The organism is Fulvivirga sedimenti (assembly GCF_020328055.1).
Map to the genome: position 1 here is coordinate 1,153,428 of NZ_JAIXNE010000004.1, position 57,671 is coordinate 1,211,098.

Sequence of the window (57,671 nt, forward strand, 5' to 3'; positions counted from 1 at the left end):
GGCCATGTTTGCCGCTACTGCGGCGACCATCGTATCGGGTGCGGTAGCAGAGCGCATTAAGATATCAGCATACCTCATCTTCACCATCATATTTGTTGGGTTGGTTTATCCGGTTATCGGAAGCTGGAAATGGGGTGCGGGCGCACTGGATGCAGCCGGATTCTATGATTTTGCCGGATCAACACTTGTGCATTCGGTAGGTGGCTGGGGTGCCCTGGCAGGCATCATGATCATCGGTCCGCGACTGGGCAAATATGTCGACGGAAAAGTCATCGACAAACCCGGCTCCAGTGTTCCTTTGGCCGTGATCGGGGTATTCCTCCTGTGGTTTGGATGGTTTGGATTTAACGGTGGATCCGTGCTCAGCGCTGATCCGGCTATTGTATCCTATGTACTCGTAACAACCTGTCTGGCGGCCTGTACCGGGGCTTTGGGCGGTTTCATTACCGGATACGTTGTATTTAAACGCCTTGACCTGGGCATGGTACTGAATGGGATTCTGGCCGGACTTGTGGGGATTACCGCTGGTGCCGATGTGATCAGTCCTGGATGGGCCTGTTTTGTGGGCCTGGTAGCAGGCATCCTTGTCGTACTCTCCGCGATTACCCTTGACAAATTCAAACTGGATGATTGCGTCGGAGCAGTTTCGGTACACCTGACATGCGGAATATGGGGAACGCTGGCAGTAGGAATTTTCGGCATCGACGGTGACGGAAATGACATGGCGTTCTGGCCTCAGCTGAAAGGTGTACTCGTCTGTGGAGCCGCTGCATTCATATCGGCTTACATCATTTTTACCATTCTGAAATATACCATCGGAATCCGGGTGTCTGAACAGCATGAACGCGAAGGACTCGATTCACACGAACATGGAATCCGTGGTTATACAATCACCTACGATCAATAAGAAAAAATAAGGCTCACCGGAACTGCTGCAACATCTTCCGGCGAGCCTGCAGTTAACTCTTCATTAACCTTAACCCAAAATTACATGAAAAATGTACATTTACTACTCACCCTGTGCCTGACTTTTACCTTTCTCTCTTCCTTCGGTCAGGATAAAAAAGACTCGCTCACCATTTCCGGCTCCGTAGATACCTACTATACCTACGATTTTTCCGGACAGGATAATATCGGAACTTCCTTTGCCGATGATCGCAACTCAATTTCGATTGGAATGGTTGACGTGGCCCTCAGTCAGACACTAGGAAAGGCCAGCTTTGTCGGAGAACTGTCGTTTGGACCCAGAAGTTTTAAATCGATCCCGCTTTTTGATCTGGGCGACGAAGAAAGAGCCATTGTGGGCATCCAAAACCTGTATGTAAGCTACGCATTCAATGATGTGCTTTCTCTTACGGCCGGCTACATGGGAACATTTGTTGGCTATGAAGTGATTTCACCTGTGGGCAACTTTAACTACTCAACTTCCTACCTTTTTACAAACGGTCCGTTCCAGAATTCCGGTCTGAAGGCCGATATCACCATCAGCGATAATTTCGCGATCATGGTGGGTATATTCAATGACTGGAATGTATACAACGACGAAAACGGTGTTAGTGATTTTGGAGCGCAGATCTTTATCCAGCCGGTCGAGGGCTGGTCGGTCTACCTGAATATGGTTACGGGCTCTCCTTCAGGAACAATCTTTGATCTCACCACCGGCTTCCAGATCAGCGAGAAGTTTTACCTCGGACTGAATGCGGCGGACTATTCAATTGCCGGTGATGAAAAAGGCGGATACACCGGCGTCGCCCTGTATCCCCAGTTCTCAATAAGTGAAGCGTTTTCGATTGGATTACGTGAAGAGTTCTTCTCCTATAAGGAAGCAACCACCGAATCCGGTACGGTTATCTCGGAATCCGAAAGTGTATTTGCGAGTACCGTTACCGCGAATTATTCCTACAAAAATTTCCGCTTTATCGGGGAAGTCCGACTTGATAACGTATCCTTCGATGCTTTTATGGATTCCAATGAAGCGGCCGTTGCACAGGCTTCACAAATTACATTAGCCGCTGTTTACGCATTCTAAGATCGAAAATGACCTTAATTGACAGTTTACATATCGTAATTTTATATAACAGGTTATTTTTTTACCCTATAATTAAAATTTATATATCTAAATATTATTTTTGGGGTAAAATTTGAACCACTAACATCTTAAATCATGATAAAATCAAAACTTGAGTACATCTGGCTTGATGGCACCGCGCCAACCCAGGGACTTCGCAGCAAAACAAAAATCGTTTCAAATTTCAGTGGCAACGTAGAAGATTGCCCGATGTGGTGTTTCGATGGAAGCTCCACCCAACAGGCAGAAGGCCATTCATCAGATTGTCTGCTGAAGCCTGTTGCTTGTTTTCCGGACCCGGCACGCACCAATGGCTACCTGGTGATGACCGAGGTTCTGAATCCGGATGGCACGCCCCACATCACCAATGGTCGTGCCCTCATTGATGATGATGATAATGATTTCTGGTTTGGATTTGAACAGGAATATTTCCTCTGGAACCCATCCGCAAATCTGCCCTTTGGATTTCCTGAAGCAGGATATCCCCGTCCGCAGGGTCCTTACTACTGTTCAGTTGGAGCAACCAACGCATACGGCAGGGAAATCATTGAAGAACACCTGGACCTTTGCCTTGAAGCCGGTATCAACGTTGAGGGAATCAATGCGGAAGTGGCAACTGGACAATGGGAATTCCAGGTTTTTTCAAAAGGTGCAAAGAGTGCCGGTGACCAGGTATGGATTGCACGTTACCTGCTGGAAAGGACTGCAGAAAAATACGGTCTGTCGGTGAACTGGCACCCGAAACCTGTAAAAGGTGACTGGAATGGATCGGGCATGCACGCCAATTTCTCGAATTCCACATTACGTGAAGCCGGCTCAAAGGATGTATATGACGTAATCTGCCAGGCATTTGAGCCCGTTAAGCACGAGCATATTGAGGTATATGGTGCAGACAACCACCAGCGTCTTACCGGAGCGCATGAAACGCAATCCATAGACAAGTTCAGCTATGGGGTTTCAGACCGTGGCGCCTCCATCCGGATTCCAATCGGAACGGTTGAAAACGGCTGGAGGGGATGGCTGGAAGATCGGCGTCCTGCGTCCAATGCAGACCCGTACAAAGTTGCGGGTCGCATTATCAAGACCGTAAAAACTGCCGAAGTCGCAGTAATGCAATAACAGTTTCTCAGGGCGGGGGCGAACACAAACCTCCGCCCTATTCATTCCCCGACACTTTACAATGCGGCCGGATTTTTGTATTTATGTCACATGGCCGTTATCTCCAAAAAGAAAATACCCTATCCGATCAGCCGGGGTCTCCGCGGTTATCTCATCCATAATGGACGGGAAGCCGATTTGCCCATTACCTATACCGATCTTCTCCGGTACGATAATTCGCTACCATTAATAGACAAGAATGACCATGATACCCTGTGGGAAACGGTTATCTACTCACAGGATGACATGAAGGCAATCCATAACAGCGTAAAAAAGATTTACGCCCTTTTGAAGGCCGACGGAGATATGTCGGTTATGGAGCACCTTTTTATTGACCGCATCGACCTGTGTATTTATGGAAACACACAGCCCTTCCGGGTTCGGGTGGTAAACCGCATCAATGACAACTTTGATTACTTCTATATCAAAAATGCCGATGCTTCCCGTATTTATGGCCTGGAACTCGAACACCTGCTATCCCCGAACAGGATCAGCTATCTCGTGCATGAGAATACGCTGATAGAGGAACATATCATTGGAATTCCCGGAGACCAGTTCATTAAGACCTATCTGAACGACCAGCATCTGAATGCCACCCGACTGAGCAAGGAATTTGTAAAATTTAACGAGCGTTGTTTTATCCGACTGCTGGGCGATATGCATTCGAGTAATTTCGTCGTGGACATCACACCGGATTTTGAAGATGTGGTATATCGGATCCGGGCGATTGACTTTGACCAGCAGTCCTATGAAGGAAGAAAATCCATCTACCTGCCCCAATATTTTAAGCAGAATAATGCGTTGATCGAGGTAGGTCTTCATTGCCTGACCCCCGAAACAGTGAAGCAATACCAGAAAGAAGAACGTTCACTCATTGCTAACAGGCTGAAAGCAGGTCGCGAAGTGATCGACGAGCTGCTCGATGTGATGACCGCGGATACGCTGGCCCCGCCTGAAAATGTAAAGTCATTGCGCAAGGACCTTGCACAACATTACCGGAACAAGGAATTTCTTAAATGCGAAAGCATGGGCGCCTTAGTTCGCCAAAGCTTACTCACTGTACTTTAAAAAAGAATTCAGGGGAAAAATGTACCTTTAACTATGATTTTGGTAAAACCCAAATCAAGCACGCTGATATCAATCGGATTGTTTGTCCTGATATCGATGGCCGGTGGCATCTATGGTTTATTCGGACTCATCAACGATGTACATGCCGCGTGGTACAAGTATGTCCTGGCCATTCTGTTTTTACCACTTGGAACTGCCATATTAATCAGAACGCTCTGGTCCTATAAAAGGATCAGCATAGGAAAAGGTAAAATACACGTGCATTACCCGGTTAGAATGAGGCACACCGAATTTTCAGTGAAAGAGATCATTTCCTGGAAGGAGGAATCAATTAAAACGGCTTCCGGCACTTACCGTGAACTTCAGATCAAACATTCAACACACAAGACACTTGATATCTCGATGCAGGAACATTCCAGGTACAAAGAGACCCTCAAATACCTGAAATCCAAATGCGCCGGTAAACAAATCCGAATTTAACTATGATTAAAAATTTACTCGTTGTTGGCCTGGGTGGTTTTGCTGGCAGTATCTGCCGGTATTTATTTTATATATGGCTGGAAAAAGAACGGAATATGCCATTGGCAACCTTCACGGTAAACATGTTGGGAAGCTTTGTCCTGGGGATTTTCATTGGATATTTCCTGATAAGAGGTGCGGAAACGAATATTGCGCGGTTGTTTTTCGCAGTCGGATTTTGTGGAAGCTTTACCACTTTTTCAACGTTTGCGCTGGAGAACTGGAATATGTTCAACAACCAGGAATATCTGCAGCTGGCCGGCTATACTGTCGCCAGTTTTGCCATCGGCATACTGATGATTTTTGGCGGCATTGTGATTGGAAAGGCAATCTGATTACTCTTTCTTACCCACATCCCTGATGAAATTAGACCAGCGCATGGGGTTAAGAAAATTATTGGGCGGAAATATCAGATTCAGCTCATACAATCGCTGATACCGTTGCTGATCCGCTTCATATTCAGTGAGCTGATTCGCTTTTACCTCCTGCCGCACATCCGCTTGAAATTCACGAACAATATCATCCTGCGTTACAGGCAATTCCGCATCCAGAAAAGCATCCTTGAAATGATCCAGCGTTGGCCATGGAAAAACCACCACTTCCGGAAGCAGAATCGATTCCTGCCACATTAACTGGATCAACGAATACCGCTTATTCGAAACCTCATAAGGCATGACAAAATAGGCCGGGCGATATCCGATTGAAGTGAATCGCAGTGTATCACCCGGATTAATAAAAATTGAAAAATAGCCGTTGGAATCACTGGCAGTTCCGTAAACCGTACCTCCAAGCTGGATATTCACGTACGGCAATGCTTTTTGCTGATCGGCATCCATCACAACCCCGGTTAGCAATATCGGATTTCCTACACGCTGGGCATTGAGCTCTACGCTGCCCAGAACGAAAATTACTACCAGTGCAAATCGCCAATTCATTATCTTCTATTTATGCTCCCAATCATAGGTATCCAGTGATTCCAGACACTTACCCAATAGCTTGATACTGCTTTCAATATCCTTTTTATGAGCCATTTCAATTACCTGGTGCAGGTGCCGGGTTGGAATTGAAATTGCTCCGGAAATTGAACCGTTCTTACCCATTCGCTGAACACCTGCCGTATCCGTTCCCCCTGCTGTAAGCACTTCAGGCTGCCACTTAATCTTATTCTTGTCGGCCGTTTTCTTCATGTAGTCCACCATCCTGTAATCACATATGGCACTGGCATCCATCAGCTTGATGGCCGTACCATGCCCTAGTGATGTTACTTTTTCATGGGGCTGTGCACCGGGCAGATCAAAGGCTATCGTGGTATCTAAACCAAACCCAAAATCCGGATTGATCGTATGGGCGGCAACATTGGCACCTCTGATTCCTACTTCTTCCTGCACGGTAAAAACACCATAAACATCGAACGGCGTAGTTTTTATTTTTCTGAGCGTTTCGATCAGCACAAAAACAGAAACACGGTTATCGATCGACTTACAATTAACACAATCTCCCATCTCAATAAGTTCCCGTTCGCGCGTAATTGGATCACCAATGGAAACCACCTTTTCCACATCCTTCTTTTCCATTCCCAGATCAATGTAAAAATCGGTGGTTTTTGGCATCTTGGTACGCTCCTCGGCCGACATAACATGGATCGGTTTAGTGCCCATCACTCCAATCACATCCTTCTTCCCATGTATGATCACGCGCTGTGCGGTCAGGGTTTTGGGATCAAAGCCCCCCAGCGTAGTAAACCTTACAAACCCTTTATCATCGATATGAGTCACCATGAAGCCTATCTCATCCATATGGGCCGCAACCATTGCGCGCTTGTCTGAGGACTTACCCTTTTTAATAGTGATAATGTTACCCATATTGTCCACATGACACTCATCGACCAGCGGTGTTACTTCATCGATAATCATCCTTCGGATTCGCTGCTCATATCCCGGCACTCCCGGTGCCTCGCAAATTTTTTTGAGCAATTTTACGTTTATTGCCATATCAGAGATTTCATTTTAATACATTACATCTGTCCTGAAAATTACTTGTTTTTCGCCGATCGCGGACAATGAAATGCAATGAAATCGTTAATATCATGAAGATATTTGTGAACGAATTGTGAATCGGAATTTATGAAACGAAAAGTCCTCCTTTTATTTGTCCTGGCACTCGTTACGCTGGTAGTCGTTGGAATACTGGGGCGGACTTCCATCAATAATTCCATCAGATCAATAGAAGAGGCTTCCGAACCGAACCGTAAGCTGAATGTACTCAAAGAAGTTTTTCAGGATCTGCTTGATGCTGAAAGCAGTGTTCGCACCTATACCATCACAGAAAACCGAAATTCCCTGTCTTCATTCGGTGATGCTGCATACAATATTGACAGCAAGCTGATTGAATTAAGAACCCTGACCGCCGATAGCAGTCAGATCCTTTTACTGGAAGAGCTTGATTCCCTGATCGAAAATAAATTTGACATTCTTCGCCAACTCATAGAAATCAAGGAGACAGGAAAGGACAGCAGTGTACTTCAACGTGTGCGTGCCGATATCGAGATTTTGAAGAAAAAAGAAGTCCCGGAAGAGCTAAGCACCATTCGCGATCTGGACCCTGAGAGCGAAAACAATTCCAGTATCTGGAAGAAACTGTTTGGCAACAACCGTAATAATACAACTCCGAGCGATTCCCTGTTCGGAGATACCGTGCGGCAGGATCTTAGTTCCGAACAGGTCGATGAGGCATTGACAAGAATCAGCCAGGAAGCCTATCAGACAGCGCAGCTTCGCAAACAACGGGAACAATCTTTAACCCGCAGGGACAACCGTGTGATGGATGAAATCCGTTCGGTAGTTGATGAATTTGAGAAAATTGATCTCGGACTGACCGCAGACCGCACACAGCTTCTGACAACGGCTTCAGAAAATGCAAAGACAACGATCAGTACCATCATGGTCCTGGCATTGATCGTATTTGCCGGACTTTTACTAATCATTTTCAACGATATTAGCCGAAATCAGCGAAATCGCGAAGAGCTTGCCCGGGCAAAGGACAAGGCAGAAAAGCTGGCACGCGTGAAAGAAGACTTTTTGTCTAATATGAGCCATGAGATCAGGACTCCGCTTAATGCCGTGATTGGGTTTACCGAGCAACTGGAAGCTTCCCCGCTCAACCCGACTCAAAAAAACCATGTGAATAAAATCCAGCGATCCGGTCAGCATTTACTGCAGCTCTTAAACGACATCCTGGATTACGCTAAACTTGAATCCGGTGAAGTGAGACTTGAACAGGTGGGCTTTAATCCGGCCAGAGAGACCCAGGAAATTGCGGATCTTTTCATGCAGCAGGCAAAGGATAAAAAGTTATATCTGAAAGCAACCATTGCTCCTGATTTTCCGCCGGTGCTCATCGGGGATCCTGTCCGGTTTAATCAGATCATTATTAACCTGGTAAGCAACGCATTGAAATTCACGCGTGAAGGCGGCATTGAAATTCGGTTACTTGCTGAGAAGGAGAAGGAGAATGAGAATGAGAATGAGAATGAGAATGAGAATGAGAATGGGAATGGGAATGGGAATGGGAATGAGAGTGTAAAAGTAATCCTGGAGGTAACAGATACAGGGGTGGGAATTCCGCAGGACAAGATCAACCAGATCTTTAAGGAATTTGCACAGGCCGACACCTCCACAGCCCGGGAATATGGAGGAACCGGTCTGGGATTATCTATTGTAAGAAAAATCACGGCAGCACACGATGGAAATATCCATGTGGCATCAAAACCCGGGGAAGGCACAACTTTTACGATCACCCTGCACTACCGAAAAGGAGATCAAAAAGACATACCGGAACAAAAACAACAGGATATCATTCCTTCCTTCGGCGGTCAGCATATTCTCGCGGTTGATGACCAGGAGTTCAACCGGGAACTGGTCGAAACCATCCTACAAAAATGGAACCTTTCTGTGACGCTTGCTTCAGATGGTACGGAAGCCGTGCACCTTGCTTCGAAGGAATATTTTGACCTGATATTGATGGATATACAAATGCCCGGGATGACCGGACTTGAAGCCGCCGCTAACATAAGAAATTCTAACAGCCTCAACAGGGATACGCCCATCATCGCACTCACAGCCGGCGCATCACCGAAGGAACAACAGGCCAGTGAAGGTGCTGGCATGAACGGTATGTTGCTCAAACCGTTTACACAAAAAGATATGTACAACACGCTCTCCCGGTATCTGAACAATACTCCGGAAGGGCCCATTCCAGACGCATCCCCTCATCTGGACATGACAGATCTCATCAACCTCGCCAACGGGGATGATTCATTCGTGATCAATATGCTCGGTATTTTTCTCAAGAATAGCCGTTCGGATTTTGCGCAGCTGCAAGAAGCAGTCGAGAATACGGATCTGAAACACATCAGATCGCTCACCCATAAAATGATCCCTCCCTGCAGGCACCTGGGCTTTGTTGAAATTGTTGAATTGCTTCGTCATATGGAACACGCGGCAGAAGACGAACAGATGGAGGATGTTTTAACAGATCATAAAAAACTATGCAGGGAAATGGATCAGATGTATCCGCTTGTTGAAGAGGAATTACGTAAATTCACGGAGCGACAGGCAAGTTCGGCATTATGATTCCAACCAAAAACAATCTGATCTTTGTCGTTGATGACGACGCATATTTCAATGGATTATTAACTGCTTTCGTAAAGAGAATTTCAACAAAAGCTCAGATACCTGTTACGATTCAATCGTTCGAAAGCGGGGAAGCGTGTATGGCGCATCTTCATCTGAATCCATCCGTTATTTTACTGGATTTCTACCTTGATTCATGCAATGATATCACATCCACAGCTTATGACCTCCTCTCGGATATTCATAAAACGGTTCCGGATGCGTACATCCTGATCGTTTCCCAGCAGGAAGACTGGTCCATGTTTAAGCAGGACCTTATTTCATCGGGCGCCAGCGAATTCCTGCAAAAGGACCGGGACCTGGAAGACAATCTGACTGTACTTCTGACAGACCGGCTAAAATAGGGTTGCTCAACCCTTAGGGGGTAATTCAGATTATTCACTATTTTAGCATCGCATGGCTGCCTTTACTATTTATGTGGTTGAAGATGATGAATGGTATCGCGAACTTCTCGCGCATACACTTTCGCTGAATCCTGATTTTACCGTCCGTAAATTCAGTAATGCCACAGATTTTCTGAAATCCCTGGCAAATTGTCCGGATGTGGTTACCCTGGATTACCGTTTGCCGGATATGGAGGGAAATGAATTGTTAAAAAGGACACGTCAGCTTTGTCCGGAAGCCGAAGTGATCATTATTTCAGAACAGGATAAAATAGAAACGGCCGTGGAGCTCCTGACAATGGGAGCCTATGATTATATTGTAAAAACCCGGGATATCCGTGACCGTCTTCTCAATACAATTCAGCATATCCGTAATCATTCCTCGCTGAAACGACGGGTAGCCACACTCGAACAGGAAGTTCAGAAGAAATACGATTTTGGCACAGCAATAATTGGCGACAGTGAGCCCATCAAGCATATATTCAAACTGCTCACCAAGGCTGTAGACAGTAATATTACGGTAACCATTACCGGTGAAACGGGTACTGGAAAGGAATTAGCAGCGAAGGCCATTCATTATAATTCCAACAGGGCCGGCCATCCGTTTGTCGCAGTGAACATGGGCGCCATTCCTGCAGAGCTCATCGAAAGTGAATTGTTCGGCCATGAAAAAGGAGCATTTACCGGGGCCAGCTTCAGAAGGGTTGGAAAGTTTGAGGAAGCCGATAAAGGAACCCTTTTCCTGGATGAAATTGGAGAAATGGATCCAAATCTGCAGGTCAAGTTGCTGAGAGTTTTGCAGGAAAAGGAGATCGTGCGAATCGGCAGTAACAAACCCGTAGCTATCGACTGTCGAATTATAGTTGCTACACACAGGGACTTGTTCAAAGAGGTAAAAGAAGGACGGTTCAGGGAAGATCTTTATTACAGGCTGTTCGGACTTACCATAGAAATGCCCCCGCTGAGGAACCGCGATAAGGATATCATTCTTCTGGCAGAATATTTTGTGAATCAATTCAGTAAAAACAACGGAAAACCCGTCCCCGCAATTCACCCGGAGGCTAAGAAAAAGCTAATGAGTCATAATTACCCTGGAAACGTTCGTGAACTCAGATCTGTGATGGAGCTGGCCACGGTTATGTCTGACGGGCAACAGATTCTGGCCGATGACATCAACTTTCGGAAAAATGATGAACTGTACGAACCGCCGATGGAAGGACTCACATTGCGTGAACACACATTTAACATTATCAAGCTCTACCTGAAAAAGCACGACGACAATATCAAGGAAGCTGCACGCGAACTTGACATCAGCTATTCCACCATTTACAGGATCCTGAAAAAGGAGGAATAACCTTTCATTTTGCAAAAAATTTTCATTTTGCAAAAATTTACTGCCCTCTAAAATTTCGTTATACCCTCACTATCAATCAATTAACTTATTGGTATATCAGTTGCATATCAGTTGGCATAGTGAATAACACCGATATGGAGCTTACAAAGAGTTTAAAGGTACTGATCATAGAAGACGACATTTATTATGCCGCTATTCTGGAAAAGAACCTGAAGAATCATATGACACGTGAGGAGATTGGCCTGAATTACGATGTCAAGATATTTCAGCTGGCAGAGTCTGCCCTGCAGCATCTTGAAAAAGACACCGACATTGTAATCATGGATTATTACCTGGAAAATGATCTGGGAGAAATTCCCCTGGCAGGTATGGATCTTTTAAAGGCCATAAAGAATTACTGTCCGAATTGTAAGACCATCGTTGTTTCGGCCTCATCGGATCCTGCACTCACCATGTCATTATTTGATAACGGCATTTATGAGTTCATCCATAAAGACCGGAATGCCACTGAAAAAATTACAACAGTACTTCGAAAGATTATCGGAGACATTCTGTTGGAGCGCATCATGATCCTGGATGCCAAGTCAGGATCAGAACAAATGAATTAATTAAAAGCAAAATCCATAAACCATGAAAAGAATACATAAATTCATCGCCGTTGCCGTACTGGCAGCCCCCGCATTTGTAGCCTGTAACCAGGACAAGATTGATCAGCTGAGCAGTGAAAATCAGGAACTTGCAACACAGACCCAGAACCTGAACAAGGAACTGGAAGAATACATGAAGACCTTCAATGAGATTGAAGCGAACCTTCAGGAGATCAAAGCCCGTGAGGAAAACATCAACACGGCAACTTCTGATAACGTAGAGTATCAGAACAAGGATAGCAAGCAGGCTATTGTATCTGATGTACAGGCGATCAACACATTGATGGCAGAGAATAAGGAAAAGATCGCAAGTCTTCAGGACAAACTTGAAAGCTCGAATTCAGAATTCAAGAAGATGGTTTCAAACCTTAACTACCGCATAAAGCAGAAAGATGAGGAAATTGTTGCCCTTAAAACTGATCTTGAAACGCTGAACATTGAGAAAGAGCAACTTGCTAAAAATGTGGTGACGTTAACTTCACGAATTGACACCCTTTCACAGGAAAAAGAACAGCAGCTGGCTACTATCCAGGAGCAAAAGTCGAAGATTGAGAATCAGACTGAAGCCATGAATACTGCCTATGTTGCGATCGGATCTTACAAAGATCTGCGTGATGAGCAGGTTGTAGTTAAAGAAGGTGGTGTACTCGGCCTTGGAAGCACCGAGAAACTAAATGATAAGATCAACACTGAGGCATTCAGCAAGATTGATATCACAGAAGTAAGAAGCATTCCTGTTCTTGCAAAAAAGGTTGAGTTGGTTTCCATTCACCCTGCAGGATCATATGAATTCGAAATGAACGCGGAAGAGAAAATAGAGAAGTTGGTAATCCTTGATCCCGAGAAATTCTGGGCATCTTCGAAATACCTGGTAGTGATGGTTGAGTAGATCTGTTGATTGAAGTGATTCATATACGCGGGAAGGGCACGAAAGTGCCCTTCTTTGCATAAATTACCGTTAAAATAAATACGCTGAAGTCCTTTTTAAAGCACTGTAAGATATCTTACTTTTGTTTGGCTGCAGAAATTTTTTAACTATCCTCTGTATCCGTACATTATCCATACAAAACCACAACAGAAAATGCAAAAACACTCATCCATCATCCAACGATCTTTACGATATCTGATGCTTGGCATAATCGCAATTGCCCTGGTGGGAGGTTCCGGTTGTAAAAGCAAGAAGAAGGCAGCAGAAGCAGCTGCAGCCGCTGAAGAGAAAGCGCGAATTGAGCGCGAAATGGAAGAAAAACGTCGTGCAGAAGCAGAAGAAGCCGCCCGCAGAAAAGCAGAGGAAGAACGACTCGCTGCAGAGCGCGAGCGCGCCGCTGCCGCTGAAAACTCGCCGGAACGCCGACTTGAAAAATACTTCGACGCCATCGCATCCGGAACCGGATCATCCAGCAAAAGCATGCAGGAAGCCATGTCTCTCTTTGCATCTCCTGAAACTCCGGTACTCATTGTGATCAGCGAAGACGGAGGTCAGAAAGATTATGACCGTCCGACTACCATCAAGGAATACCTGAATTACCTTAAGGATACAAAGAACAACGTTAACCGGATCTTCGAGGTAAAATACGATGCCGCCGGTAAAATTACCGAACTGGAATTAATCAAAGAACTTTAATGAACCCGACTATCATGAATAAACTATTCGTCTTCTCATTCATTTGTCTGCTCACTGTTTCTGCTGGTCTTCAGGCCCAGACCGCCGATATCAGCCCACAGCGAAAGCAGGCAATCGACTCCCTTGCACTTGAAAAAGTTCGTGACCTCAGTAAGTATATCAGCATCATCGGCAATAAGGAAACTCCTTTCTCAGAAGCCCAGCGCGTGATGGACCGGGCTGAAGAGTTATTTGCCGATGACAGTGAAATTGGCGTTTCCTCGCTCACCACGCAGGAGATCAATTACTACAAGATCCGCCGCTATTTTGAGCGTCTAATGGCTCTGAACTACGACCGGGTGAATATCAAGTGGTATGATATCCATTATATCAGCGACCTGGAACGACAGCCTGACGGCCGTTATGTTGGTGTAGTTACCGTTTATCAGCGATTTGAAGGTGAGTCTGATGACGGACTATCCTACAAGGACACCACGAAAAAAGATATTACCATTTATGTGGAACGTAAAAAAACCCAGATTCAGGGACGCGTTATTGAGTTCTGGGACGTTCTTTTAGGAGATATTCGTGTGACTGAAACCACTGCATGAAATACATCATTTTTTTAGTGTCTTTGCTTTATTTTTTTCCTGCGGGTGCACAAATCGGTGACCCAATGGCAGACGAAAGCAAATTATATGCTGAAACCAAACAGGTAAACCAGTTTTTTCGGCGTTTCAATGGTGAAGAAGATGAAAAAGGAGAACGGTACTACCCCAAAGACAGGCAATACCGTTCTCCTGAACTTCGTCAGAAATACCTGGGCATCCTCTTTGATGCGAGCAACGCGGGAATTCCCCGGGATCGGAAAATAGAGTTTGCAAGGGACGTGATCAGTGACAATGACCCTGTATTCCTGGATTTTCATAATAAAGAGTGGTTTGCTGAAGTCACAACACTTTTCACTCTTAATAATCAGCTCAAGGAATTCAAACTTTTCATGGCATTGGAAAAAGACGGCCTGGGATATAAATGGGTGATCACCCGCGTCTGGTCGGAAATGTTTGAGAATTACATGGAAAGGGATACCACAGGTATTGGTAAGTTTCTTCACCCGATGAGTCATGAACTTGACTTCATGAATTTACGAAAGGCAATGATCGACCGGGACAGTGTAAGCCAGTTCGTGAAAAAGGAATACCAGCCTGATTATCTCACATTATTCCTGTATGAAATCAAAAAGGGCAATCTCACCTTTAAAACAGTAAAGGAAGTAAAATTTCACTTCTTCCAGGTGAAGGACTGGTATTTTCAGATTTCTGAATTTAACCGTACCGGCTACAATACAGGCTGGCTCATTTCAGACCTGGTAAAAGTTGAAGACCGTGACAAGGACATTATGCGCAAGTATATCTATCATGAAAAATAAATTTCTATTGCTGGCATTCATGCTGCTGATAGGTCCTCTCACCCCCATCATGGCACAGGAAGAGGAAGAGCAGAAAATCAGGGATATCGTTAGTTTCCTTGAATATATGCTCAATACGCTGGGTGACCCCCAGACCAGTGCGCGTGACAAGGACGTGATCGTAACGGAAAGTTATTCCAAAATATTCCGTGACGGTACTGTTCAGGTAGAGGATGACCTTGATGAGAACAGGGACGTAGTCACAAATAAGGATGTTCAGGCATACCTGAAGGATGTAAACTTTTTTTTCAAGACCGCACGCTTCGATTTCGAATGGCAGGATATGGAAGTGAGTGAAAATGAGCAGGGCGAAACTTACTATAAAGTTTCGCTTCTCAGGAACCTTCAGGCAATAAGCGTCACGGGTGATACCATTAATCAGACCCTCCCCCGTTTTGTCGAAATCAACCTGAATACAGATGCGCAGGACCTTCGTATTGCCAGTATATACACAAATGAACTGAACCAGGATGACGTATGGATGAACTGGTGGGATAATCTCTCGCTGGAATGGCAGTCCATCTTTAAGCGTGAAACCGGCAGCATTGATGATCTCGAACTCAGCCAGATCAAAAAACTCGCAAACATCGAGGAATTAGACCTGGAAGGGAACCGTTTTATCGTGGATGTGGAGCCACTGAGCCGTATCAGTCAGCTGAAAAACATTAACCTTTCCCATACCCAGGTAACAGACATATCGCCCATCAGGAATCTGAATAAGCTTCAAAGCCTGGATATATCCCATACTGGTGTTTCATCCATTGATGCACTGAAATATGCCCGCTCGCTGATAACGTTTCATCTTGATCATACACCAGTTCAGGATATCGAAGTCATTGGACGAATGCCAGCACTTGAAACGCTTACGATGAACGGAACATTCGTTACAGACTTTTCCCCGATTGCAAGTGCGGTAAAACTAAAACATCTGACATGCGCTTACACAGAATTGAGTGACTTCAGCTCACTGAATTCCCTAACGTCACTTGAGACACTCAATATAAACGGCACCGACCTGGTCTCAGCCGCGGATCTTTCTGGCCTTCAGAATTTGAATGAATTATATGCCGACAGCACGCTGATAACTTCATTGTCGCCGCTTTCTGCATTGAAAAAACTGGCTGTCTTATCGGTTAATCACACAGGGGTGAATGATCTGGGATCCCTGTCGGATCTAAAAAGTCTTAAACGCGTTTACTGCGATTATTCGGGAGTGACCCTTACAGAGGCCCGGTCATTCATGGATAAAAATCCAAAGGTCCTGGTGGTTTTCGAATCGGAAGACCTCATTACCTGGTGGGATCAACTCCCCCCGGAATGGAAGGATGTCTTTATTTCCTATGTATCCATCGGCGAAAATGCCGAGAAGGAAGAGCTTGCCAACATGGTTCGCCTCGATAGTCTGGATATTTCCGACAATATGTATATCCAATCCTTTGAGCCTTTGAGCCGACTTATCAAACTGGAATATCTCAATGCAGCCAACACCGCTGTAAACAGTCTTTCTCCGCTTTCAGGAAAGAAGGATTTACATTACATCGACATATCAGGAACACAGATCACAGATCTTTCCCCGCTCGAGGATCTTATTAACCTGTCCATTATCAGGGCTTCTAAAACGAATGTTTCGGAGCTAGGTCTGGTACGAACACTTCCACAACTTGAACTGATCAATGTGGATGAGACCGGGATTTCTGATACTGCAATGATCACGATGGCACGGATGCGTCCGGAAACCCTGATCATTTACAAAACCCGCAGGCTGGAGACCTGGTGGTCCCAGCTGAACGACGAATGGAAACAAATCTTTTCCAGTCAGATGACTATGTCAGCAACACCTGACACGGAGGAATTACACCGGCTGATCAGCCTGCATTCAATTAAAATTTCAGATGCCTCAATTGCAGATATTCATCCATTGAAGGAGTTTATCCGGCTGAAAGAACTCAAAGTTTCAGGCACACGGATTCGTAGTTTATCCCCTTTATCGTTCCTGTCGTCCTTGGAATCACTGGATGTTTCCAGAAACCCGCTGGAAGACATCACTGGCATAAAAAGTCTGAGTAATCTTCATAAGCTCGATATTTCCAATACGCCGGTAGATGATTTAAGGATACTATCCTCCCTGTACAGAATTGAAGTGCTCAACTGTTCCGGCACACAGATCAAAGGGCTGGACGGATTGGAACGGCTCAGCGCGCTGAACAACCTGGATTGTTCCAATACCTCGGTTAAGAAACTGGATCCTGTCTACAATCTTGGACTGGAGATACTGAATTGCTACAATACCCGTATTTCCAGTAAAAGGATTGATGAATTCAAACAATTGAATCCCGAATGTGACGTTAGTTTTTATTGATGGCAAAACGTAAGCTTACACCGGCACAAAAACGAAAAAGGAGAAAAAGACCAGCAGGTAGCACAAGGAGGAAAAACTGGAAAGTAACCCTGCTAAAATTCACGCTTGCTGTATTTTTTCTTGGCATACTGGCTGTTGGCGGACTGGTATTTCTGGTCTGGTCGGGCGCGTTTGGGAAGTTGCCCACACGGGATGCGCTTAGCAAAGTCGATAACTATCAGGCCACCGAAGTATACAGTGCAGATAAGGTACTTCTGGGCAGATACTACATACAGGAACGAACGCTGAATGATTACGATGAGATCTCCGAAAATGTCATTAACGCGCTCATTGCAACGGAGGATGTGCGGTTCTTTGAACACGATGGGGTTGATTACCGAAGCCTGTTCCGCGTGGGAATACGTACGATCCTCCTGCAGGACCAGAGCAGCGGCGGTGGAAGTACGATAAGTCAGCAATTAGCCAAAAACCTGTTTCCCCGCAGCAACCGCGGACGGTGGTATATGCCGGTCATTAAAATCAAGGAGGCGATTATCGCACACCGGCTGGAAGATATTTATTCCAAGGAGGAGATCCTCACCCTGTACCTGAATACAGTCCCCTTCGGAGACAATGTTTACGGAATTGAAATGGCATCACGCCGGTTCTTTAATAAGCCGGCAAGGAGCCTTGCCTTGCAGGAAGCCGCTGTACTGGTTGGCATGCTTAAGGCGAATCACTCCTACAATCCGCGGCTTTATCCTGAACGTGCATTGGAACGACGTAATGTGGTGCTGGCGCAAATGGTGAAATACGGATATATCGATCAGCTTACCTATGACAAACTGGCTCCACTGCCCATCGAGCTGAACTACTACAGGATCACCCATAATACCGGACTGGCGACTTACTTCCGTGAATTTCTCCGGCCCCAGCTGGAAGAATGGTGTGCCAACAATGAAAAACCCGACGGGTCTCCTTATAATCTGTATACCGATGGTCTGAAAATCTATACGACCATCGACTCAAAAATGCAGCGTTACGCCGAAAATGCGGTTTCAACACAAATGAAATCATTGCAATCAGTATTTGATGAGCACTGGAATGGAAAGCCGTGGAAAAATAACGTGAGCGTTCTGGATGCCGCTTTGATGCGCTCCTATCCCTACAAGAATTTCCGGAAGCAGGGAATGTCATCCCAGGAAGCAATTCAGGCAATGACTGAAAAACGGCCCATGAAAATATTTACCTGGGATGGTGAAAAGGAAGTAGAATTCTCATCGATCGATTCGGTAAAGCACTACCTGAATTTTCTTCAAACAGGATTGCTCGCCATGGACCCGAATAAAGGGGACTTGCGAGCATGGGTTGGTGGAATAAATTTTGAATATTTCAAATACGATCACGTAAATGTTAATACGCGACGTCAGGTAGGCTCTACATTCAAGCCGTTCGTTTATGCAACGGCTCTTGAAGAAGGGATTGACCCTTGCACCTACATTTCAGGAGAGCAAATCCAATATACCAACCTTGCCAACTGGACTCCCGGAAATGCGGATCCCAGTGAAGACGAAAATAAATACAGTTTCGCTGGTGCCTTATCCAAATCGGTGAATACCGTGAGTGTGAAAGTACTGGAGGCTGCAGGAATCGACAATACGATCGAGCTGGCTAAAAGTATGGGCATTGAATCCCCGCTGCCGAACGTACCTTCCATCGCTCTTGGTACAGCAGATATTTCATTGCTCGAAATGGTGACGGCATACTGTTCATTTGCTAATGGCGGCAGAAAAGTTGAACCCCGATATCTTCTCGAGATCAGGGATCAGGATGATAACCTGCTGGCTGAATTTCCTTATAAACGCAACAATAAAGATCGTGTGATGTCGCAGGAAACATCTGCCATCATGATCGAATTGATGAAGACGGTTACCAATGAAGGCGGCACCGCCTCCAGGCTCCGATGGAAATATGGTCTTCAAAATGATTTTGCAGGTAAAACGGGAACCACGCAGTCCAATGCCGATGGCTGGTTTATCGGATTCACCAGGCGCCTCGTGGTCGGGGCATGGGTAGGTGCGGATGATCCGGCGATTCGATTCAGATCAACAGCACTCGGCCAGGGGGCTAATACAGCGCTGCCAATATTTGCATCACTTTTCCAGCAATTGAATAAGGATGAAGCATTCCGTCAGGAAACGCGCATGAAATTTCCCCCTCCTTCAAACCGCGTAATGCGCATGATCAGTTGTCCACCTATCAAAGAGGATCTTTCGCTTGCCGAACGCCTTTTTGGCCAGGAACAAACCTCATCTGAACAGCGGGAACGATCCTTTGGTGAAAAACCTCAGGTTCAGCGCGAGCGTACATTCTTTGATAAGATCGGAGATATCTTCAAGGAAAATAAAAAGAAGAAGCGCAAGAACTGATCAGATCGTCGACTCGTCAAATAAAATATGACGATTCAGCATCTCATGTAACGTTAAGAATGTTTCCGTACGCTTAATGTGGCTTATGGTCTCCACCTGATCATGCAGGATGGTTTTCAGGTGCATATTATCACGGGCATGCACCTTGATGAACATATTAAATTTGCCGGTGGTATAATGTATTTTTACTACTTCCGGGATCAGTTCCAGTTTTTCAAATACAGCATCAAACTTGCTGGTCTCGTCGAGATGAATTCCAACAAAAGCGGATACAGTCCATCCCATTTTAGCGTAATCCATACTTAGGGTGGTGCCCGTTACCATTCCTGCATCCATCATTTTCTTCATACGCAAGTGAACGGTACCGCTTGAAACACCTGCTTTTTTGGCCACTTCAGTATAGGGCATTTGGGCATCCTTCGAGAGTTCTGAAAGGATTTTAAGATCTACTTTATCGAGTTTCTTAGCCATTTAAGCTGTATTCGTTGTTGAGCATGACAAGATAGTAAAGAATTTTGGTATATATAAAGACTCTAATACGAATAAAAAAACCCTGTAGTGAATACTACAGGGTTTGTGCGCACGAAAGGAGTCGAACCTTCACACCCGAAGGCACTGCCGCCTGAAGACAGCGCGTCTACCAATTCCGCCACGTGCGCGTTTTTGTAAGACGTTGCAAAAATAGTGTAATTAATACCAAAAAGTAAAACCCGCCGCTTTATTTCTTTCTGGGATATGCAGGAAACAATCAGACCCGAATCTTTATGCCGACTGTTTTTTATAGAACCAGATCGCAAGGAAGATCACACCGGCAAAAAGTCCGCCGAGGATCAATACCCGTATAAACATATAGTCGATCAATTCCCTGACCATCTCACCGGACTGATTCATCATGCCTGTTGAACCTGAGGATACATCCGTAGTGATCGCCACACGCTGGTCTTCCACAAAATTTTGAATACCCAGCCGTTCCTGTCGAACTGCATTTAAAATTTCGATGCGTTCCTGGGTCAGAGCCTTTAATGTCTCTATGCGTTCCTGCCGGATCATGTATAAAGTTACGCGACGCTGATAGTCCAGGTTTGCAAGAAGTGTATCCCGGTTTTCTTGTATAATGTCTTCAGTATTTTCAAGCAGACTGGCACTGGCATCCAGCATTCGCTGCATATCAGTCAGCAGGGTCATCATGCTGTCGGCCTGCAGTGCACTAAGTCTTTTATCCATTTGCCAGACCACCTGTTTAGGCATATTTGCTGAAAAATATTCGAGCTGATTTCCCATATACCGCATCAGGTCCGGCATTGATAAGATTCCTCCCTTGATACCCAACTGATCGGAACTGATCCAATTTGAAATTTCAAAAATGATGGAACGACGGCTCAGATAATCATCCTGTACAGGATACCGGGAGGCATATGTTCGTAAGCTTGCCCTGTCTTCATCAGAAATATACTTGCTTAATCCGTTTATATAGCTGGTTACATACTCAGTGAATAAGGATTGCATTTCAGGACAGGCCAACCCGTAAATTTTGCTGCATTGCTCAGATTCAAAATAATCAATCAGCTGATAACAGAGTACCCAACTATCAATGGCTGCAGCCAGCGGATCAGGATGAATGCTTGTTTCGGCGATCGAACCCAGCAACAAGGATTTCAATGCGATCTGGTTCATGCGCATTTCTGATGAGGGCTCATCTTCAATTAAACTGTCAATCTTCCATTCAATACGCTTCGAATACACCGTAAGCAGCTCATGCATATTCATGGCGATATAATTGTTGTTTAGCTCAAATTGCTTTCGCTGACTCTCCTGAAGTCTTTTCTCCTTCCTGCTTTGTGCATTTACGGAACACGGCAGGCTAAAGCCAAGAATGAATAGTAGAATGAAAGGCCAAACTCTCATAAAAAGGGGCGTTGATTGCTAACGGATCAGAATTTAAGAAAATGATCCCGGAAATCTTATGATATTCCTCAATAAGAATGAATCAATTGAATCGCAAAATGATCTTCATTCCCGGCCACAAAAAAACCCCGTAGCGTATGCTACAGGGTCGTGCGCACGAGAGGAATCGAACCTCCACGGCCGCAATGGCCACCAGGCCCTCAACCTGGCGCGTCTACCAGTTCCGCCACGTGCGCAGGTAGATCTTGTTTTCAGGGTGGCAAAACTAATACGAAAAAATATTAATACCAATAGTTTTCATTTCTTCCAGAGCGTATCCAGAAAATTACGTTCTGAATCAAAAAAGTGTTCCACGACGGTAAATCCCGATGCGGCAGCAAGTGCATCCGTTTCATAGGGATCAAATTTTCTTGAGATTTCCATATGTATGGGTTCCCATGGCCTGAATTCAAATGAATGCTCTCCAATTTGTACCGTTTGTTGCTTCCGGCTAATCAGGTAACTCCTCGCCTGCCCCGAAATGGGATCATAAACGGGATAGTGTGAAAATGCATCCAGATCAAAATTTCCCCCAAGCTCGCGGTTTATGCGGTCCAGTAAATTCAAATTAAAAGCGGCCGTAACTCCGCTGGAATCATCATAAGCCGCCAGGATTTTTCGCGGATCTTTTTTTAGATCAAAACCTATGAGGACCATATCGCCGGGATGAAGGGCTTCATTCAATTCAGAAAGAAACACCACGGCACGATCATCTGTGAAATTTCCAATATTTGACCCCAGGAACAAAACAACATTTCGCGTTGATGCATTCTCCAGCGCTTTAATCGCACTGAAATACTCATTGCGGATTCCTGCAACATGAAGCCCGGGCAATTCTTTCAAAAGATTTTCGGTAAGACTGGAAATCGCATTATCCGAAATATCGATCGGACGGTACGTAAAACGGGCGTCTTGCTCAACCAGCTGCCGTAACAGCACTTTTGTTTTGAACCCATCCCCGGCTCCAAATTCAAGCAGATTAAAAGGAGATTCATCTACCCTGATTGACCTGCATATTTGCGCCTTATTGGTATCCAGCACTTCATATTCACTGCGGGTCAGGTAATATTCATCCAACCCCATGATCTGCTGAAAGAGCCGGTCACCCTTTGAATCATAAAAGTAGCGGGAAGCAAGTTGTTTTGGCTTGGAAGAAAGGCCGGCTATGACGTCCTTTTCAAACTGTTGTATCATTAATTCCTGTTATTGATAGGCAGCGAGTCGAACACCGGAAAATAGCCATCGATGCTGCGGTTGAAAAAAATTCCGGTAGGTTGCCCTGATATGGTCGCCTGGGGTAGCATATGAACCGCCCCTCAGTACCATCTGATTTACCATAAACTTACCATTATATTCCCCTACGGCTCCTTCCGGTGCCTTGTAATACGGATATGGAAGATAGGCACTTGACGTCCATTCCCAAACGTCTCCGTAGAATTGATGGCCGGACTGCCCGACTACCATGGTCTGAAGATAATTGGATTCGAAAAAATTACCCACGCCGGCATCCCCGTGCGAACGACAGGCCACTTCCCATTCAAATTCTGTAGGCAGCCGGTATCCCGCCCATTTGGCAAAAGCATCGGCCTCAAAATAATTGACATGTTGTACGGGGGCATTCATGTCAACCGGAAGCAACCCTCCGTTAAGTGAATAATTCATCCATCCCTCATCGGTTATATGCCAATGGAACGGTGCCCGTACCTGGTTTGCATTTACCCAATCCCACCCATCTGAAAGCCAGTGACGGTAGTTGGTGTACCCGCCGTCGGCCATGAATTGCAGGTATTCACCATTTGTCACCAGTCTGTCTGCAATTCGTGCCCCATGAAGGAAAACCTGATGCCTGCCATGTTCATTGTCAAAGCTGAATCCTTCATTCTCATGCCCGATCATGTGTAATCCCTCATCGATGTCAAGCCATTTCATTTCAGGACTTGTCTGAAGTTCATAACTTCTGAACTCCCGGTACGCAGGGAATAATGGATTCGTACCAAGAATATATTTTATGTCATACAGAAGTAATTCCTGATGCTGCTGTTCATGGTTCAGACCCAGCGCAAGCAGTTTGAGTAACTCCGGACCGGGATCTGCCTCGAGAAGCGCGGCCATTTGTTCATCCACATAGTGACGGTAATCTAGAACCTCATCCACTGTCGGACGCGTGAGATTTCCGCGATTCGTTCGAATAATTCTGGCTCCTTTTCCCTCATAATAACTATTAAATACAAAAGCGTAGGTATCATCGTAAACCTGGTAATCCGACTTGAGTGGTTGAAGTATGAATGCTTCAAAGAACCATGTGGTATGACCCAGGTGCCATTTAGGCGGACTCACATCGACAATAGGCTGCACGACATGATCCTCAGCTTCAAGCGGCTTGCAAATTTCCTCGGAACGTTGCCGCACGAGAAGGAACTTGGTAAAGGGAGATGAATCAACTGCTAACATAATTGGTCCTGTTACTTTATAAAGTTAAGAACCAGCAGTTTGTTTAAACAGAAATAAGGAAACTTTATGATTGACTCAGTGATGTTTCGCGATCTCAACGGTATGTGAACGTTGATGTGCCTTCACAGCGGCATAGAAGAATACCCCAAAAAAAATCGCCATCGACACTATTGCTATGAGAAACATCACTTTAACGGTTAGAATTGTTATCAGATCATACAACTAAGTTAGTTCATGAAGATACTAAGAAAACATTTTTTTTCCGGTTTTAGTTTGACTATGGTACCACATTTGTAAGATGTTGAGCAAATTTGAAGGATTTCTTTCTTCAGCCGAACCGTTCACAGCATGTTACGTGTTAGTAATGGCGGAAAACGTATATTTGGGAAAATTTTTGGAAAAAATTTAAACGTTTAAAATGAGAAGTAATTTAATGAAAGTGGTGGTTAGCCTGCTGATTTTCATATCAGTTTCTACCACAGGAATGTCGCAGGAACAGTATTCTGAAGGCGGTACCCCGCAAAACTGGTTTGTACTGGATCCTGCGAAGGATAAGGTTCAGGGATTGAGTGTGGATGAAGCTTATAGTTTCCTGAAAGAAAAAAAGCGCGAGTCAAAATCTGTGATTGTAGCAGTAATTGATTCAGGTGTGGATATTGATCATGAAGATCTGCAGGGAAAGATATGGATCAATGAGGATGAAATTGAAGGGAACGGAATCGATGACGATAACAATGGTTACATTGATGACCGGTATGGCTGGAATTTCATTGGCGGTGCCGACGGAAATGTGGAGCAGGATACGCATGAAATGACTCGTGAATATGTACGCCTCTCTGAAAAATTCGGTGATATCGATGAAAAATCTGTAAAGAAGAAAGACCGCGCAGAGTATGATTATTTTCTCAAGGTAAAGAAGGACTTTGAAGAAACATATGAAAAGGCTGCATCACAATATGCTTTTTACAATGGATTGTATAAGAACGTAGTGCGTTACAATAACCTGTTGAAAGCCTATCTCGACGTTGATACATTGAGTCTGAATGACCTGAGAGGCATCCGGTCTCAGGATTCCACGATTTTGGAGGCAAGAAACCTGGTTGGGATGATCTTCCAGCAGGTTGGCGAAGATGTAAACTTCGAAGACATCGCTGTTGAACTTGAAGGTGCTGTAAAATATTTCGGTGATCAGGTAAACTATGCTTACAATACCGACTTTGATCCGCGCACGATCGTAGGTGATAATTATTCAGACCCGAACGAGCGCATTTACGGCAATAACGATGTAAAAGGTCATGATCCCAGCCATGGTACGCACGTTTCAGGCATCATCGCGGCCAACCGTGATAATGATCTGGGAATCCAGGGTATCGCGGAGAATGCAAAAATTATGGTGGTTCGCGCAGTACCAGATGGCGACGAGCGGGACAAGGACGTTGCAAATGCCATCCGGTATGCGGTAGACAACGGTGCCAGTATCATCAATATGAGTTTTGGGAAATCTTATTCCCCTCAGAAGGAAGTGGTGGATGCAGCAATCAAATATGCCGAATCGAAGGGAGTACTGATGGTTCATGCAGCAGGGAACAGCTCGAAAAATATTGATAAATCGGACAATTACCCGTCGCGGAATTTTAATGATGGAAAGTCGGCCGGAAACTGGCTGGAGATTGGTGCATCGGCTGCCGGGGACAACAGTGATTTTGTGGGTAATTTTTCGAATTTCGGAAAGAAGACCATGGATGTATTTGCACCCGGTGTAAATATTTATTCCACTACCCCCGATAATTCTTATGAAAGTTATAATGGAACCAGTATGGCCGCTCCTTCCACAGCGGGTGTAGCAGCAATGCTGATGTCATACTATCCTGACCTCACTGCAACACAGGTTCGTGATATTCTGAACAAATCCTCCAGAAAATTTGATAACCTGAAAGTGAAAAGACCCGGTTCCGAGGAATTGGTGGACTTTTCTGAACTTTCCATCAGCGGTGGTCTTATCAATGCGTATGAGGCCGTTAAAATGGCGGAAACGCTTACCATTGGCAAGAAGGATTAATTTGTATATTGTAACCTAAAAGGTAAACTATGTATTCAATTTTAACGCATACCCATTCAGGACTCAGGTGGATCGTTCTTATCACCCTTTTGATCGCAATTGGTAATGCAATTGGAAAGACCAATGGAAACAGACCATTCCTGCGAAGTGATAAAAGGCTGTCATTAATGGCACTCGTTTTCACACACCTGCAATTGGTGCTTGGCCTGATTCTTTACTTCATCAGCCCTAAAGTTGTGTTCTCGGTTGAATCAATGAGTAATGACATACTCAGATTTTTCCTGGTCGAGCATATATTCATTATGATCCTCGCCGTCCTGCTGATAACCATCGGTTACAGCAGGTCGAAACGCGCCATCGATGAAGGCAAGAAATTCCGGAATATACTGGTATTTTATCTTCTTGGTTTGCTGTTGATTCTCGCAGGGATCCCATGGCCATTCCAGGATTATGGTACCGCATGGTTTTAAAGAAAAGGCTACCCCACAAGGGTGGCCTTTTTTTATAATCGAATCACTTATGCGACCCCCGTTTTACAGGGGTCGTTCTATAGGACGGTCATTTTCTCACATATGCGACCCCCGCTATCGCAGGGGTCGTTTTGCTTTACGATGATTTACTCACTTATGCGACCCCCGTTCCACAGGGGTCGTTCTGTTTTATGATCATTTGCTCACATATTCGACCCCCGTTTTACAGGGGTCGACTTGTATTGCACCAAAATAATGTTGGAATTTCTGAGATAACACATAGTCACGGGTGGGCCACATCTGTGTGTCGCGTTGCATAAATTAAACCGACCCCTGAACTAGAGGAGTGGATTTGAAAGAATAAAACGGTCAAGAGTCTAATGCCAACCGTGGTAATTGACCCATGCGTGAGCGTGGGTCACATATGTGAGATATATGGCATTCAGTCAATCGACCCCTGCGGAGCGGGCGGTCGCATAAAAAACCTGCAACCCTTCAATTATTCATTCTTTCAAAGCAGCTTTTCGCCGTGCCGCTTGTTCCTGAGAGGAAAGTCCGGTTTCATTCCTAAGTACGGCCCTCTCCCATTCACCATACATCGGATTGGGCAACATGACAAAGCTATTGAGCAATTCCTGGCGGTACTGATCCACCAGGCCCTTCCCGTAATCAGCTCCCCGTGCATCAAATACCTGGTTGAAATCGGTAAGATTATCGCCCACATACAGCAATATTTCATGGGAGTCCTGTACCCGTTTCCGACGTTCAGTCTTATCGGAGCTGGCCGACCGGAGAAGTACGTGTTCATCCGTAACCTGCGGAAAACCCAGTTCTTTCAGGTTCTCCATTGTTGACTTCTGCTCAGTTGTTTTTCGGTTGGAAATATAAAAGACATCAATGCCCTTGCTCCTCACAAACGCAACAAACTCCAGGGCTCCGGGAAGGGCCTCTGCCCTGGCCTGATCTGTCCAGTCCTTCCAGGTGGAGGAGGAATACGTCCTGCCATTATGAATGAGCCAGGCCTGGTACGGACTGTTATCCAGCAGTGTTTCATCAATATCAAATACGATTGCCGGATTGTCATAATTCTGAAGGGCCAGTTTCTTTTCGAGGATCATCCGGCCATATTGATATGCCTGGTAATACGCGGCTCTCATCTCTGCAGATGTCTGAAACCATAATGTGGCTCCCATGCCCTGTTCGGCCAGTGCCTGCTCATAGGGATCAGATGATGTGGCGACCTTGCTGCTCCCGCACGAAAAGAACACAATACTCGCAAAAAGGATAATCGAAGGTAAATTTGTAACTTTCATGTATGATTCGGATTAGTCTTTTGATGCTGTTGGTGCTTCTGGGAATTCAAGGGTTTAGCCAGGTTGAACATAATTTCAAAATGGATCCTGAAAACACCGATTGTCACCTTATCAAAAACGAAGATAAGACTCCGGATGAACTTATTTCGGAAATTACGTCAAGAACATTCCGTTATGTACAGCGCATCAACATTTCGCGGTACCGGTCACCCAGATCACTTTACTACTACAGCTGTGATGGCCAGTCGGGTTACATTATTGCCGTCATCAATGAATCTGAATCGGTTCTCTTCACAGACATACAGCGTACCACCTGGGACGAGATGCTGGAGACCCGCGATATACTTGAATATTATAACGGGCAGTTTCTGAAGAACCATTCCCCTTTTACGGGTAAACCCGGGTAGCAATTACTGCAGAAAAAGATGGGCAAGCTGCTAAAGGGAATCGTTGGTATGACGTCTATCTGAATAACAAAAAAAGCCCCGGAAGAACCGGGGCTGGGAAATCAACAGTTTCAACTGTCAGAAATGACTATTGCAAAATCAGGGGAAAGGTCACATCCACATCCGTCTCACCATCAGCCGATGTGCTGGTGGCGGTTTTCAACCCGGGCTGGTGCTTCAACACAACCCGGAATGTTCCTGTCGATGCAACATCACTGGTCGTCCATGAGGTTAGAAGTCCCAGTGGAAGGCCATTGGTATCCTCATCATCATAATTAACGGCATCCGCTCTGCTGTCGATGTTACCATTGCCATCAGGGTTTGCGAACACGGTTTCTGAGAATCCAAAGAAGATCATGTGTTCATCCGCTTCTTCGCTTACCTCCTCTGTGATATCCTCAGCAGGTGTCTCGAGGGTATTGAAAAACTCGATTGAAAGCGAATATGACTTTGAAGCATCCAGGACAACATCATCCACCGTAGGTGCATTTCCACCTTCGCCATCTGCATCCAGCCATTCCGCCGTTACCACATCACCCGCATCCTGGGTATTAGTGAAGGTAAGCAATACCTGGGTGATCTCTTCCTCTACGTTTTCCACTGGCGGAACATCATCGTCGCCACAGCCGGTGAATGCAAACAACATAACTGAGAGTACGAAAAATGAAATGAGTCTTGTCATAGTTTTTAAATTTTTGACAAAACTATTCAATATGCAACATTGTTGCAAGTAGAATTAAAAATTATATGTCAATTTAATGTGCAGGTTTATTCCGGCCTGGTCGGCAAAGTATCGAAATGAATCTGTATTGAGCCTGTAGGACTGGTTCAGCAGATTCTGAACCTGAAGGGAGTAATCGAATCGGTTCCATTTTCCGAAGATACCCGCACTCACAAGCATTACCCCATCCGGCGTTTCTGTAAAATCAAAATTGCCTTCGGAAACTTCGGGAGGATTTCCCTCCAGAAAATCACTTACCGGGATAACATCCGGCGCCATGAACTGCCGGAACAAATAGGTAAATCCGGCTTTGAACTTCAGGTCATGCTCACTCCCGAATGAGGGTGAATAAACCAGGTTGTAATCAATACGTACCGGCGGCATCTCCACAAAATAATCCTGTTTCGAAACGTCCCTCGCATAAAGAAAACTACCTTTCGCCTCGCTCATCCATTCACTGCTATGAGTAAACCGAGTGGTAAAATCGATACCTGCCAGCATGGCGTCGGTTTGTTCATAAACAAAAAACGGGAAGGCGCCTCGAACCGTCAGGGTGATCCCGGCCGGTGTGGCATAAATAAAATTTCGGATATAATTCACGTAACCAGTAATCTCCATTTCGGTAGAACCTTTAGAACGCGTGAAGGTATTTACCCATTTGTAACCGATCTCAGAAAAAATATCCTTTTCATTTTCATCCAGGATCACGTCTGTATCGATGGTCCCGTCTTCCTGTCTCTCATATCGGAATAGGCCGTATTCAATACTTGCCTGATGCTTACCAAAAACATATAACTCAAAGACATTGGGGGGGCGCCAGGCAGTTCCAATATTACTCCTGAAATTCCAGTTACTACTGAGCTTTCGGTACCACCCCGCGGTGGCAGAAAAATTCTGGAAACTCAGCGTACTTGCATAAACCGAATTATCCTGTTCCCTTCCCCGAACCGAAACGTACTGGTAGTCATAGCGAATGCCAAAATCAAATTCATTTTGCCCCTTCGACAATGATTCAATCAGATAAATTCCGAATCTGTTCAGGTTGTAATTCGGTATAAAGTTCACGGTATTCGTGCCCGGAATGTTATTATTATCCTGGTATGTCCATTGCATACCCATCCGTCCCTCAAAGGCACCTACCGACGGGTGCAGCCAGTCGATATCCAGGCTATTGCTAAAAAGTTCCAGGTCGATGGACGGACGTTCATTCAATACTCCCCTTCTTACATCATATTCCTGGCGGAGGTTCCGCTGAAAAGCGTACGTAATTTCGAGGAGTTGGTCCTTCCCGTGGATCTGGCCATTGAGCTTCACCATATCATGGTCGACACGCTGCCTCGGGTTGTTAATCTCATAGGAGAAGGGATCTACAATCAGGGGGACATCACTCTCGATAGCATTGTTCAAATCTTCCAGGCTACCAGTAACGGAGCTCCGTAATACGCCCAGCTCCTGGCTGAAGTGACTGTAAAGCAGGCGTAAATCAAAATTCGGACGGTGATAGCGAATCCCTCCAGCTGCGGTCCATTCCCGCTTACCGGTATTGGTGAGCATGTAGTCCGGTGCTCTCCGGTCACCTTGCAGCGTATAACCTCCCTGCGCCATCCATGAAATACGTTCACCACCCTGTCTGATCTCCCCATTGGCTTCCACTCCCCTTCCATTGGACTGATACTGCATCCCAATCTTACCCTTTAATTTCTCATGGAGTTCCATGGTCGGTCCGTTTAGGAGAATTACTCCTCCCAATGCTTCCGGACCATAACGAACGGTTCCGGCACCTTTTACAACAGAAACGCTTGTCGCCAGTTCAGGGTCAATTTCCGGGGCATGTTCCTGCCCCCAATTCTGGAATTCGTGGCGGACGCCATTATTAATGATTACAACCCTGTTACTATGGAGTCCGTGTATCATGGGCTTTGAAATATTCTGACCCGTGGAAATGCTGCTAACCCCGCTGATGTTTGCCGTGAGATCCGCCAGGTTACCTGTATTCAATTCTTCATAATCCCGCCCATCGATGGACTGTGAGGAAATGGATTGCACATATTCCTCCAGTTTATCAGCTTCAACAACCACACTTTGGAGGGTATACGCATCAGGAGCCAGAAATATCTCAGGAAGCTCATGATGAACATCATGATGATGAATCACTTGTTTATACCCCACATAGGTAAAAATCAGATCGAATTCGGTTTTACAAATATTTTCAATCCTGAAATATCCTTTCTCGTTTGTTGAGGCTCCCTTATTTGTGCCATCAATATGTACGTTGGCAAATGGAAGCGGTTCACGCGAAGAAAGGTCATAAACGGTACCCTCCACCACATAATCACACTTATCCTGTGCAATGGCAGAGGCAACATTCAATAGCAAACACAACAGTATGATGAACCGCATGGTGCAAAAATAGCAATTGTGCAACTGTGTTGCATTACTATTTTTTTGATTTTCGATCGTCGGTTGATTCAGGTTTCGAGCGGGGCTTCTGAGCAGGTTTTACCGGGGCTGGTTTCTTTTGGTCAGGTCCGGCACCCGGTTCCCAGGATCGGATATGCAGATCCCGTTGCGGGAATGGGATTTCAATTTTTGCTTTGGCAAGTGCATCGTAGACTTCGGTTAAAATTTCGCTCCGCGTTGCAAGCCAGCTATCAATATCGGAAGTCCAGAATAAAACCCTGAAATCAAGCGAACTATCTCCAAATCCATCAAAGAGAACCATTGGTTTCGGAAGTTTTAAAATTTTATCATGATCTGCCACCACTGCGGCCAGTACTTCAATAGTTTTTGTGGCATCTGAACCATATGCCACACCTACACGTACTTCTGCACGTCGATGTTTATTGCTTAGTGTCCAGTTCACGACCGAATTGGAAATCAAATCCCCATTAGGGACAATGACCTCTGCTCCGTCATAAGTTTTGATCACACTGGAACGAATACCGATGTCCTTCACTATTCCCATCGTCTGCTGAACCTCCACAATATCTCCCGACTGAATGGGACGTTCGAAAATGAGAATCAGACCAGAAATGAGGTTATTAACTATATTTTGCAGACCGAATCCAATACCAACACTCAGTGCTCCCAGAATGATTGTAATTTTATCCAATGGAATGCCGGACACCGCAAGTGCCAGCAAAAAGCCAAGTGTTATGATGAAAAACCGAAGTATAACTGAAAGGTTGGCCGTTCTTTTCTGACTTCGGTAAAACGACTTATCTTCAGATAGGAATTTTATTGTGGAAGATAAATTTGTGGAAATCAGAAGGACAATAACGAACAGGGCAATACCACCTACGGTAAATGTCAGTTCACCAATTGTCCGATCTGTAGTGAGAAATAGCTCAATACTCGCCTTAATGTCCGCGTAAACATTAAAATTACGCAGGAAGGCAATTATAAATAATATGAATAGTAAGAAATAAATACGGTTATGCCATTTTTCCCAGAAGTCATTCAGCTTCGCCGTGTCACTTGAAAGACGCTGGAAATAGGGTCGTCTTCGAAGAAATTCAATAAGCTGATCCATCCAGCTGGCCAAATAAATCAATACCATTGCAATAGCCAGGGTCTCACCCACACCATTTATCAGGATCCTTCCTAATGTGGGCCTGTTGATGAAAACAAAAACCAATCCCGATACAGATATGCAGCTCAGGATCCAGTTAAATACTTTTATCCAGTTCCATCGGATTTGAAAGTACTTTCTTACCGAACTCGTGAGAAGAACATAGGTAAATACCCCCGAACAAAATATCAGAATAAAACTTGAATATCCGGAAACTGGCAACAGGAGGTTTTGAAACTTGAGAATTAGAAAAGCAAGAAAAAATACCAGGTAGCGCCTCAGCATATCCCGCTCCATTGTTTTTCTTAACAAAAACAGGAAAGGAAAATATGTTGACAGAATGACAAAGTCATACATAAGTGTCGTTGTCGGTGGCATAATCACGGGAAAAAGCGCTCCACCAAATACTGCTGCCGTGGCAAGCGGACTTAAATACAAACTTGTGAATTCATCCTCTGCATCTTCCTTTCTTTCTACGCTTCTGATTTTTCGTATTGAGTACCATATAATAACCAGGCAGATAATCAGAATTCCGGTCCTCGAACTATTATCCCGAAAGAATCCAACAATCCTCCAGACGGTGTTACGCACCGTGGAGGACATATTCTGAGATCCTTCACCCGATAATGAAAACTTCCATGTACCTGATTCTCTTTTCGTCACATTACTCCAATACTCACGCAGGTACAACCGAAGAGACTCAATCCGATTCAATGTTTTTGCATAATCCTGGGAAACCGTATATTCCAGGTTCAGAATTTCTTCCAGCTTTTGATCAACCCGTTCACTTAGGCTATCAGCCTTGTCAATAATAGGAACAAACCGGTTGTTGTAATAATCAAGTTCCCGCTGATTCAGCCCTGTAACATTCACCGCCATCTGCTTTTTCATCCTGGCAATATCGATCTTGTAATTACTCAACTGTTTTGTTAGGGCAGTGAGTTGATTCTGCCAGGTATTCAGTTCATTGTGCCGCCGTTCAAAAATGATGATCAGATCATTAACTCTACTAAGACTCAATTCGGTTACAGAGGCGCTGTCAATGGTAAAATATTTGTTAAGCTGTTCGTGTAGAATGTTGAAATCCTGCCGGATACGTTCTGTCTTGAAATCAGAGGCTAGGGCCCTGCTTATTTCACGCAGCTTCTGGGAGCCTTCTTCATATGCAATAATTAAATCCGAAGCTGTCTTCGGTCCGGGAACACTGGAAAGCGAATCCGCTTTTTGAGAAAACGAATTTTGAAATAGAAAGAACAGAGAAAGAACAATGAGTATTATTGCCCGCATAGGTAAATCGTGATGTCCGTTCAAATTACATGGTTTAGAAGTAAAAGCCAATACTTACAAAACTATTCCAGGAATTTGAACCATTAACATGGGCGATTCCTGCTGATACCGGACCCAGAATTGTGACGTAGGATGCCATCACACCGTAACTCCATATTTCATGCTTACCATCCGGAAAATCATAATTGCCGTCCTCCGTATCGCCGTAGAACCATTTCATGGGATAGAGCGCGTTGGCATACTGACTAACCACCTGCAGATATAAATTAGAGATGGGTTGATACTGTATGGAAATCTCGTTGTAATACATGTGATCACTTATATACATAAGCTGTTCGGAGCCCCAAAGCTGCCAGCTGTTTCGAAGCTGCGGACGGAATCCACCTACGAATTGCTGGTCGTTAATGAAAGGAATTATACCTATAAGGGGGTTCGACCTGTCGATAAAATTCATGACCATCGCATTCTTAAGTCCAATTGAAAATTTGGAGGAAAGAAGCCAGTGATTTTCCTGATGAATTTCGAATGTCAGGAAATTTTCTATATCAAGTGGAAGTTCCACTGTTCCCAGCGAATCACTTAATTCAATGTTGTATCGTTTTGGAAAAGAGTATTTTATATATCCACCATAGACAGCACCTTTTGTTGGAAAATACCGGGCATTCAACGAATTGTAGTCAGCAAAAGTCTGTACGCTATAACTGCGCCAGTCAAATCTGTTCAAAAAACGCAGTTCCTCTCCGGCTACTTCCGGCTTGAGGAGGGAGGATTCGTACTGAAAGAGACCGCCCCATTGATAATTTCGTCGTTTGGAATTTATTATTGTAAAATAGGGATTCAGGTAACGATTCCGGAAAATGCCCTCCTGACGGTCGTCTGAATCTACGATGGGCACGTCACTGCTGCGGTAATTTATTCCGGCCTTAGCAATCCAGTTTTGCCGTGCCCCCATATACTTCAGGAAGTTGGCATCACCGCGGGGATTTTCAGCCAAATCAAACTCGAGCACAAGCCGACTCGCAGGCAGAAGGTTCCGCTTTGTAAAATTCAGATTGATTCCCGCCCCATTTTCATTGTCATAATGGAGGGCCAGTTTGATCTGCGCCTGTGGTGCCTCTTCCACGGTAAGTATTAAATCATACTCATCTCCGTTGGGCATCATTTCATAGACCACTTTATCAAAATTCCTGGATCCGAACAGGACGTCTACACGATCATCAATATAACCAATTGATACAGTTGAGCCTTCGTCAATCCGCAGTCTTCCTTTTACATAGCTGTCGGGTGTATGGATATTATTTCGAATGATAATATTTGCTATCCTGAACGAATCTGGTCGGACAGGAATCAGTTCATTAACATCGAATGGAACGAGTCCGAGCGAATCCGCCAGGGCCCTGAGTGCCGGCCGGGCTGCTTCTGCCGCGGCTTCACCGCTCCGGATAATGGCCGGCGTATCTTCAAATCCCATAGTGCTGAATGATGAAATATCAGGTTCAATCAACAGGTCGCACTTTTTCATTTGCTCCTCAGAATCCAGTGCGCTCATAACAAAGGCGGATTGAGAAAGGACGTCCACCGCAGATTTAAGTTCTTCCTTCTTCAGAAGACCTCCACTTACAAAAACACCAATGATAATATCTGCTCCCATTTCCTGGCACTCCGGAACGGGAAAATTGCGAACCAGTCCCCCATCAACCAACAAGGTATCATTCCGTTCAACCGGGGTGAATATCGAAGGAATGGCCATACTAGCCCTAATAGCCATCGGAAGGGATCCGCTGCGCATCACAACAGGTTGTCCGGTAGCAATGTCGGTACCCACGCACGCAAAGGGAATAGGAAGTTCATTAAAATCGTTGATATGATGCACATGGCGTGTGAGTTTGGACAGCAGCTCAGACAAACGCTGACCGTCGATCAGTCCCTGCGGTAACTCGATCTTCCCCTTTTTTAATCCCAGTTCAATCAGGTAACGCTCGTAATAGGCCTTTTCCTGATAATTGATCTGATTCATCGAGGTATTATTGCTCAGCAACTCATCCCAGTTGATGGCAAGGGCAATTTCCTCAATTTCAGAGGCCGTATAACCAGCAGCATACAAACCACCAACCACACTTCCCATGCTCGTCCCCGTTATATAATCCGGCCTGATACCCAGGCTTTCAAGTTCTTTAAGTATGCCAATATGGGCCATTCCCTTGGCGCCACCCCCACTCAACACCAACCCGATTTTTGGTCTTTCTGCAGACTGAGCAAATAACCCGCCGACAGTGAGGGTAAGCAGGATCAGGAAAGACATAAATTTCATAACATCAAAATATTTTGGACTAGTAAGATACAATCACTAAACATAATAATTTCATTCAGGTTGAGTGATTCTTCCAAAAATTCAACCAATTCATGAAAGAGGCTTGTTTTTACCATTAATTCTTATGTTCTTCTGAAAATTTTCAAAACTCCCCAACCATCATATCTTGTCATGTACACTTCTAAACGACTGTTCACTTTACTTTTACTTACATTTTGCTTTTCCTGTGGTCAGCAGGATCAACAGTCCGACGTCGCGGAAGCACCCCCGGAAGGCGGGATTCCCCCGGAAATGGTGAAAATGGCGGCATTGGATCAGGAAAGGGGACTCCGCCTGAAAACAGAAAATGCAACGCCAGGCTATATATTATTTTCCTCCCTTACCAGTTCCGACGTATATCTTATCGATCTGGATGGCAAGGTAGTCCATGAATGGAAAACGAACTTTGGACTCGGTTCCCATTATCTGATGGAAGATGGCCGTTTATATGTGCACAGTCGGGATCCCGAAGCGGTTGTATTTTCCGGCGGGGGTATGGCAGGTCGTGTTCAGGAGTTTAGCTGGGATGGGGAGTTACTATGGGAATACAAACTGGCGAATCAGGACAATCTGATGCACCACGATTTTGCCGTAATGCCCAATGGAAATATCCTGCTCATTGTCTGGGAAAGCAAAACGCCGGAGGAAGCGATGGCGGCTGGCAGAATGCCACACCTGATCCCGAAAGCCGGTGTGTGGCCCGATAAAATAATCGAAGTCAAACCCACCAAACCAAGTGGAGGTGAAATCGTTTGGGAATGGTACGCATGGGACCATATGATTCAGGATGTAAACCCTGATCTCCCGAATTACGGAAAATTAAGCGATCACCCGGAGCGGATCAATATCAACAATGGTGATACTATCCGCCAGCCCGACCCGGAGGAATTTGAACGGGGCAAGGCGCAGGGTCAGTATGCTGCTAATGCGACCATTGATAACATGGGCTCGGATATGTTCCATACCAATGCGATCGACTACAATCCTGAACTCGATCAAATAGTACTTAGTATACCCGATTTTTCTGAAATCTGGATTATTGATCATTCTACAACTACGGAGGAAGCATCGGGCAGTACCGGCGGAAAATCTGGTAAAGGCGGCGACCTCTTGTACCGATGGGGAAATCCGCAGGAATATAACCGCGGGGATACCACGGATCAATACCTTGGATTCGAACATGATGTGCGTTGGATCCTTCCCGGCTATCCGGGTGAAGGTGACCTTACCATCTTTAATAATAACTTCAAGGATGCCGATGGTGAAACTCATTCACAGGTAACTCAAATTACGCCACCCATGGATGCCGATGGGAAATATATTATTCCTGAAAGCGGGCCAATCGGACCTGAAAAACCTACCTGGACCTATACAGCAAATAATGAGGGTGACTATCTTGCAATGTTTATTTCCAGTGCCCACCGTATGAAAAATGGTCATACGCTGATGAACTTCGGGCCGCAGGGCCGGCTGCAGGAAATTACGGAAGACGGTGAGGTTGTCTGGGACTACTGGTCACCCTATATCGGACAGTGGAAACTGCCCGACGGGACACCACCTCAGCCGGTAGGACCGTTCATGTATGCCATTTTCAGGGCTACACACATTCCGGTAGATCATCCGGCAGTCGCAGGTAAGGAACTTCAGCCTATTGATCCACAACCAGCCACGCAGAAGCCTCCGATGTAACGAATGCTGGAAATTCAAGCATAAAAATTCAAAGAACGCATACACCAAATCATTCATTAATCGGGTATATCAAGCCATTAGTTCTTATGCGACCCCCGCTAAAGCAGGGGTCGTTCTTTATTCTGCCAATGTGCTCACTTATTTGACCCCCGCCATCGCAGGGGTCATCCACAAACATCTCTCAAAAAGCAAAATAATAGAAACTCTGCAGACCATAGTTCCACCCCTGAGCGGGTGGTCGCATATGTGAGACAGATCGCATTTGTTAATCCGACCCCTGCGCAGCGGGTGGTCGCATAATATCACGGAGACAACGAAAATAACGACAACAACGACAATATTCTGCACCTGCATTCCCCTTATATTATGTAAACTCAGGGGGTCCAGTGAACCCCAAGTTGAATATTTCTTCCCATTACATTATAGCCATACACCTCGTAATAATCGGTATTCAATAAATTACGAATGTCAGCGAACATACGCATTTTCGCCTTTGGGAATGAATAGGAAACCATCAGGTCCAGTAATGAATACGCGTCAAGATTCACCTGCTCGACTGCGAAATCCCGGAGATTAAAATAAACATCCTTGCGCGACCCAAATAACTGCCAGGCGGCCCGCAATTCAAGACCCGCAACCGGTGAATAGGAAAGCGAAGTGCGCAAAGCATGTTCCGGCTGACGGAGAATTCCATTAAAAACACTATCCTCCTGACTCATTTGCATTTCACCATTGAGCCAGGTATATCCCGCCTTGAACTCCAGTTCAGGCGTGATTCGATATCCGGCCTCTACCTCTGCACCCGTTACATCCTGACGATCGCTGTTCTGATAATCCATGATATAGATGATGATGTTCTCAATACGCCTGTTGAAAACAGCAATACGTATATCAGACTTCTGATCAGCTCGCTGAAATCCTGCCTCCATGCTGCGGCTTTGTTCGGGCTTTAAATTGGGATTTGCTCCAAACTGCCCAAAAAGCTGATTTAATGTAGGTGCCTTAAAGCCTGTGGTATAATTGGCGAAAACCTTCCATACCGGAGTGATCAACCAGCTCGGATTGATACTGTAGGTAGTAAAATTTCCGAATTGAGAATGCCGGTTGAACCGAATACCCCCTTCCAGGGAAAAACCGTTTGCCTGATAGGTAGCCGTAGCGTAGGGAGCAAACAGGCTGGCATCTTCAAATTCTTCATTGGTAATTTCCTGGCGCTGAAATGAAACCCCCGGAAGAATCTGCCATCTGTCGGAAATTCTGTAATGATAGAATCCTTCGAGGTGATCAAAAATGGCAGCGTATTCAAACTTTCCGAAATCCGTATCAAAAACACGATCCGTTTCATTCCGGGCAACCTGAACCTGGAGATCACCCCGTTCACCCCGACTGGTGGCAGTAATACCGTAGCGCATGTTGCGCGCCTCATAAAGATTCACATCCGAGTCGGTAAAGGCGCCGGCATCATAATCACCCTTCATGTCGGTAAACTGAAAAAACCCTTCCAGGCGGGTCTTACTGGTCAACTCAACCCCTGCTTTCACATTTGCCGAATTCTGATTAAACGGATCCTTTTCAAATGCGTCTGTGCCCGTAGTATCCCGTGCTTCTGAAAATCCTTCACTCTGTCGCCGGCTGTATCCGGCTGAATACCTGAACTTGCCTTTGCTTCCCAACAGGCTTACATCCCCGAGGAATTGCCCATAGGTGCCATATGAAAGTAAAACTGAAGGTTCAATTGCCCTTTCCGGGGTTTTGGTAATGATATTGATCACTCCCGCCATAGCATCAGACCCGTACAAAGTCGATTGTGACCCCTTCAAAATTTCGATCCGTTCTATGTTGTTCAGCGACAGAAGCCGCAGATCAAATACGCCATTAACACCTGAGGGATCATAAACTGGTACACCATCAAGTAAAATGAGGGTGTATTGCGCAGAAGCACCCCTAAGATATATGCCCCGGTCTTTCCCGGGATTACTATTGGCACCGTTTACAAACAATCCGGTCTGCTCGTGTAGTAGCTGACCCAGATCCCGCGCACCGGCATTTTCTATCTGATCCTTTGTGATCACATTTATTACTTTACCGGTTTGCGAAGAGGCTTTAGGAAATTTACTTGCGGTAATAACCACTTCACGAAGCTCATCCGTGCGTAATGTGTCATGCTGACCGTAAATGATGTTTGGCGTCAGCCACCAAAAGGCAATACAGGTTATTGCCCAAACCTTTAACTCCTTTTTCATTGCAATAATGGTTAAATGAAACAAAAGGAGTAAAAGAGGGGAATGGGAACAGTCGATTCCATTCACACGCTTTTACCCGAAGCATTGAATAAACATCGTCAGGGCAGGTCTCCTGGCTCTCCCGACTGATACCGCCTTCTCATCCGAAACGGACAATGGCAATGTGGATATCAGCCATCCATGGGATTACAGTAGCGGGAACTGCTCCGGATTCTCACCGGTATTCCCTTTTAAGTCCACCATTGTGGACACCATGACGGTGCAAGTATACGTAAAATATTTCCTCCCGTGTATTTCAGAGTTTTTTAAATATTTTTTAGACTTATCTAATTTATTTTTTAGTTTTGTTATTATATTATTTTACGTCAAATCGAAATGCGGTTTATTTTCTTATTCTTTCTTCTCATAACCACGCTGTCCGGATTCTCCCAGCAAATCTTACGGGGCAGTGTAGAGGGAAAAGAAGGTCCCGTACCGGGAGCAACAATCCGACAGTTGCCGGATGGGGGAATGACCGTCACAGATAGCCTGGGAAAGTTCCGGTTGGAAATTGCCGATCAGAATATCATTCGTATAGAAATTCGCTCCCTTGGGTATAAGTCAGTCCTCAAGGAAATTCTCCCGGCATCAGATGAAAAAATAAAAATATTGCTTGAGGAAAGTTCTCTGGGGCTTGATGAGGTGGTCATTACCGGTACACTCCAGCCCGTATTCGTATCCCAGTCGGCGATTAAAACCGAAGTACTCACCACCAAACATTTTAATACGTTTATGCCTTCTGCTTCCAACAACCTGGTAGACGCCATGTCGATGGTGAATGGCGTCCAGGAGGTAGTTTCCTGCGGGGTATGTTTTACGAATAGTTTGAGTATTAACGGACTTCCGGGTCAGTATACCTCGATTCTCATCGACGGAACCCCCATGTACGGCAACCTGGCGTCTGTCTATGGCCTGAATGGTATCCCGGGTATCATGGTAGATCGGGTGGAAGTGGTTAAAGGCCCGGGTTCAACGCTGTATGGTTCAGAGGCCCTGGCGGGAGTGATCAATATCATTACAAGAGATCCTGCTAAGCAGCCAATACTCACGGCAGACGTTATGGGCACTACCCATGGGGAAATGTTCTTTAATACGGCCGTGTCTGGTAAACTGAAAAAAATTTCAACCTATTCCGGACTCAGCTACAGTGGGATGCACCAGTATATTGATGAAAACAGGGACGGGTTCGGGGATATTATTAACATGGACCGCATCGCGATTTTCAGCAAATGGGAGGCACAGTTGCCGAAAGATCAGAAATTAAGCGTGTCGGCAAAGTTCATGACAGAAGACCGAAGGAATGGCGTTCAATCCTTTCTGGAGAACCATAATTCATTACGAGGCAACGATACAATTTATGGCGAGAGTATCCAGACAGAACGGTTCGAATTATTCGGAAGCTTTACCGGCAACCATGGATATAAAATCGATTACTCCTTCAGTATTCATGACCAGAACAGTTTCTACGGCAGTGACCTGTATGAGGCAAAGCAACAGATTGGTTTCATCAATGCCTACAGAAGACTGGAATCCGGTCGGCATGCTATCCTGGCCGGTGTAACTTCTCGCTATCAGTATTATGACGACAATACGGTAGCGACACCCGGGGGTGCCGACAAACAATTCATTCCGGGAATATTTATCCAGGATGAACTTGCTCTTTCACCTTCCCTTACCTTCCTGGGTGGCCTGCGCACAGATTATTATGAAAAACACGGACTAATCTTTTCGCCAAGGTTTAATGCGAAATGGAAAGCAGGTGACTGGACTACTTTGCGGGTCAATTCAGGCACAGGATTCAGACTTGTAAACTTATTCACCGAAGACCATGCCTTTGTAACCGGGCAGCGGAGCATTGAAATCAGGGAAGAGCTGAAACCCGAACGTTCCGCCAATATTTCACTCAACCTGAATCATATCCTCACGATGGGCAGCAGTCAGGCCAGCGTGGATTTTGATGTGTTTTACACGCACTTTACCAATAAGATAATTCCTGATTATTCAGATCCCGGGAAAATTATTTATGACAATACCGCTGGTCATGCCCAAACCGGTGGGGTGAGTTTCAGCTGGACACAGGAATTCATATTTCCCCTTCAGGTGATGGCAGCAGGCACCTTGCTGCGGTCGACAGAGACCGGCGAAGAGGGCATCAAGGAAAATCTGCCATTCGCCCCTGAATGGTCGGCCCTGCTGAATATCAGTTATACCATTCCTCGTTCCAACTGGATCTTTGCCTGGTCGGCCACCTTTACCGGTTCTATGTTGCTTCCTGAGGTTTTTGATCTCGATGAACAGGGTCAGCCAATGGCTGATCCAAGACCCAGAACCTCCTCTCCTTTTCAGATTCATAATATTCAGATCACCAAATCCTGGAAGAACCTCAGACTATATGGGGGTGTGAGTAATATTTTTAATTTCACTCAACCGGTTTCACCCTTATCGGGACTGAATGATCCTTATTCCAATCCGGGTTTCAGCAATTTTTTTGATACCGCCTATTCGTATGCCCCTATTCACGGCAGGGAATTTTTTGTAGGAATTAACTGGAGTCTCTTCAAATAATTTTTCTACCTTATGTGGCTAAAAAATCGTTGCCCATGGCTACACTCAAGGAGACAATAAAAGAATTGATTCGCGATATCAAGCGGGATGAACTTTACTTTTACAATGATAATCGCTGTTTCAAATTTATTGAAGCCAATCCGGAAAATACAGATCTGTTAGTTATCAATGAGAAGATCAGTGCCATGAACAACGGCATTATCGACCTGCACTATGTGCCCTCGATGGCTAAGCACATCCAATCATTGCATATAGATCCATATCTTCAAAACAGTGAACTTGAAATCGTTCCGCGCATTTCGGCATTACTCCCGGATAAGCCTTACGAATTCAGAAAACTGGCTTCAACGTACTGCAATTTTCATTTTCCGGATGTTTATCCGGTACAATCGGATATTGCAGAAAAAATAATGGGGCTTTACACCCAGCATATTCAAAACAACGGGCATCCAACATCAGTACTGAGCTATTCGGATTTTAAGATCGTAACAGATCATTTTTCCTCAACCTATGACCTGCAAGCTTTCGACTATTATGAACTGGAGAAATTTCTGTGGCTGAAGTCAAGGATGATCATCGAATTTCTGGAAAATCCAGACCGTGATTCGCAATTCGATCCGCCGGCCAAATAATAATCCCTTAGTATCAATTCGTCATTTTGTAAATTCCCAAAAAACATCTTATGAAGGCATTTTCATTAATTGCATTATTAATTCTACCATTTCTCACGTTCGGCCAGGTGACAGACGCACCGGAGCGGACGGAGGGAGAAGGTCCGTGGCCACAGCTAATCATTCGGGGCGTAATGATGATTAAAGGAGACGGCGCTCCACCCACCGGGCCAGTGGATATTGTCGTTCGCAATAATCGCATTGAACAAATTCGAATTGTTGGGTATCCCGGGGTTGCGATCGACCCCGATCGCCGGCCCAAGCTGGAAAAGGGAGGCAAGGAACTGGATGCAACAGGTATGTATCTCATGCCGGGCTTCATCGATATGCACGGCCATATCGGAGGGTCAGCACAGGGAACACCTGCAGAATATGTTTTCAAACTTTGGATGGCGCACGGCATCACCACGATCCGGGATCCATCAGCGGGAAACGGACTCGACTGGGTTCTTGACCATAAACAAAAGAGTCAGAAAAATACAATTACTGCGCCGCGAATACTGGCTTATACATCGTTCGGACAGGGAAGTACCTCTCCAATCAGTACACCGGAAATGGCGCGCGAATGGGTGCAGAATAATGCAAAAAACGGTGCCGACGGGATTAAATTCTTTGGTGCTGCCCCGGATATCATGGAAGCGGCATTGATGGAAAACAAAAAACTGGGATTGCGTTCTGCATGTCACCACGCGCAGATGGATGTCGCGCGATGGAACGTACTGAATTCCGCCCGCGCGGGACTTACCTCCATGGAACATTGGTATGGCTTGCCGGAGGCATTGTTTACCGACCGGACGGTACAGAACTATCCGCTGGATTATAATTACAATAACGAGCAGCATCGTTTCGGCGAGGCAGGGCGTCTTTGGCAACAGGCCGCAGCGCCATATACCGAAAAATGGAATGCCGTAATGAATGAATTACTGGAACTGGATTTCACGCTGGATCCTACTTTTAACATTTATGAGGCGAGCCGGGATCTGATGCGTGCTCGCCGTGCAGAATGGCATGAAGACTACACCCTGCCCAGTTTATGGCGTTTCTATCAGCCAAGTAAAATATCACATGGGTCCTACTGGCATTTCTGGGGCACCGAGGAAGAAGTAGCCTGGAAAGAAAATTATCGACTCTGGATGACCTTCATCAATGAATATAAAAACCGGGGTGGCAGGGTAACGGCCGGATCTGACAGCGGTTTTATTTTTCAACTATATGGATTTGCCTATATCCGCGAACTGGAATTACTGCGCGAAGCTGGATTTCATCCTTTGGAAGTCATTCGCTCCGCTACGCTGAATGGCGCCGAAGCGCTTGGTCTTGACAAGGATCTGGGCACAGTGGAAGTTGGCAAACTGGCAGATTTTGTCATTGTCGAAGAAAATCCACTTCAAAACCTGAAGGTATTGTATGGAACTGGTGCCATAAAGCTAACAGATGAAAACGACGTAGTTCGTGTGGGTGGTGTAAAATACACGATCAAGGATGGTATTATCTATGACGCCAAAAAGCTGCTTCAGGATGTAAAAGAGCTTGTGGATGCATCGAAGGAAGAAGAAGGTTTTGAGATTAAACAGCCTGGCTTCTGAACTCAGTATAATACCGCACGGTTCAGGTAATCCCTGAACGGCATCATTACCTTATACAATTCCACAACTTTATCCTGAAAATCGGGATGGCAAACCTCTTGCCGGGTAACTGTATGCATCACCGCGAAACTTTTGTAACGCAAAAGTTTGATGTGCGGATGATCCTGCGTAAACCCTTTTGGAGAAGTCTTTAACAGATCCTGTTCAAGCACAAAATTTGCCTTAAAGCGTTTCTCATCCAGTATGGATTGGAGCACATCTCCGTCGTAATCAATGGCCTCCCGAATTTTTGACAGGATGGATGAAGGAGGATGGTAGTAGCCTCCGGCAACAAAGGACTCCTCCGGTCCGATATGGATATAAAAGTCACTTTTCTCCTTAACCCGATCCATGGTTGCCCCAATGTGTTCCTTATAAGTGGGCCGGTCGGGATGGAACATCAGGTTATTATTGATGCGATGGATGGCGCGTTTCCCCTCCGTATGATCATAGGACGGATCAATTTCCGCCAGCCGCGCATCCAGGTCATCCAGCCATAGAATATATGCATCGCGAACCTGATTGTATTCAGCACGATGCTCATCCATCCAGGTCTTATTATTATTCACCCGGAGTTTTTCCAGGAATATATACAGATCTTTCATCATGATCTGAACGCCCCCGATTGTAAAAAGTTTCTAGTCAAAAAAGAACGTTGCGAATTCCTCAACATCTGAATTACCGCCGATAAACACCCGGAATTCACCCTTTTCTGCCTTTTTCTCAAGGTTCGCATGAAAAAATGCCAGCATCTGAGGCGTTATATCAAACGTTACCTCCTTACTTTCACCAGGAGCCAGGGTAACTTTCTTAAACCCTTTTAATTCTTTGATTGGCCGTACAATGCTCGCCTTCAGATCGCGAATATATAACTGTGCGATCTCAGTACCGTCACGGTCACCCTTGTTGGTGAGCATCACACTTACAGTTATATGGTTTCCACTCCGTACTGTATCATCACTTACTGAAATTCCAGAGTACTCGAATTGTGTGTAGCTGAGTCCGTATCCAAACGGATACAGCGGGGAATTCTCCACATCCCTGTATTTTGACAGATAAATACGCTCTGTAGGTGGTTCAGAGTAATCGCCCAAATAAGGTCTTCCCGTATGGGGGTGATTGTAATAAATCGGCACTTGTCCGACATTTCTTGGAAAAGTGATCGGTAATTTGCCCGAAGGATTATAGTCACCAAACAGGACATCAGCTGCAGCATGTCCGGATTCTGATCCCAGCGTCCATACACAAAGGATTGAAGGTATATTCTCATCGAGCCATGAAAGATCGAGGGGTCTTCCTGTCATCACCATCACAACAATTGGTTTACCGGTCTTTGTAACCTCTTCAAGCAGGGCAAGCTGATTGTCCGGGATTTTTATATTCGTCCGTGATGCCGCTTCACCATTCATCACCGCACTCTCACCCAATACCATTACAACAACATCCGAACGACGGGCGGCACTCATTGCTGAAGAATATCCGGCTTTTGAATCGTCATACATTCCGCAGCCTTCGGCATAGATTACGTTATTTTCTCCTGCCACTTCCTTGATCCCGTCGAGGAAGGTCACTGAATGTTCTTGCTCTCCAAAGAACGACCAGGTACCATTCATATCGGCATGGCTATCGGCCAACGGGCCAATGACCGCAATCTTTTTACCGGTTTTTGGCAGCGGAAGCAGATTATTTTCATTTTTCAGGAGTACAATGGATTTTCTGCCTGCATCACGTGCAGCCGCCAGATGCTCAGGGGTACGAATCTCATTTTTCTCCCGTTCAATTTGCGAATACTTGTACGGATCTTCAAAGAGCCCGAGATCCCATTTCAGTTCCAGTACCCGGCGAACTGCCTGATCTACCAGCTTTCCATCCAAACGTCCCTCACGCACAAGTGCCGGAATGAACAACTTATAGTAATCACTCATCATATCCATGTCGACACCCGCTTCAATTGCCTGCACAGTGGCCTGTTCAGGATTTACCGCATAGCCGTGATCAACCAATTCCCCGATAGAGTTCCAGTCGGAAACAATCATTCCATCAAAACCCCACTCACTTCGAAGAATCTGGCGCAATAATTTCTTATTTCCCGTGGCAGGAATGCCGTTCACATCATTGAATGCAGTCATAATGGTTGCGGCTCCCGCTTCAATCCCGGCCTTGTAGGGAGGCAGGTATATCTCACGCATTTTTCGTTCCGACATATCAACGGTATTGTATTCCTTCCCCCCATCGGGCGCACCGTAAGCAGCAAAGTGCTTGATACACGCAGCCATCGTTCTGGCATCGTCGAGTGATGTCCCCTGCAAACCGCGCACACGGGCTTTGGTTACCTGGGCTCCCAGGTATGGATCTTCGCCGGCCCCTTCCGCAACCCTGCCCCAGCGGGCATCGCGTGTAATGTCAACCATCGGGGCAAAATTGAAATTAATGCCTACTGCGGTTGACTCAATGGCAGAAATACGTTCTGCGGTTTCAATTGCTTCCATGTCCCAGCTCGCTGCAGAGGCAAGAGGAATAGGGAACACCGTTTGGAAACCATGAATCACATCGGCACCGAAAACGAGCGGAATGCCCAGTCGTGATTCCTCAACAGCGATGCGCTGTAGTCTTGCGGTATACGCGGCACCGTGAATATTAAAAAGACCTGTAATGCTTCCATTTCGAACCAGGCTGTCAAATCTCTCGGATTCCACAGTACGGCGGGTCGGCCCCGTATTGAACATATCCCCTACATAGAGGTTTAACTGACCTGCTTTTTCCTCAAGGGTCATAACTGTGATCAGGGAATCTATCTTTTGGGTTCTGGCACTTTTTTCAGTGTCTGACTGAGCCGAATCTCCTGTACATCCAACAATGCCAATCAGCAATGTGAACACCAGGCTGCCTGTGAGTAATGTGCGTTTTACGGGTATCATGTTGTTTCTGATGATGAAGGCAGCAATATAGTGAAATCACCCCTTAATTGGGAATGATAATCATCAACATAAAAAAGCCGGCACATATGCGCCGGCTTCCTAACTAAACCAAATTGAAGAATAGCCTAATAAATCCAGTCGAAAGACCCGTTGAAGCCTATGACTGAATTTGACGAATTCGGATCATCCTCATTTCGCAATGCGAAAATGAATTCTCCCGCTATCCGGCGAGTATCAGTATTGAGCCGCGTGATCTTTAACTCAAAATAGGTATCACCGCCAGGCCGTGTTGAAAATACAGTATTGCCACTGCCTATCTGCGTGCCAAATACCATTTCGGCATAGTTTTGCGGACTGTCTTTGCTGCTGTAAGTCCTGCCTTCTTCCAAATCATCGACAAGGTACAGCCGAAATGCGCGTGCATTCTGCTCGGCTGGCTGCGGGTCCCGTGTGATATAAATATCTATGTTACCCGGGGGTGCTCCATAGACATTAATGTTGTTCGCATTGTTGAGGGTAATGGTTGGATCGGGGGATACATTATTAAATTCCAGTGCTCCGGAAGTAATGGTTGAAGATGGATTCCACAGCTGGCTTTGAAGGTCATTGAGATTTACTCCAGCCTGCTCTGTTTGCCATTCAAAGGCGAACAGCGTCAGGTTGAGTGTATCGTCTTCGTTACATGCTTCAATTGTGAATAGCGTGATCAATGCCATGGCTGGCAGGATAAGATAAATCTTTTTCATGGTGTTCGGGTTTAATTATGAACAATGGCTGGGTGATTTGGCGGATATTCGAGCAAAAATTCGCCCAATCGATATAGTGATCAGTCGTCCCTGTTATCCTTAATCACATATCCCACGGAAAGCTTAAGAACACCATTTTTCACCTTGTAATACTTGTCATTTCCATCTCCACCGTCGTAATCATATCCTTTGGCGATGTCGATAAGTCCTATATCATAGCCCAGTTGGAGATTTATGCCATTGGCCAGTTCATAGGCCACTCCAATCGGAAGTGCCAGATCGAACCCACGATAGAAATCCTTTACATCCTCATCTTCCTCCAGTCCGAGGGCATCAAGAACTTCCTGCGTGGCATCATTCTTAACCTTGGCGCTCAGCAGGAAAGAGAATTGCGGTCCGGCAAATACGGAGATCGATCCATTGATGTGAAAGTGGACTAACACGGGTATGTCGATATAGCCCAGCTTCTTTTTATAGGTAATATCTGCCATCATGATCTCATTCGTCTGAAAGTCATAGATTTCAGTTTGTCCCTCATACTTCGGTCCCTTGGCAGAATAGAATATACCGGGCTGAATGCTGAGATTATCAAGGAGATAATAATCCAGATAGAGACCCAGGTGAAATTTGATCTGGGCTGTAGGGTCTACATTGGCCTCACCCCACTCTTTTACTTCACTTCCTGTGAAGTTGGCAAGGCTGGGTCCCAGGCGCGCTCCGATACGGAATTGCGAAAATGCCAGTATTGGTGCCAACACGATTGTAAGTAGTATAATCCTTTTCATGGTTTTCTTGTTTTGGTTATCAAAAGAATTGTCGATAGATGGGACTCAAGTTAGAAATGCCATATCCGGCTTTCAACCACATATAAATGTGGGCAGGTAAAAAAAATTGGGGAAATTGTAATTTCAGAAACCCATTCGATACTAATCAGAAAAAACTACCCTTATGAAACGAAGAATAATATTCAGCATATTGCTGGCATTTGCCGGAAGCGTCCTTCACGCACAGGAAACATCACTTTTATGGAAAATCACAGGCAAGGACATCAAGGATTCCTACCTTTTCGGCACCATACACCTGCTTTGTCAGGATGATTTCTACCTTCCGGAAACGGTAAAGCAATCCCTGGCCACATCAGAACAGCTGGTCCTTGAGCTCGATTTCGACGACCCGAACATGTATGCAGATATCCAGAAGTATATTATGCTTGAAGACGATCAGTCATTAGCCGATATGCTTACAGAGGAGGAAATGATTGCCTTTAAATCTTTCTTTACCGAACGGATGGGTATGCCGGCAGACAACCTGGTAAAGATCAAACCATTCATGCTGATGAGCATGATCATGCCCGTGGTGCTCGAATGCCCCCCGGCTTCCTATGAGCAGACACTTGTTGGCCTCGCAAAAGAGAACGAACAGGAAGTAATCGGATTGGAAACGGTAGAAGAGCAAATGGACGCCATTGATTCATTTTCACAGGATGAGATGGCAGATATGCTGATGGAATACATCGTTGATATCGATGATATGAAAGCGGATTTCGGACAAATGGTAGCTGCTTACAAAAAACAGGACCCCGAATTATTGCTCGAATTCATGAATGAACAAGTCGCTGAATCGGGCATGGAGGACTTCAATGAGATCATGCTGGTCAATCGCAACAAGCGTTGGATCGATCGTATCCCGGCGATTGCTTCAGAGAAAAGCACATTCTTTGCCGTAGGTGCCGGCCACCTTGGAGGTGAGGAAGGCGTGATCAAATTATTGCGGAAAGCAGGTTATACTGTCACCCCAATCACCGAATAAACATTGGAAGAAGCACAGTTTCTTTTAATGATTCAGCAACACTCCGGGATTATCCGCAAGATCCTGTATCTGTACGCGGATAATCCTGAAGATCAGGCAGACCTGCACCAGGAAATCCTGTATCAGGCCTGGAAATCAATCGACAGGTTTAAGGGGAATTCGAAATTCTCGACCTGGCTGTACCGTCTGTCGCTGAATACTGTGCTGACTCACAAACGCAAGAACAGTCGTTTAAAAAAAGAACCCATGAATGAATCTCATGAACAATCTGTCCTTTATCCTGAACCAAGTGACAAATCAGATCTCCTTTGGAACGCCATAAAGAAGTTGGGAGATATCGATAAAACACTGATCAGTTTGCATCTCGAGGATTACTCCAACGATGAAATAACAGAAATCCTGGGTATCAGCAAGAATCACGTCGCTGTAAAACTGCACCGGATCAGGCAACAACTTGAAAAACAACTCTCAAATGTCTGATCTGAAATTACTTTGGGAAACGGCCAAGGAGCGACACGGAACTGAAGATATCATCAGCCGGGAAATCGTTCACGAAGCAATCAAACGGAAATCCGGAGGCGTTATGGATAAATTACGCAAATCGGTATTATACAAAATGTGGTTCTCTGTTTTCTCATTTGCGCTGCTGATTCCATTCATCATACTTTCAGACGATTTTGCCGTAATCATTTTGCTGACTGTGGTAGAACTGGCCATGCTTGCCGGTGTATTTTTCTTCTATAAGGAACATAAAGAACTGAAAAAAGATATCGATATCACTGCCAACCCCAGGGATGTTATGACACGATTCTCGGCAAGAATCCGCCGGGTTATACATTATGAAGAGATGATAGGCCTTACAATGTATCCGCTCTCGGCCTCGGCGGGTTTCATAATAGGTGTGAATGCAGATCCTGATATTGATCCCTTCTTTAATGAATGGCATGAGTGGGTGATCTTTTTTGTTGTTATTGCCATCTTAACCCCGCTTTGCCACTGGCTTACCAAATGGATGAACAGGATCACATTCAAGAAGTTGCTCAACCGGCTGGAAGAGAATATTCAACAATTAGATACCTCAACCTAACATGTTATGATTTGATGTGTTAATTTCGGTGAACAGTTCCATTTTTACTTAAAAGTATTATGACAAAGGGCATACTAACATTTTGCATATTCATCGCGTTCATTACCGGTTGCGGAAACCCGGATAAACAGGAAAACCAGGAAGAAATTAATAATTCAGAAGAAATAACATCGGAAATTGATGTTCCCCTCTCACCTTCCCTCACAATGGTTTGGGAAACGGATACTGTACTCACTACCGTTGAATCTGTTCTGTTCGATCCGGGCAGCGAAATCCTTTATGCCAGCAACATCTCCGGGAATCCTACTGAAAAAGACGGAATCGGGTTTATAACCAAATTGTCGAAATCAGGTGATATAATCGAATTGGAATGGGTAAAAGGCCTTAATGCACCCAAAGGAATGGCAATTACGGGCAATAGACTATACGTTACCGATATCGATGCGCTTGTAGAAATAGAACTTGCCAGCGGGAAAATTGTAAATACCTATGCTGTGGAAGGTGCTGAATTCCTGAATGATGTAACCACCCATAATGGTATCATATATTTCTCAGACATGAGTACCGGGAAAGTACACTCGCTTGAAAATGGGATGGTTGACACTGTTCTTGAAGGGCTCGAAAGCATCAACGGACTAGCGATCGATACAAATGGTGTTTTGATCGGCCTTGATGCCGAAGGATTGAGAAGATATGCTCAGGAAGCTCCCGTTATGATCAACGATGGTGTTACAGGTGGCGATGGCTTGATTGTACTGGATGCCAACACGTATATAGCGAGCCGATGGCAGGGTGAAATCTACCTCATTAAAGACGGTCACGAATATTTATTGCTGGATACCAAAGCCCAGCAGGCTAACACGGCTGATATCGGATTCATTCCGGATCAGAATGTTATTCTGGTCCCAACGTTTTTCAAAAACAAGGTTGTTGCTTATCGGCTCAATTATTAAGGGGTCTGCAGGATTATTTCCGTGGTTAATGGCAATCAGTGGGTAGTATTTTCTTTGCTGCCAAAATGGCGAATGGCAACCAATATGACCCCTGCCAGGACGGCTAAGAGCAGCAATTCATTCAATCCGATGAGATTCCACCAATGCATGTAACAATATAGAGAGATATTTACCCCTTTACATCACCCAAATTGGGTGATTTTCCATACAGGTAAATTAGTTGCAGCGCAAGGAATAGCCAGCATAGTAGCGCTCATCATTTGCATAGATTTTTTCCTCTTCGATGCGCAGGACAATCTCCAGAGGCAATAGTTTTTTGTCGTTGAATTCCAGCCTGAGAATCGTTTGCGGACCTTTTCCCCGGACAGACCAGGTACCTCCATTTTTGCCTTTGTAGTCACTGCCATTCTGCTTGAACCACCCCGATTGTTTTACCTGCGATCGGAAAGTTCCGTTTACACACAAGTCGATCGTATTCTGTTTCTTGGAAAACTCCATCAGTTCAAAGGCTACGAGCGTTTTGTTCGCCAGAAATCGCTGCCAGTCAAAATCCGAATATATATTGGCTTCTCCCGGCTCCGAGAACTGACCCGATCGCATCAGCGAAAGCATCTCATCCCGGATCCCTTCAAAAAACTGGGAAGGCGTAATCATGAAAAGGGAAACGCACGGACCGAATCCCCCGCATTTTCCAATGATAAATCCACGGTAGGATTTATTAATATTCTCACCTTCCGCTGTCACTTCCGAAAAGATCATATCACCCTCCTTTTGAACATCAGCAGCTTTGATCCTGATGCCATCGGTAAGATTACCACCCTGTTCCCATGCTGCCTCGAGGGTTTCAAGGTTACTGTTCTCCCGGGCCAGAAGCACAACTTCACCGCTCGTGCCGTCGTTCTTCGCCAACGCGAATACTTCAGTACCCTGCGGCAGGAAACCCGACCATTCCTGAGGTATGGTGGCCGTAAATCCATATTTGGGTGAATTGATGGTTTCACCCGATTTATAAAGTACACCGGGTTTAATGCGATCGGTATTTTGTGCCGACACGGTAGCAATGCACAAAGTAAAAATTATAAGGACAGGGGTAATCTTCATACTTCAATAATTAGATATGGAAATTACGAAATTCAGAGAACATACCATCACCAAATCCGAATTCGTGCATCCGGCACCAGGTACAGGGAGTCCTGTTCGGTCACGTCGAATGCCTCATAAAAAGCATCCAGATTTCTAACCGCCCCGTTTACACGAAGGTAATAAAGGGAATGCTCGAATTTTGAGATGAATTCCCTGGATTTTACATCATTTCGGTATTCACGTTGCGAATTCGCAAATGCCATGAAAAATCGCTGAGCCCCGGTATATCCGTCTCTTCTATCATTGAAAGATGGCAATTCAGAAAACGCTTTATAGGCAGCGCTAAGACCCATAATGTCGGAGAAATTTTCATTGATGGTTTGCCGGCCGTTCAACGTATCTCCGGCCGTCGTCAGATAGCTCCCATATTGTGAAATTAGTTTCTGCTCCAGTTCATTAAAGAACTTAACATCCTGTATTTTTTCGGAATTGAAATCCACCAGATGCGCCATCTCATGACCAATGTAAAATCCCAGTCCGCCGTAATTATAGGCTTCATCAAAGGACTGGCTGTAGAGCGGGTACTGATTGAAAGCAATTGGAAGATAGACTGTATTCATGCTCTTGATGCTCGTCGGACTATCATCTAGGGTATTAATCCGCCATTTTCCCGGTGGAATTTTCCCCGCGCCCAGATATCCGATATCCTTCGAAATCTGAAATTCCCGGGCCCTTCGGTAATTACCTACCGGATCGCTCTTTTTTATAACAAGTGACGAATAGTCTTCGTAAAATGAAGGATACGAAACCTCAATTCGTGTAGTATCGAATAAAACGGATAATCGATCTCTTGTTGGATCGTCGAGCCAATCTGCCTGCCTTAAATTACTTATCATCGCACGGCGTATATTTTCGGCCATAACTTTGATTCCCGCCTCCTTTTTGGAATCATAGTGATATTGCTTGTGGAGCCTGATCAATGCATCATTGCAGTATTTCATTAAAATCTCAAATGCATATTGATCCGAGACCCGAAACAGTCTATCGTTCTCCTTAATGATTGTATAGGTGTAAAAAATTTTCCATGACGATAGAGGATATTCGGCGATCAGGCTATCCATCTGAAAGGACAGCGGATTGGCAGGCAGCTCAATGTATTCATGGTCGGTCAAACCGAGTTCTCCGAGCAACGCACCGATATGAGGAATTTGGTGATAAAAGGCACTGTCTGCACGTTTATAAGGCTTACCGTATTGCTGTTCAATCTTATTAATCTTATGATAGATCGAAGCAACTTCTCCCGATTCCTTTTCTGTCCAACTGCTGCCCAATAATTTCTGAACCTCTTCGGTTATCTCATTTAGAAAGATATTGTAATTCGGACCGGAACGAGATACAGGATCAAACTGAACACTTCCAGGCTTGAGTTGTAAAACATATGACTGATCATACCTTGCGTAGAATTCTCCTGAAATGGGTCCGCCATAACCCCGCCTGAACATAGCTGCCATCATGGGGATTACATCCTTTTCCAATTGAAAGCTGTCCAATAAGGCCAGCTCTGCTGTCAATGATGCCCCTTCATCGTTATCATTAATCGGATCGGCCAGGCTGTGATAAAAATCGTAGATTTTAGAATACATCTCAGTTTCGTGATTCTCCTTCAACAGCTCCAGCAATTCCTTCTGAAGTCGGTGCCGCATTTCAAGGTTAACAGTTTCTACCTCCTTAGAGGAATCAACTTGCCAGTTGCCATTTACAAAGTGATAGAAATCATTACCCGGAAGTATGGTAGTATTTACATACAATGCGGGTTTATTTTCAGATGTGGAGCAGGCAGCAAGCAAAAGGGCGAGGAAGAAAGTTGTAAAAGCCCTCATAGACGTAATATTGAAAAATTAAGAATTCAATATATAATCATTTACACAAAAAATAATACTTTTCCCCCAAAACCTTAATCCATATCTATACCAAACTCCCGCTGAAGTTTATCGCCACAGCAGGGGCATACAGCGGTATCCCAAACAAACATTTCTTCTTCACAGGACCAGCACTTAAATACATCCTCAGCATAGAGTGAATAATCGTGCCATTCAATATTTTTATCAACCGCCCGGATCATACTCTCCATTTTGTGATGCTCTGTCTTTTGTAGTTGGGAAATTTCAGGATTCATGACAATCTCCTCCAGGTTATCGGAGATATACTTTGCCTCAGGGGGGATCTGCGTCCAGTTAAGCCTGCGGGCTTCGACTACCTGGCATGACGGACAAATCACTGAAATGACCTGGTCCCGTGATGCATGCTTATGACCAAGAGGGCCAGTATATGAAAACGAACATTGCCTGCAATTGAAATGATATGCCTTTGCCATACTTTAAGAACGTCAGGTGCAAGCCTGAAAGGTATACTATTTTAAAGATTCTCGATGAAGCAGGCATATTACTCGACAAACTGATAATTTACAATCCCCAAAAAGGGGTAAATCGTCACGCGGGCCATAAAAAAAGCCCGGCCATATGGCCGGGCTTATCTCCACGCTCAATCCAACGTCTCAGTCATTGCAATCAAATGATTTAACAAAATTATTGCGTATCTGGACAGCCAGGGCTGTATTTGAATTTTCATTGATGCGAATTACTCCATCTTCATCTTTGATCGCCTGGGAAAAATCCACCCCTTCGAACAATTGATCCAGATCAAATAATACCAGCACGCTGTTCAATGAATTTCCGTCCAGCTGAAGTCCGTCCTCATCTTCAAATTCAATTTCAAAAGACGCTCCTGTAGAAAATTCGACATCCCACTGCTCATCATTCGCGTCTTTATAGGTAAGTGCAATAAATACCGATCTGTTACCTTCCATAATCGGAGCAACCTCCATTTCGATTTCTTCATAACGGCCCGGAATTACATCCGCCACTCCAAAATCAGGAGTACTGGTTCCATTGATCAGATCCACAATAAACGCTCCCTCAAACTCTATTTCATCCTCATAATCATCGGAATCATCGTCGTTATCGTCAGAATCATCGTTGGAAGAGTTGTCATCATCTGAATCATCATCACTGTCATCATCATCATCACTGTCATCGTCATCATCCCAGTCACTGTCGACCAGTTCAAATTCAATTTCAGTTACGCCAATAAGAATCTCATTGAAGGTAATCTCATCCGCTGCCCTGCCAGAAGCGTTAACCTTTCCATTCGCTGCAACAGCCTTCATCTGAAGATCAAGTTGTGCGAAGGGCAGTGCAGGATCGTTATTTCCATCACATGCAGAAACCAGCATCGCGATTACCAACAGTGTCATTACAATATTTCTCATCTTCACTATCATTTTGATTTTAATTTTTAATCTGTTTGATAATGAAACCGTCTGACAGGTGATTTTCCTACCATACCGGACGCAAGAATTAAAAAAATAACGACGAAACGCCTTAAAGAGGGATGAACGCACTTCTGATCACGTTGTCATCCGGATCCGTCCAGGCGATAATGATCTCTTCAGCTCGGCGGGTAATGCGCGGGAAGCCACTGCTTCGTGATTCTGAAGAAGAAGCAATCAGATAGCGGGATTGCACATAGCCATCAGCGGTTACTATGGCTCCCCTGATGGCCGCGCCTTCCATCCAGGTTACGAAGGCACGGGTAGAATCGATCAGTTCAATATCAACCCGCCCTATCGGAGAATTTTCATTGATTCGAACGGGGGCATTAAAGGATTGACCTCCATCGTTCGAAAAAATAAGCTTCACTTCAGGCTTGTCATTGGCCGCGGTGAACCAGGCAATTGCCACTGTATTTTCAAGCGCACTGATCTGCGGACCATTTACGGGACACCCCTCAACCATCCACCCGTCACGATAAATCAAAACCGGATCTGTCCATTTGTTATTAACAAA

Annotated in this window: 48 protein-coding genes, 2 tRNA genes and 1 riboswitch (2 of these 51 cut by a window edge); of the genes, 27 read left to right on the top strand and 23 right to left on the bottom strand. The window is 45.1% G+C overall.

Translation table 11 applies throughout. From position 1 onward, the window contains the following. From LDX50_RS23100 to crcB, 6 genes are all read left to right on the top strand, one after another. On the top strand, window positions 1-907 hold the 3' portion of the coding sequence (locus LDX50_RS23100; RefSeq protein ID WP_420828565.1) for an ammonium transporter. The gene continues 287 nt to the left of window position 1, outside the view; 907 of the gene's 1,194 nt are visible here — the last part of the coding sequence; its start codon lies off the left edge, out of view; the stop codon is at window positions 905-907. 84 nt (window positions 908-991) lie between these two features. Beyond that, window positions 992-2,029 (top strand): outer membrane beta-barrel protein, encoded by a 1,038-nt coding sequence (locus LDX50_RS23105; protein WP_225698578.1) that lies wholly within the window; start codon window positions 992-994, stop codon window positions 2,027-2,029. A 135-nt stretch (window positions 2,030-2,164) separates the two neighbouring features. Continuing rightward, window positions 2,165-3,187 (top strand): glutamine synthetase beta-grasp domain-containing protein, encoded by a 1,023-nt coding sequence (locus LDX50_RS23110; protein WP_225698579.1) that lies wholly within the window; start codon window positions 2,165-2,167, stop codon window positions 3,185-3,187. A 90-nt stretch (window positions 3,188-3,277) separates the two neighbouring features. Then, a complete protein-coding gene (locus LDX50_RS23115; protein WP_225698580.1) occupies window positions 3,278-4,294 on the top strand; it encodes a hypothetical protein in 1,017 nt (338 codons plus the stop codon). Window positions 4,295-4,327: 33 nt separating this feature from the next. Continuing rightward, window positions 4,328-4,774 carry a hypothetical protein gene (locus LDX50_RS23120; RefSeq protein ID WP_225698581.1) on the top strand — a complete coding sequence of 149 codons (447 nt, stop codon included), beginning with the start codon at window positions 4,328-4,330 and terminating at the stop codon, window positions 4,772-4,774. Window positions 4,775-4,776: 2 nt separating this feature from the next. After that, on the top strand, window positions 4,777-5,148 hold the full coding sequence (gene crcB, locus LDX50_RS23125) for a fluoride efflux transporter CrcB (protein WP_225698582.1): 372 nt from the start codon (window positions 4,777-4,779) through the stop codon (window positions 5,146-5,148). On the opposite strand, the gene LDX50_RS23130 is transcribed toward crcB, so the two are convergent. Further along, entirely contained in the window at window positions 5,149-5,748 is a 600-nt protein-coding gene (locus tag LDX50_RS23130) for a carboxypeptidase-like regulatory domain-containing protein (RefSeq protein WP_225698583.1), read from the bottom strand. It abuts the gene before it with no gap. Window positions 5,749-5,754: 6 nt separating this feature from the next. Next, window positions 5,755-6,804 carry a M42 family metallopeptidase gene (locus LDX50_RS23135; RefSeq protein ID WP_225698584.1) on the bottom strand — a complete coding sequence of 350 codons (1,050 nt, stop codon included), beginning with the start codon at window positions 6,802-6,804 and terminating at the stop codon, window positions 5,755-5,757. Window positions 6,805-6,936: 132 nt separating this feature from the next. Between LDX50_RS23135 and LDX50_RS23140 the strand changes: the two genes are divergently transcribed. The 10 genes from LDX50_RS23140 (at window position 6,937) to LDX50_RS23185 (ending at window position 19,726) form a co-directional block, all read left to right on the top strand. Continuing rightward, entirely contained in the window at window positions 6,937-9,444 is a 2,508-nt protein-coding gene (locus tag LDX50_RS23140; protein WP_225698585.1) for an ATP-binding protein, read from the top strand. Continuing rightward, window positions 9,441-9,848, top strand: a complete 408-nt coding sequence (locus tag LDX50_RS23145) for a response regulator (protein WP_225698586.1) — start codon at window positions 9,441-9,443, stop codon at window positions 9,846-9,848. Before LDX50_RS23140 ends, LDX50_RS23145 begins: the two co-directional genes overlap by 4 nt. A gap of 52 nt (window positions 9,849-9,900) precedes the next feature. After that, window positions 9,901-11,241, top strand: a complete 1,341-nt coding sequence (locus tag LDX50_RS23150) for a sigma-54-dependent transcriptional regulator (protein WP_225698587.1) — start codon at window positions 9,901-9,903, stop codon at window positions 11,239-11,241. Between the two features lie 134 nt (window positions 11,242-11,375). After that, window positions 11,376-11,849: a response regulator gene (locus LDX50_RS23155; RefSeq protein ID WP_225698588.1), complete on the top strand. Its 474-nt coding sequence runs from the start codon at window positions 11,376-11,378 to the stop codon at window positions 11,847-11,849. A gap of 22 nt (window positions 11,850-11,871) precedes the next feature. After that, window positions 11,872-12,777, top strand: a complete 906-nt coding sequence (locus LDX50_RS23160) for a Cbp1 family collagen-binding glycoprotein adhesin (RefSeq protein ID WP_225698589.1) — start codon at window positions 11,872-11,874, stop codon at window positions 12,775-12,777. 192 nt (window positions 12,778-12,969) lie between these two features. Then, entirely contained in the window at window positions 12,970-13,512 is a 543-nt protein-coding gene (locus LDX50_RS23165; protein ID WP_225698590.1) for a nucleoid-structuring protein H-NS, read from the top strand. Between the two features lie 14 nt (window positions 13,513-13,526). Further along, entirely contained in the window at window positions 13,527-14,102 is a 576-nt protein-coding gene (locus LDX50_RS23170) for a hypothetical protein (RefSeq protein WP_225698591.1), read from the top strand. A gap of 65 nt (window positions 14,103-14,167) precedes the next feature. Further along, window positions 14,168-14,920 carry a hypothetical protein gene (locus LDX50_RS23175; RefSeq protein ID WP_225698592.1) on the top strand — a complete coding sequence of 251 codons (753 nt, stop codon included), beginning with the start codon at window positions 14,168-14,170 and terminating at the stop codon, window positions 14,918-14,920. Beyond that, window positions 14,910-17,318 (top strand): leucine-rich repeat domain-containing protein, encoded by a 2,409-nt coding sequence (locus LDX50_RS23180; protein ID WP_225698593.1) that lies wholly within the window; start codon window positions 14,910-14,912, stop codon window positions 17,316-17,318. Before LDX50_RS23175 ends, LDX50_RS23180 begins: the two co-directional genes overlap by 11 nt. Further along, window positions 17,318-19,726: a penicillin-binding protein 1A gene (locus LDX50_RS23185; protein WP_225698594.1), complete on the top strand. Its 2,409-nt coding sequence runs from the start codon at window positions 17,318-17,320 to the stop codon at window positions 19,724-19,726. The genes LDX50_RS23180 and LDX50_RS23185 overlap by 1 nt, the downstream gene beginning before the upstream one ends. Here the strand turns inward: LDX50_RS23185 and LDX50_RS23190 are convergent, their stop codons facing one another. From LDX50_RS23190 to egtB, 6 genes are all read right to left on the bottom strand, one after another. Next, a complete protein-coding gene (locus LDX50_RS23190) occupies window positions 19,727-20,197 on the bottom strand; it encodes an Lrp/AsnC family transcriptional regulator (RefSeq protein WP_225698595.1) in 471 nt (156 codons plus the stop codon). 106 nt (window positions 20,198-20,303) lie between these two features. Further along, window positions 20,304-20,385, bottom strand: a tRNA-Leu gene (locus tag LDX50_RS23195). Between the two features lie 103 nt (window positions 20,386-20,488). Continuing rightward, window positions 20,489-21,631: a hypothetical protein gene (locus LDX50_RS23200; RefSeq protein ID WP_225698596.1), complete on the bottom strand. Its 1,143-nt coding sequence runs from the start codon at window positions 21,629-21,631 to the stop codon at window positions 20,489-20,491. 151 nt (window positions 21,632-21,782) lie between these two features. Further along, window positions 21,783-21,867: transfer RNA gene (locus LDX50_RS23205), tRNA-Leu, on the bottom strand. A gap of 61 nt (window positions 21,868-21,928) precedes the next feature. Beyond that, window positions 21,929-22,864: an L-histidine N(alpha)-methyltransferase gene (gene egtD / locus LDX50_RS23210; protein WP_225698597.1), complete on the bottom strand. Its 936-nt coding sequence runs from the start codon at window positions 22,862-22,864 to the stop codon at window positions 21,929-21,931. 9 nt (window positions 22,865-22,873) lie between these two features. Next, window positions 22,874-24,121, bottom strand: coding sequence for an ergothioneine biosynthesis protein EgtB (gene egtB / locus LDX50_RS23215; RefSeq protein ID WP_225698598.1), 1,248 nt, complete (start codon window positions 24,119-24,121; stop codon window positions 22,874-22,876). A 418-nt stretch (window positions 24,122-24,539) separates the two neighbouring features. On the opposite strand from egtB, the gene LDX50_RS23220 reads away from it, so the two are divergent. Together LDX50_RS23220 and LDX50_RS23225 are read left to right on the top strand one after the other, a co-directional pair. Then, window positions 24,540-26,180 (top strand): S8 family peptidase, encoded by a 1,641-nt coding sequence (locus LDX50_RS23220; RefSeq protein WP_225698599.1) that lies wholly within the window; start codon window positions 24,540-24,542, stop codon window positions 26,178-26,180. A 29-nt stretch (window positions 26,181-26,209) separates the two neighbouring features. Beyond that, a complete protein-coding gene (locus LDX50_RS23225) occupies window positions 26,210-26,650 on the top strand; it encodes a cytochrome B (protein ID WP_225698600.1) in 441 nt (146 codons plus the stop codon). A gap of 503 nt (window positions 26,651-27,153) precedes the next feature. On the opposite strand, the gene LDX50_RS23230 is transcribed toward LDX50_RS23225, so the two are convergent. Continuing rightward, on the bottom strand, window positions 27,154-27,963 hold the full coding sequence (locus LDX50_RS23230; RefSeq protein ID WP_225698601.1) for a 5'-nucleotidase, lipoprotein e(P4) family: 810 nt from the start codon (window positions 27,961-27,963) through the stop codon (window positions 27,154-27,156). Between the two features lie 2 nt (window positions 27,964-27,965). On the opposite strand from LDX50_RS23230, the gene LDX50_RS23235 reads away from it, so the two are divergent. Then, window positions 27,966-28,370, top strand: a complete 405-nt coding sequence (locus LDX50_RS23235) for a hypothetical protein (RefSeq protein WP_225698602.1) — start codon at window positions 27,966-27,968, stop codon at window positions 28,368-28,370. A gap of 127 nt (window positions 28,371-28,497) precedes the next feature. On the opposite strand, the gene LDX50_RS23240 is transcribed toward LDX50_RS23235, so the two are convergent. The 4 genes from LDX50_RS23240 to LDX50_RS23255 are packed head-to-tail and all read right to left on the bottom strand — an operon-like array spanning window position 28,498 to window position 36,299. Continuing rightward, window positions 28,498-29,091: a hypothetical protein gene (locus LDX50_RS23240; protein ID WP_225698603.1), complete on the bottom strand. Its 594-nt coding sequence runs from the start codon at window positions 29,089-29,091 to the stop codon at window positions 28,498-28,500. Between the two features lie 54 nt (window positions 29,092-29,145). After that, window positions 29,146-31,530, bottom strand: coding sequence for a TonB-dependent receptor (locus LDX50_RS23245; RefSeq protein ID WP_225698604.1), 2,385 nt, complete (start codon window positions 31,528-31,530; stop codon window positions 29,146-29,148). 37 nt (window positions 31,531-31,567) lie between these two features. Continuing rightward, complete coding sequence (locus tag LDX50_RS23250) at window positions 31,568-33,988, bottom strand: mechanosensitive ion channel family protein (protein ID WP_225698605.1); 2,421 nt, start codon at window positions 33,986-33,988, stop codon at window positions 31,568-31,570. 34 nt (window positions 33,989-34,022) lie between these two features. Then, window positions 34,023-36,299 (bottom strand): patatin-like phospholipase family protein, encoded by a 2,277-nt coding sequence (locus LDX50_RS23255; RefSeq protein WP_225698606.1) that lies wholly within the window; start codon window positions 36,297-36,299, stop codon window positions 34,023-34,025. Between the two features lie 171 nt (window positions 36,300-36,470). Between LDX50_RS23255 and LDX50_RS23260 the strand changes: the two genes are divergently transcribed. Beyond that, the gene (locus LDX50_RS23260) at window positions 36,471-38,027 is read left to right on the top strand and encodes an aryl-sulfate sulfotransferase (RefSeq protein WP_225698607.1); all 1,557 of its coding nucleotides are present in this window, start codon (window positions 36,471-36,473) and stop codon (window positions 38,025-38,027) included. Between the two features lie 374 nt (window positions 38,028-38,401). On the opposite strand, the gene LDX50_RS23265 is transcribed toward LDX50_RS23260, so the two are convergent. Next, on the bottom strand, window positions 38,402-40,270 hold the full coding sequence (locus LDX50_RS23265; RefSeq protein ID WP_225698608.1) for a TonB-dependent receptor plug domain-containing protein: 1,869 nt from the start codon (window positions 40,268-40,270) through the stop codon (window positions 38,402-38,404). Window positions 40,271-40,355: 85 nt separating this feature from the next. Next, a riboswitch (cobalamin riboswitch) is annotated at window positions 40,356-40,541 on the bottom strand. Window positions 40,542-40,645: 104 nt separating this feature from the next. Between LDX50_RS23265 and LDX50_RS23270 the strand changes: the two genes are divergently transcribed. Genes LDX50_RS23270 through LDX50_RS23280 form a run of 3 tightly spaced genes read left to right on the top strand, consistent with a single transcriptional unit; the run spans window position 40,646 to window position 45,131 of the window. After that, window positions 40,646-42,874, top strand: coding sequence for a TonB-dependent receptor (locus LDX50_RS23270; protein WP_225698609.1), 2,229 nt, complete (start codon window positions 40,646-40,648; stop codon window positions 42,872-42,874). A 35-nt stretch (window positions 42,875-42,909) separates the two neighbouring features. Continuing rightward, window positions 42,910-43,506, top strand: a complete 597-nt coding sequence (locus LDX50_RS23275) for a hypothetical protein (RefSeq protein WP_225698610.1) — start codon at window positions 42,910-42,912, stop codon at window positions 43,504-43,506. Between the two features lie 50 nt (window positions 43,507-43,556). Next, on the top strand, window positions 43,557-45,131 hold the full coding sequence (locus tag LDX50_RS23280) for an amidohydrolase family protein (protein WP_225698611.1): 1,575 nt from the start codon (window positions 43,557-43,559) through the stop codon (window positions 45,129-45,131). A gap of 2 nt (window positions 45,132-45,133) precedes the next feature. On the opposite strand, the gene LDX50_RS23285 is transcribed toward LDX50_RS23280, so the two are convergent. The 4 genes from LDX50_RS23285 to LDX50_RS23300 form a co-directional block, all read right to left on the bottom strand. Then, on the bottom strand, window positions 45,134-45,778 hold the full coding sequence (locus LDX50_RS23285) for a DUF2461 domain-containing protein (RefSeq protein ID WP_225698612.1): 645 nt from the start codon (window positions 45,776-45,778) through the stop codon (window positions 45,134-45,136). Between the two features lie 30 nt (window positions 45,779-45,808). Further along, entirely contained in the window at window positions 45,809-48,088 is a 2,280-nt protein-coding gene (gene bglX, locus LDX50_RS23290; RefSeq protein ID WP_225698613.1) for a beta-glucosidase BglX, read from the bottom strand. 125 nt (window positions 48,089-48,213) lie between these two features. Continuing rightward, complete coding sequence (locus LDX50_RS23295) at window positions 48,214-48,834, bottom strand: hypothetical protein (RefSeq protein ID WP_225698614.1); 621 nt, start codon at window positions 48,832-48,834, stop codon at window positions 48,214-48,216. 80 nt (window positions 48,835-48,914) lie between these two features. Then, window positions 48,915-49,619: a porin family protein gene (locus tag LDX50_RS23300; RefSeq protein WP_225698615.1), complete on the bottom strand. Its 705-nt coding sequence runs from the start codon at window positions 49,617-49,619 to the stop codon at window positions 48,915-48,917. 163 nt (window positions 49,620-49,782) lie between these two features. Between LDX50_RS23300 and LDX50_RS23305 the strand changes: the two genes are divergently transcribed. From LDX50_RS23305 to LDX50_RS23320, 4 genes are read left to right on the top strand one after another with little or no spacing between them, the layout of a single operon-like run. Next, entirely contained in the window at window positions 49,783-50,643 is an 861-nt protein-coding gene (locus tag LDX50_RS23305; RefSeq protein ID WP_225698616.1) for a TraB/GumN family protein, read from the top strand. 27 nt (window positions 50,644-50,670) lie between these two features. Continuing rightward, window positions 50,671-51,123, top strand: a complete 453-nt coding sequence (locus LDX50_RS23310; RefSeq protein WP_225698617.1) for an RNA polymerase sigma factor — start codon at window positions 50,671-50,673, stop codon at window positions 51,121-51,123. Further along, the gene (locus LDX50_RS23315) at window positions 51,116-51,730 is read left to right on the top strand and encodes a hypothetical protein (protein WP_225698618.1); all 615 of its coding nucleotides are present in this window, start codon (window positions 51,116-51,118) and stop codon (window positions 51,728-51,730) included. Before LDX50_RS23310 ends, LDX50_RS23315 begins: the two co-directional genes overlap by 8 nt. A 59-nt stretch (window positions 51,731-51,789) precedes the next feature. After that, window positions 51,790-52,683 (top strand): SMP-30/gluconolactonase/LRE family protein, encoded by an 894-nt coding sequence (locus LDX50_RS23320; protein ID WP_225698619.1) that lies wholly within the window; start codon window positions 51,790-51,792, stop codon window positions 52,681-52,683. Between the two features lie 216 nt (window positions 52,684-52,899). Here LDX50_RS23320 and LDX50_RS23325 read toward each other — a convergent pair whose 3' ends face one another. The 5 genes from LDX50_RS23325 to LDX50_RS23345 all read right to left on the bottom strand — a co-directional run. Continuing rightward, window positions 52,900-53,784 (bottom strand): hypothetical protein, encoded by an 885-nt coding sequence (locus tag LDX50_RS23325; protein ID WP_225698620.1) that lies wholly within the window; start codon window positions 53,782-53,784, stop codon window positions 52,900-52,902. Between the two features lie 47 nt (window positions 53,785-53,831). Beyond that, a complete protein-coding gene (locus tag LDX50_RS23330; RefSeq protein WP_225698621.1) occupies window positions 53,832-55,646 on the bottom strand; it encodes a M13-type metalloendopeptidase in 1,815 nt (604 codons plus the stop codon). A gap of 74 nt (window positions 55,647-55,720) precedes the next feature. Further along, window positions 55,721-56,140, bottom strand: a complete 420-nt coding sequence (locus LDX50_RS23335) for a hypothetical protein (RefSeq protein WP_225698622.1) — start codon at window positions 56,138-56,140, stop codon at window positions 55,721-55,723. A gap of 180 nt (window positions 56,141-56,320) precedes the next feature. After that, window positions 56,321-57,094 carry a hypothetical protein gene (locus LDX50_RS23340; RefSeq protein ID WP_225698623.1) on the bottom strand — a complete coding sequence of 258 codons (774 nt, stop codon included), beginning with the start codon at window positions 57,092-57,094 and terminating at the stop codon, window positions 56,321-56,323. Window positions 57,095-57,206: 112 nt separating this feature from the next. Next, on the bottom strand, window positions 57,207-57,671 hold the 3' end of the coding sequence (locus LDX50_RS23345) for an exo-alpha-sialidase (protein ID WP_225698624.1). The gene runs 723 nt beyond the window's last position; only the last 465 of its 1,188 coding nucleotides appear in the window; the start codon falls outside the window, past its right edge — the gene reads right to left on this strand; its stop codon occupies window positions 57,207-57,209.

Coding starts and splice junctions, on each gene's coding strand:
- LDX50_RS23230 (WP_225698601.1), bottom strand. CDS start 27,963: ATGAAAGTTACAAATTTACCTTCGATTATCCTTTTTGCGAGTATTGTG.
- LDX50_RS23190 (WP_225698595.1), bottom strand. CDS start 20,197: ATGGCTAAGAAACTCGATAAAGTAGATCTTAAAATCCTTTCAGAACTC.
- LDX50_RS23170 (WP_225698591.1), top strand. CDS start 13,527: ATGAATAAACTATTCGTCTTCTCATTCATTTGTCTGCTCACTGTTTCT.
- LDX50_RS23175 (WP_225698592.1), top strand. CDS start 14,168: ATGGCAGACGAAAGCAAATTATATGCTGAAACCAAACAGGTAAACCAG.
- LDX50_RS23115 (WP_225698580.1), top strand. CDS start 3,278: ATGGCCGTTATCTCCAAAAAGAAAATACCCTATCCGATCAGCCGGGGT.
- LDX50_RS23325 (WP_225698620.1), bottom strand. CDS start 53,784: ATGAAGATTACCCCTGTCCTTATAATTTTTACTTTGTGCATTGCTACC.
- LDX50_RS23265 (WP_225698608.1), bottom strand. CDS start 40,270: ATGAAAAAGGAGTTAAAGGTTTGGGCAATAACCTGTATTGCCTTTTGG.
- LDX50_RS23320 (WP_225698619.1), top strand. CDS start 51,790: ATGACAAAGGGCATACTAACATTTTGCATATTCATCGCGTTCATTACC.
- LDX50_RS23310 (WP_225698617.1), top strand. CDS start 50,671: ATGATTCAGCAACACTCCGGGATTATCCGCAAGATCCTGTATCTGTAC.
- LDX50_RS23185 (WP_225698594.1), top strand. CDS start 17,318: ATGGCAAAACGTAAGCTTACACCGGCACAAAAACGAAAAAGGAGAAAA.
- LDX50_RS23335 (WP_225698622.1), bottom strand. CDS start 56,140: ATGGCAAAGGCATATCATTTCAATTGCAGGCAATGTTCGTTTTCATAT.
- LDX50_RS23135 (WP_225698584.1), bottom strand. CDS start 6,804: ATGGCAATAAACGTAAAATTGCTCAAAAAAATTTGCGAGGCACCGGGA.
- LDX50_RS23240 (WP_225698603.1), bottom strand. CDS start 29,091: ATGACAAGACTCATTTCATTTTTCGTACTCTCAGTTATGTTGTTTGCA.
- LDX50_RS23330 (WP_225698621.1), bottom strand. CDS start 55,646: ATGAGGGCTTTTACAACTTTCTTCCTCGCCCTTTTGCTTGCTGCCTGC.
- LDX50_RS23260 (WP_225698607.1), top strand. CDS start 36,471: ATGTACACTTCTAAACGACTGTTCACTTTACTTTTACTTACATTTTGC.
- LDX50_RS23165 (WP_225698590.1), top strand. CDS start 12,970: ATGCAAAAACACTCATCCATCATCCAACGATCTTTACGATATCTGATG.
- LDX50_RS23110 (WP_225698579.1), top strand. CDS start 2,165: ATGATAAAATCAAAACTTGAGTACATCTGGCTTGATGGCACCGCGCCA.
- LDX50_RS23250 (WP_225698605.1), bottom strand. CDS start 33,988: ATGCGGGCAATAATACTCATTGTTCTTTCTCTGTTCTTTCTATTTCAA.
- LDX50_RS23280 (WP_225698611.1), top strand. CDS start 43,557: ATGAAGGCATTTTCATTAATTGCATTATTAATTCTACCATTTCTCACG.
- LDX50_RS23150 (WP_225698587.1), top strand. CDS start 9,901: ATGGCTGCCTTTACTATTTATGTGGTTGAAGATGATGAATGGTATCGC.
- LDX50_RS23130 (WP_225698583.1), bottom strand. CDS start 5,748: ATGAATTGGCGATTTGCACTGGTAGTAATTTTCGTTCTGGGCAGCGTA.
- LDX50_RS23120 (WP_225698581.1), top strand. CDS start 4,328: ATGATTTTGGTAAAACCCAAATCAAGCACGCTGATATCAATCGGATTG.
- LDX50_RS23275 (WP_225698610.1), top strand. CDS start 42,910: ATGGCTACACTCAAGGAGACAATAAAAGAATTGATTCGCGATATCAAG.
- LDX50_RS23145 (WP_225698586.1), top strand. CDS start 9,441: ATGATTCCAACCAAAAACAATCTGATCTTTGTCGTTGATGACGACGCA.
- LDX50_RS23235 (WP_225698602.1), top strand. CDS start 27,966: ATGATTCGGATTAGTCTTTTGATGCTGTTGGTGCTTCTGGGAATTCAA.
- LDX50_RS23285 (WP_225698612.1), bottom strand. CDS start 45,778: ATGATGAAAGATCTGTATATATTCCTGGAAAAACTCCGGGTGAATAAT.
- LDX50_RS23155 (WP_225698588.1), top strand. CDS start 11,376: ATGGAGCTTACAAAGAGTTTAAAGGTACTGATCATAGAAGACGACATT.
- LDX50_RS23180 (WP_225698593.1), top strand. CDS start 14,910: ATGAAAAATAAATTTCTATTGCTGGCATTCATGCTGCTGATAGGTCCT.
- LDX50_RS23140 (WP_225698585.1), top strand. CDS start 6,937: ATGAAACGAAAAGTCCTCCTTTTATTTGTCCTGGCACTCGTTACGCTG.
- LDX50_RS23220 (WP_225698599.1), top strand. CDS start 24,540: ATGAGAAGTAATTTAATGAAAGTGGTGGTTAGCCTGCTGATTTTCATA.
- LDX50_RS23105 (WP_225698578.1), top strand. CDS start 992: ATGAAAAATGTACATTTACTACTCACCCTGTGCCTGACTTTTACCTTT.
- LDX50_RS23315 (WP_225698618.1), top strand. CDS start 51,116: ATGTCTGATCTGAAATTACTTTGGGAAACGGCCAAGGAGCGACACGGA.
- LDX50_RS23200 (WP_225698596.1), bottom strand. CDS start 21,631: ATGAGAGTTTGGCCTTTCATTCTACTATTCATTCTTGGCTTTAGCCTG.
- LDX50_RS23300 (WP_225698615.1), bottom strand. CDS start 49,619: ATGAAAAGGATTATACTACTTACAATCGTGTTGGCACCAATACTGGCA.
- LDX50_RS23160 (WP_225698589.1), top strand. CDS start 11,872: ATGAAAAGAATACATAAATTCATCGCCGTTGCCGTACTGGCAGCCCCC.
- egtD (WP_225698597.1), bottom strand. CDS start 22,864: ATGATACAACAGTTTGAAAAGGACGTCATAGCCGGCCTTTCTTCCAAG.
- egtB (WP_225698598.1), bottom strand. CDS start 24,121: ATGTTAGCAGTTGATTCATCTCCCTTTACCAAGTTCCTTCTCGTGCGG.
- LDX50_RS23270 (WP_225698609.1), top strand. CDS start 40,646: ATGCGGTTTATTTTCTTATTCTTTCTTCTCATAACCACGCTGTCCGGA.
- bglX (WP_225698613.1), bottom strand. CDS start 48,088: ATGATACCCGTAAAACGCACATTACTCACAGGCAGCCTGGTGTTCACA.
- crcB (WP_225698582.1), top strand. CDS start 4,777: ATGATTAAAAATTTACTCGTTGTTGGCCTGGGTGGTTTTGCTGGCAGT.
- LDX50_RS23255 (WP_225698606.1), bottom strand. CDS start 36,299: ATGAAATTTATGTCTTTCCTGATCCTGCTTACCCTCACTGTCGGCGGG.
- LDX50_RS23225 (WP_225698600.1), top strand. CDS start 26,210: ATGTATTCAATTTTAACGCATACCCATTCAGGACTCAGGTGGATCGTT.
- LDX50_RS23340 (WP_225698623.1), bottom strand. CDS start 57,094: ATGAGAAATATTGTAATGACACTGTTGGTAATCGCGATGCTGGTTTCT.
- LDX50_RS23305 (WP_225698616.1), top strand. CDS start 49,783: ATGAAACGAAGAATAATATTCAGCATATTGCTGGCATTTGCCGGAAGC.
- LDX50_RS23245 (WP_225698604.1), bottom strand. CDS start 31,530: ATGCGGTTCATCATACTGTTGTGTTTGCTATTGAATGTTGCCTCTGCC.
- LDX50_RS23295 (WP_225698614.1), bottom strand. CDS start 48,834: ATGAAAAAGATTTATCTTATCCTGCCAGCCATGGCATTGATCACGCTA.